The 57,671-nt window shown below is 48.0% G+C and carries 55 protein-coding genes, 2 pseudogenes and 1 other annotated feature (2 of these 58 running past the window's edge); of the genes and pseudogenes, 19 read left to right on the top strand and 38 right to left on the bottom strand.

The genetic code is table 11. From position 1 onward, the window contains the following. A protein-coding gene (locus HPY28_RS08920) for an amidohydrolase (RefSeq protein ID WP_174230429.1) crosses the window boundary here: on the bottom strand, positions 1-992 show its 5' portion. 244 nt of this gene lie to the left of the window's left edge; the window shows 992 of its 1,236 coding nt (coding positions 1-992); it begins with the start codon at positions 990-992; its stop codon lies off the left edge, out of view. A gap of 180 nt (positions 993-1,172) precedes the next feature. Between HPY28_RS08920 and nikC the strand changes: the two genes are divergently transcribed. From nikC to HPY28_RS08870, 10 genes are all read left to right on the top strand, one after another. Next, positions 1,173-2,072, top strand: coding sequence for a nickel transporter permease (gene nikC / locus HPY28_RS08915; RefSeq protein WP_017250979.1), 900 nt, complete (start codon positions 1,173-1,175; stop codon positions 2,070-2,072). 13 nt (positions 2,073-2,085) lie between these two features. Next, on the top strand, positions 2,086-3,006 hold the full coding sequence (gene nikB, locus HPY28_RS08910) for a nickel ABC transporter permease (RefSeq protein ID WP_017250978.1): 921 nt from the start codon (positions 2,086-2,088) through the stop codon (positions 3,004-3,006). 12 nt (positions 3,007-3,018) lie between these two features. Then, entirely contained in the window at positions 3,019-4,041 is a 1,023-nt protein-coding gene (locus HPY28_RS08905) for an ABC transporter ATP-binding protein (RefSeq protein WP_174230428.1), read from the top strand. Positions 4,042-4,043: 2 nt separating this feature from the next. After that, complete coding sequence (locus tag HPY28_RS08900; RefSeq protein WP_254613092.1) at positions 4,044-5,033, top strand: ABC transporter ATP-binding protein; 990 nt, start codon at positions 4,044-4,046, stop codon at positions 5,031-5,033. Positions 5,034-5,305: 272 nt separating this feature from the next. After that, positions 5,306-6,094: a sensor histidine kinase gene (locus HPY28_RS08895; protein WP_017250975.1), complete on the top strand. Its 789-nt coding sequence runs from the start codon at positions 5,306-5,308 to the stop codon at positions 6,092-6,094. A gap of 4 nt (positions 6,095-6,098) precedes the next feature. After that, positions 6,099-6,803 carry a response regulator transcription factor gene (locus tag HPY28_RS08890; protein ID WP_017250974.1) on the top strand — a complete coding sequence of 235 codons (705 nt, stop codon included), beginning with the start codon at positions 6,099-6,101 and terminating at the stop codon, positions 6,801-6,803. Further along, complete coding sequence (locus tag HPY28_RS08885; RefSeq protein ID WP_106654362.1) at positions 6,800-8,128, top strand: sodium:solute symporter family transporter; 1,329 nt, start codon at positions 6,800-6,802, stop codon at positions 8,126-8,128. The genes HPY28_RS08890 and HPY28_RS08885 overlap by 4 nt, the downstream gene beginning before the upstream one ends. Positions 8,129-8,150: 22 nt before the next feature. Then, positions 8,151-9,044, top strand: a complete 894-nt coding sequence (locus tag HPY28_RS08880) for a DMT family transporter (protein ID WP_174230427.1) — start codon at positions 8,151-8,153, stop codon at positions 9,042-9,044. A gap of 134 nt (positions 9,045-9,178) precedes the next feature. Next, positions 9,179-9,625 carry a hypothetical protein gene (locus HPY28_RS08875; RefSeq protein ID WP_174230426.1) on the top strand — a complete coding sequence of 149 codons (447 nt, stop codon included), beginning with the start codon at positions 9,179-9,181 and terminating at the stop codon, positions 9,623-9,625. Positions 9,626-9,697: 72 nt separating this feature from the next. Next, complete coding sequence (locus tag HPY28_RS08870) at positions 9,698-10,576, top strand: phosphotransferase family protein (RefSeq protein ID WP_174230592.1); 879 nt, start codon at positions 9,698-9,700, stop codon at positions 10,574-10,576. Here HPY28_RS08870 and HPY28_RS08865 read toward each other — a convergent pair. Genes HPY28_RS08865 through HPY28_RS08855 form a run of 3 tightly spaced genes read right to left on the bottom strand, consistent with a single transcriptional unit; the run spans position 10,573 to position 13,694 of the window. Further along, positions 10,573-11,406, bottom strand: a complete 834-nt coding sequence (locus HPY28_RS08865) for a carbohydrate ABC transporter permease (protein ID WP_173622341.1) — start codon at positions 11,404-11,406, stop codon at positions 10,573-10,575. The genes HPY28_RS08870 and HPY28_RS08865 overlap by 4 nt on opposite strands. Beyond that, positions 11,406-12,356: a carbohydrate ABC transporter permease gene (locus HPY28_RS08860; protein ID WP_174230425.1), complete on the bottom strand. Its 951-nt coding sequence runs from the start codon at positions 12,354-12,356 to the stop codon at positions 11,406-11,408. The genes HPY28_RS08865 and HPY28_RS08860 overlap by 1 nt, the downstream gene beginning before the upstream one ends. 18 nt (positions 12,357-12,374) lie before the next feature. Next, positions 12,375-13,694 carry an ABC transporter substrate-binding protein gene (locus HPY28_RS08855; protein ID WP_174230424.1) on the bottom strand — a complete coding sequence of 440 codons (1,320 nt, stop codon included), beginning with the start codon at positions 13,692-13,694 and terminating at the stop codon, positions 12,375-12,377. Positions 13,695-13,903: 209 nt separating this feature from the next. On the opposite strand from HPY28_RS08855, the gene HPY28_RS08850 reads away from it, so the two are divergent. Both HPY28_RS08850 and HPY28_RS08845 read left to right on the top strand, forming a co-directional pair. Beyond that, on the top strand, positions 13,904-14,329 hold the full coding sequence (locus HPY28_RS08850) for a MarR family winged helix-turn-helix transcriptional regulator (RefSeq protein ID WP_017250966.1): 426 nt from the start codon (positions 13,904-13,906) through the stop codon (positions 14,327-14,329). An 86-nt stretch (positions 14,330-14,415) separates the two neighbouring features. Then, positions 14,416-14,751, top strand: coding sequence for a DoxX family protein (locus HPY28_RS08845; protein WP_017250965.1), 336 nt, complete (start codon positions 14,416-14,418; stop codon positions 14,749-14,751). Positions 14,752-14,862: 111 nt separating this feature from the next. Here the strand turns inward: HPY28_RS08845 and HPY28_RS08840 are convergent, their stop codons facing one another. From HPY28_RS08840 to HPY28_RS08800, 9 genes are all read right to left on the bottom strand, one after another. Further along, positions 14,863-16,179 carry a serine hydrolase domain-containing protein gene (locus tag HPY28_RS08840; RefSeq protein ID WP_173622339.1) on the bottom strand — a complete coding sequence of 439 codons (1,317 nt, stop codon included), beginning with the start codon at positions 16,177-16,179 and terminating at the stop codon, positions 14,863-14,865. Positions 16,180-16,267: 88 nt separating this feature from the next. Further along, the gene (locus HPY28_RS08835) at positions 16,268-18,205 is read right to left on the bottom strand and encodes a sigma-54-dependent Fis family transcriptional regulator (protein WP_174230423.1); all 1,938 of its coding nucleotides are present in this window, start codon (positions 18,203-18,205) and stop codon (positions 16,268-16,270) included. 632 nt (positions 18,206-18,837) lie between these two features. Further along, on the bottom strand, positions 18,838-20,298 hold the full coding sequence (locus HPY28_RS08830) for an aldehyde dehydrogenase family protein (protein ID WP_174230422.1): 1,461 nt from the start codon (positions 20,296-20,298) through the stop codon (positions 18,838-18,840). Between the two features lie 18 nt (positions 20,299-20,316). Then, entirely contained in the window at positions 20,317-21,414 is a 1,098-nt protein-coding gene (locus HPY28_RS08825) for an NAD(P)-dependent alcohol dehydrogenase (protein WP_174230421.1), read from the bottom strand. 415 nt (positions 21,415-21,829) lie between these two features. After that, entirely contained in the window at positions 21,830-22,354 is a 525-nt protein-coding gene (locus HPY28_RS08820; RefSeq protein WP_017250960.1) for a hypothetical protein, read from the bottom strand. After that, positions 22,351-22,824, bottom strand: coding sequence for a hypothetical protein (locus HPY28_RS08815; protein ID WP_174225765.1), 474 nt, complete (start codon positions 22,822-22,824; stop codon positions 22,351-22,353). Before HPY28_RS08815 ends, HPY28_RS08820 begins: the two co-directional genes overlap by 4 nt. A 112-nt stretch (positions 22,825-22,936) precedes the next feature. After that, the gene (locus tag HPY28_RS08810; protein WP_174230420.1) at positions 22,937-23,746 is read right to left on the bottom strand and encodes an alpha/beta fold hydrolase; all 810 of its coding nucleotides are present in this window, start codon (positions 23,744-23,746) and stop codon (positions 22,937-22,939) included. 72 nt (positions 23,747-23,818) lie between these two features. After that, entirely contained in the window at positions 23,819-24,877 is a 1,059-nt protein-coding gene (locus tag HPY28_RS08805) for a DmpA family aminopeptidase (protein WP_174230419.1), read from the bottom strand. Positions 24,878-24,912: 35 nt separating this feature from the next. Continuing rightward, entirely contained in the window at positions 24,913-25,848 is a 936-nt protein-coding gene (locus tag HPY28_RS08800) for a dipeptidase (protein WP_174230418.1), read from the bottom strand. 196 nt (positions 25,849-26,044) lie between these two features. On the opposite strand from HPY28_RS08800, the gene HPY28_RS08795 reads away from it, so the two are divergent. After that, positions 26,045-26,938, top strand: coding sequence for a LysR family transcriptional regulator (locus HPY28_RS08795; RefSeq protein WP_007716122.1), 894 nt, complete (start codon positions 26,045-26,047; stop codon positions 26,936-26,938). A 93-nt stretch (positions 26,939-27,031) separates the two neighbouring features. Here the strand turns inward: HPY28_RS08795 and HPY28_RS08790 are convergent, their stop codons facing one another. Then, the gene (locus HPY28_RS08790) at positions 27,032-27,670 is read right to left on the bottom strand and encodes a DUF2306 domain-containing protein (protein ID WP_174230417.1); all 639 of its coding nucleotides are present in this window, start codon (positions 27,668-27,670) and stop codon (positions 27,032-27,034) included. Positions 27,671-27,820: 150 nt separating this feature from the next. On the opposite strand from HPY28_RS08790, the gene HPY28_RS08785 reads away from it, so the two are divergent. After that, entirely contained in the window at positions 27,821-28,411 is a 591-nt protein-coding gene (locus tag HPY28_RS08785) for a TetR/AcrR family transcriptional regulator (protein ID WP_069845715.1), read from the top strand. Between the two features lie 77 nt (positions 28,412-28,488). Here HPY28_RS08785 and HPY28_RS08780 read toward each other — a convergent pair whose 3' ends face one another. From HPY28_RS08780 to HPY28_RS08765, 4 genes are all read right to left on the bottom strand, one after another. Continuing rightward, entirely contained in the window at positions 28,489-29,463 is a 975-nt protein-coding gene (locus HPY28_RS08780; protein WP_174230591.1) for a Gfo/Idh/MocA family protein, read from the bottom strand. Between the two features lie 84 nt (positions 29,464-29,547). Beyond that, positions 29,548-32,646: an efflux RND transporter permease subunit gene (locus HPY28_RS08775; protein ID WP_174230416.1), complete on the bottom strand. Its 3,099-nt coding sequence runs from the start codon at positions 32,644-32,646 to the stop codon at positions 29,548-29,550. Continuing rightward, positions 32,643-33,899, bottom strand: a complete 1,257-nt coding sequence (locus HPY28_RS08770) for an efflux RND transporter periplasmic adaptor subunit (protein ID WP_174230415.1) — start codon at positions 33,897-33,899, stop codon at positions 32,643-32,645. Before HPY28_RS08770 ends, HPY28_RS08775 begins: the two co-directional genes overlap by 4 nt. Positions 33,900-33,993: 94 nt before the next feature. Then, complete coding sequence (locus HPY28_RS08765; RefSeq protein ID WP_017250950.1) at positions 33,994-34,563, bottom strand: TetR/AcrR family transcriptional regulator; 570 nt, start codon at positions 34,561-34,563, stop codon at positions 33,994-33,996. Between the two features lie 88 nt (positions 34,564-34,651). On the opposite strand from HPY28_RS08765, the pseudogene HPY28_RS08760 reads away from it, so the two are divergent. The 3 genes and pseudogenes from HPY28_RS08760 to HPY28_RS31040 all read left to right on the top strand — a co-directional run. After that, a pseudogene (locus HPY28_RS08760) lies at positions 34,652-34,810 on the top strand (VOC family protein); the annotation flags it as partial. A gap of 116 nt (positions 34,811-34,926) precedes the next feature. Then, positions 34,927-36,207: an MFS transporter gene (locus HPY28_RS08755; RefSeq protein ID WP_174230414.1), complete on the top strand. Its 1,281-nt coding sequence runs from the start codon at positions 34,927-34,929 to the stop codon at positions 36,205-36,207. Continuing rightward, positions 36,171-36,302, top strand: coding sequence for an immunity protein Imm33 domain-containing protein (locus HPY28_RS31040; protein WP_483296516.1), 132 nt, complete (start codon positions 36,171-36,173; stop codon positions 36,300-36,302). Before HPY28_RS08755 ends, HPY28_RS31040 begins: the two co-directional genes overlap by 37 nt. Positions 36,303-36,420: 118 nt before the next feature. Here HPY28_RS31040 and ileS read toward each other — a convergent pair whose 3' ends face one another. From ileS to HPY28_RS08675, 16 genes and pseudogenes are all read right to left on the bottom strand, one after another. Next, a complete protein-coding gene (gene ileS, locus HPY28_RS08750; RefSeq protein ID WP_174230590.1) occupies positions 36,421-39,501 on the bottom strand; it encodes an isoleucine--tRNA ligase in 3,081 nt (1,026 codons plus the stop codon). 69 nt (positions 39,502-39,570) lie between these two features. After that, positions 39,571-39,829: a binding site (T-box leader), on the bottom strand. Positions 39,830-39,884: 55 nt separating this feature from the next. Beyond that, positions 39,885-41,090: an MFS transporter gene (locus HPY28_RS08745; protein ID WP_017250940.1), complete on the bottom strand. Its 1,206-nt coding sequence runs from the start codon at positions 41,088-41,090 to the stop codon at positions 39,885-39,887. A gap of 31 nt (positions 41,091-41,121) precedes the next feature. After that, a complete protein-coding gene (locus tag HPY28_RS08740; RefSeq protein ID WP_174225692.1) occupies positions 41,122-41,685 on the bottom strand; it encodes a thioredoxin family protein in 564 nt (187 codons plus the stop codon). 29 nt (positions 41,686-41,714) lie between these two features. Beyond that, entirely contained in the window at positions 41,715-42,104 is a 390-nt protein-coding gene (locus tag HPY28_RS08735) for an IDEAL domain-containing protein (protein WP_069845729.1), read from the bottom strand. Positions 42,105-42,166: 62 nt separating this feature from the next. After that, positions 42,167-42,604 (bottom strand): RrF2 family transcriptional regulator, encoded by a 438-nt coding sequence (locus tag HPY28_RS08730; protein ID WP_174230413.1) that lies wholly within the window; start codon positions 42,602-42,604, stop codon positions 42,167-42,169. 205 nt (positions 42,605-42,809) lie between these two features. Further along, a complete protein-coding gene (locus HPY28_RS08725; protein ID WP_371813449.1) occupies positions 42,810-43,190 on the bottom strand; it encodes a GNAT family N-acetyltransferase in 381 nt (126 codons plus the stop codon). Positions 43,191-43,262: 72 nt separating this feature from the next. Next, complete coding sequence (locus tag HPY28_RS08720) at positions 43,263-44,243, bottom strand: quinone oxidoreductase family protein (protein WP_174230412.1); 981 nt, start codon at positions 44,241-44,243, stop codon at positions 43,263-43,265. A gap of 32 nt (positions 44,244-44,275) precedes the next feature. Continuing rightward, positions 44,276-44,863 carry a DUF1802 family protein gene (locus tag HPY28_RS08715; RefSeq protein WP_173624153.1) on the bottom strand — a complete coding sequence of 196 codons (588 nt, stop codon included), beginning with the start codon at positions 44,861-44,863 and terminating at the stop codon, positions 44,276-44,278. 41 nt (positions 44,864-44,904) lie between these two features. Continuing rightward, positions 44,905-45,963 (bottom strand): multifunctional transcriptional regulator/nicotinamide-nucleotide adenylyltransferase/ribosylnicotinamide kinase NadR, encoded by a 1,059-nt coding sequence (gene nadR / locus HPY28_RS08710; protein WP_174225690.1) that lies wholly within the window; start codon positions 45,961-45,963, stop codon positions 44,905-44,907. Then, positions 45,951-46,664, bottom strand: coding sequence for a nicotinamide riboside transporter PnuC (gene pnuC, locus HPY28_RS08705; protein WP_069845741.1), 714 nt, complete (start codon positions 46,662-46,664; stop codon positions 45,951-45,953). Before pnuC ends, nadR begins: the two co-directional genes overlap by 13 nt. After that, entirely contained in the window at positions 46,661-47,521 is an 861-nt protein-coding gene (locus HPY28_RS08700; protein ID WP_174230411.1) for a TIGR02452 family protein, read from the bottom strand. The genes pnuC and HPY28_RS08700 overlap by 4 nt, the downstream gene beginning before the upstream one ends. 24 nt (positions 47,522-47,545) lie before the next feature. Then, a complete protein-coding gene (locus HPY28_RS08695; protein ID WP_174230410.1) occupies positions 47,546-48,454 on the bottom strand; it encodes an NUDIX hydrolase in 909 nt (302 codons plus the stop codon). Positions 48,455-48,722: 268 nt separating this feature from the next. Next, positions 48,723-49,015 (bottom strand): annotated as a pseudogene (locus tag HPY28_RS08690) (phosphoribulokinase); the annotation flags it as partial. 106 nt (positions 49,016-49,121) lie between these two features. Then, complete coding sequence (locus HPY28_RS08685) at positions 49,122-49,679, bottom strand: GNAT family N-acetyltransferase (protein WP_174230409.1); 558 nt, start codon at positions 49,677-49,679, stop codon at positions 49,122-49,124. A gap of 264 nt (positions 49,680-49,943) precedes the next feature. Next, entirely contained in the window at positions 49,944-50,144 is a 201-nt protein-coding gene (locus tag HPY28_RS08680; protein ID WP_174225686.1) for a hypothetical protein, read from the bottom strand. 62 nt (positions 50,145-50,206) lie between these two features. After that, complete coding sequence (locus HPY28_RS08675; protein WP_017250928.1) at positions 50,207-51,481, bottom strand: cation:dicarboxylate symporter family transporter; 1,275 nt, start codon at positions 51,479-51,481, stop codon at positions 50,207-50,209. 263 nt (positions 51,482-51,744) lie between these two features. Between HPY28_RS08675 and ytvI the strand changes: the two genes are divergently transcribed. Both ytvI and HPY28_RS08665 read left to right on the top strand, forming a co-directional pair. Next, a complete protein-coding gene (gene ytvI / locus HPY28_RS08670) occupies positions 51,745-52,776 on the top strand; it encodes a sporulation integral membrane protein YtvI (protein WP_017250927.1) in 1,032 nt (343 codons plus the stop codon). Between the two features lie 92 nt (positions 52,777-52,868). Further along, entirely contained in the window at positions 52,869-54,095 is a 1,227-nt protein-coding gene (locus tag HPY28_RS08665) for a pyridoxal-phosphate-dependent aminotransferase family protein (protein WP_069845755.1), read from the top strand. A gap of 299 nt (positions 54,096-54,394) precedes the next feature. Here the strand turns inward: HPY28_RS08665 and HPY28_RS08660 are convergent, their stop codons facing one another. The 4 genes from HPY28_RS08660 to HPY28_RS08645 form a co-directional block, all read right to left on the bottom strand. Beyond that, entirely contained in the window at positions 54,395-55,414 is a 1,020-nt protein-coding gene (locus tag HPY28_RS08660; RefSeq protein WP_174230408.1) for an ATP-grasp domain-containing protein, read from the bottom strand. A gap of 115 nt (positions 55,415-55,529) precedes the next feature. Beyond that, positions 55,530-56,225: a TerC family protein gene (locus HPY28_RS08655; RefSeq protein WP_017250924.1), complete on the bottom strand. Its 696-nt coding sequence runs from the start codon at positions 56,223-56,225 to the stop codon at positions 55,530-55,532. A 55-nt stretch (positions 56,226-56,280) separates the two neighbouring features. After that, positions 56,281-57,519: a TerD family protein gene (locus tag HPY28_RS08650; RefSeq protein ID WP_174230407.1), complete on the bottom strand. Its 1,239-nt coding sequence runs from the start codon at positions 57,517-57,519 to the stop codon at positions 56,281-56,283. A 70-nt stretch (positions 57,520-57,589) separates the two neighbouring features. Then, positions 57,590-57,671: the 3' end of a TerD family protein gene (locus HPY28_RS08645; RefSeq protein ID WP_017250922.1), read on the bottom strand. It continues 503 nt past the right edge of the window; 82 of the gene's 585 nt are visible here — the last part of the coding sequence; its start codon lies beyond the right edge, outside the window — the gene reads right to left on this strand; its stop codon occupies positions 57,590-57,592.

The following is a 57,671-nucleotide window of genomic DNA, read 5'->3' as shown; positions in this document are numbered from 1 at the left end:
AGTCGCCAGAGGCGCTCCAGCACATCGCCATTTCCGTATGGCTGCCACGTGTCAAAAATGTTGTCGCAGCCGACCGCAACGTCGACGCCATTTTGGTGCAACAGCTGCACAGGTGGAATAACGCGGCTAAATGGCACACTGGTGATGATCGTAATGCCCGCTTCCCGCAGGATCGTCGCCATCTCTTCTGCTTCCTGCACAGGGATGTCTCCGAGCGCAAACGCATGGCTAATTGCTACGCGGCCTTGCCAGCCAGCGTCTACGGTCATTGCTGCTAGTCGCTTCATTGTGTAGGTTCCCAAATGTCCCGGGTCATGCAAATGCAAGTCCACACCTGCGTTTGCTTCTACCGCCAACTCCATCATCTGGTGCAAAGATTCTTCTATATCGCCATCCACATTAGCTGGGTCTACGCCTCCGACATGAGTCGCACCTTGGCGCAATGCCTCACGCAAAAGTGCTTTTGCGTCTGTACGCAACAAGCCATGCTGCGGGAATGCGACGATCTCGTGGGTGACTCGATCCGCGTAGGTTGCTAATGCTGCTTTTACTGATTCCAAATTGGAGATTCCCACTTCTGGGTAAATGTCCACATGTGTACGTACGTGTGTCGATCCATAAGACAAGAGGATCCCCAACAGATTCTCCGCGCGCTCTTGTGTGGTTGTCGGCAATCCTGGCAGTGTGCGCTTCTCAATCTCGCAACGCTCAATAATATTGGACACAGGAATGACTGCCCGCCATGGTTCTCCCAGAAGCGTTTTGTCCAAATGAACATGCTTCTCTACGAAAGATGGGAGTGCCAATAAGCCTTTTGCATCCTTTTGCAAAATACCGTCTGTAAGCTTCTCTGTCGCTGGTACAATACGCGCGAATTTTCCGTCTTTTACCAAAATGTGAAACAAGGATGCCTCTGTCCCCGTGACGACACCGTTTTCCCGACGGTAGCCCGTCTCCAAACGAACATTGGTCAACCAATAGGTAACGCCCATCCATTATCCACCCTCTCTTTGTCTCTCTCCATTCCTTTCTCCCCCATTATCTAGGAAGCCGGAAGACTTGATTTGCACAATCTTTACGTCTATTTTCACTATTTTTACGACTTGTTCAAATTGCCTTTACTTCGTACATTTTTCTGATAACTTTGACGTAAGCAAAGGAGGGGTTACACCATGAAGGTTGAGATTGCACCAACTAATCAAGCTCTTCCGCCGAAAGCAGCGGCTGCACGCCCTAGCAGATGGCGGACTTTTTACAGGAAACTACGAAAAAACAAACTCGCCATGGTAGGCGGCTGTATCGTGATTTTTTACATCGCGATTGCCCTGTTGGCACCATTCATCGCTCCTTACGATCCCTATGAGATTGATTTGGTTAACAAATTGAAGCCACCATCTGCTGAGCACTGGATGGGTACCGATGACAAAGGTCGGGATGTAATGAGCCGTCTTTTATACGGAACGCAGCTCTCGATGTCCGTCGGATTCGTCGCCGTCTTTATTGGTGCATTTTTCGGAATTATTCTTGGCTTATTATCCGGTTACTACGGAGGCTGGGTAGATACGGTCATCTCCCGTATCATCGATGTTTTGCTCGCCTTCCCGGGAATCCTGCTATCTCTGGCCATTGTCAGTGCCTTAGGGCCAAGTCTCTTTAACGTTATGATCGCCGTTGGTATCTTCTCGATTCCTGTATTTGCACGGATCGTCCGCGGCTCTACTTTGACCGTAAAAAAACTGGAGTACATCGATGCGATCCGCTCACTCGGTGCCAATGACTTCACGATTATCTTTAGACACATTTTTCCAAACATTTTGTCTCCTATTATCGTACAGGCAACGATGCGCCTAGCTACCGCGATTCTATCCGCCGCTGGCCTGTCGTTCCTCGGACTGGGAGCACAGCCTCCTCTGCCGGAGTGGGGCGCCATGCTCAGTAACGGACGCGACTTCTTGTTTACCGCTCCGCATCTGGCCATGTTCCCTGGTTTCGCTATTGCAACTCTTGTTCTCGGCTTCAACATCTTTGGGGACGGCCTCAGGGACGCTCTCGATCCACGAATGAAACAATAGGAGGGAAATCTTCATGTTTGTTTACATTATCCGTCGCCTGCTGCAGATGATTCCCGTCCTGCTCGGTGTCATTCTGGTCGTGTTTTTGATCATGCAAATGGTTCCTGGCGACCCGGCTGTATTGCTCGCCGGTGAAGGCGCTTCTGCAGAAACGATTGCAAAAATGCGTACACAACTCGGCTTGGATCAACCCATCATGGTTCAGTACGCGCAATATGTCTTTAACGTGTTCCAAGGTGATCTAGGTACGTCACTTCGCTCTAATCTTCCCGTGTGGGATGAGATTATGGCGCGATTGCCTGCTACCATCGAACTCGCACTCGCCAGTATTTTTGTAACCGTTGTACTCGGTATGATCGCAGGTATCGTCTCTGCTACCAAACAATACTCTGCTGCTGATATTACGATCATGGTTATTGCCTTGCTCGGTGTATCCTTGCCAAGCTTTTGGCTCGGCTTGAGCTTAATCTACACGTTCTCCGTCAAGCTGCAACTCTTCCCTGTCGCAGGCTGGGGCACCTGGAAGCACATGATTTTGCCAGCGATCACACTCGGTACCGCTGGGGCTGCCATTGTTGCTCGTATGACTCGCTCCAGTATGCTCGACGTCGTGCGTCAAGACTACATCCGCACAGCGAAAGCAAAAGGCCTGCGTGAAACAGTCATCATTTACAAGCATGCTTTGAAAAACGCGTTGATCCCGATTATTACGGTCGTTGGCTTGCAGTTCGGATTCCTTTTGGGTGGTACGGTTCTCGTAGAATCTGTATTTGCCATCAACGGCTTGGGTCGTCTAATTGTCGATGCGATCCGCATGCGTGATTTGCCTGTCGTACAAGGCGGCGTACTGATCGCTTCCATTATCTTCGTATTCGTGAACCTACTCGTCGATGTATTGTATCGCTACTTTAATAAACGAATTGATCTGAACTAAGGAGGGATCACCATGCCGGAACAACAAGATATCATCCTGGACGTTCGCAATCTGCAAACGCATTTTTTCACAGACGATGGCGTCAGTAAAGCAGTGGACGGCGTTGATTTCTCTCTAAATAGAGGAGAGACACTAGGTCTGGTAGGAGAATCGGGGTGTGGAAAAAGTATCACCTCCCTCTCGATCCTGCGTTTGATTGCCAGTCCTCCGGGAAAAATTGTAGGAGGAGAAATCCTTTTCAAAGGGCAAGACCTGACGAAAAAATCAGAAGCAGACATGCGCGCGATCCGCGGCAACGAGATTTCGATGATTTTCCAAGAGCCAATGACCTCGCTTAATCCGGTTTATTCGGTTGGGGAACAAATCGCAGAGGTATTGCGCCTGCACCAAAACATGGGACGTAAGGAAGCATGGGACAAAGCAGTAGACATGCTGCGTCTGGTCGGTATTCCTTCCCCGGAAAAACGCGCGACTCAAGAGCCGCATGAATTGTCTGGGGGTATGCGCCAACGCGTCATGATCGCGATGGCTCTCGCCTGCCGTCCGGAAATTTTGATCGCGGATGAACCGACAACCGCTTTGGACGTTACGATTCAGGCTCAGATTCTCGAGCTGATGAAAAAGCTGCAAGTCGAAATGGGCATGAGCATTATCATGATTACCCACGATCTGGGCGTTGTTGCCGAAACATGCGATCGCGTTGCGGTCATGTACGCAGGAAAAGTCGTGGAGTACACGACTGCACAAAACTTGTTTGCGAATCCACGCCATCCCTATACAGTGGGGCTGATGAACTCCCTCCCCCGTCTGGATGAGGACGTGGAAGAGCTGCAAGCGATTAAAGGGAATGTACCAAGTCCGTTCAACATGCCAGTTGGATGCCGATTCGCTCCACGTTGCCCGCATGCAACAGAGCTGTGCAATACGAAGCTTCCTGAGCTTTTGGAGTATGCAGACGGAAGCAAAGTACGCTGCTGGATGTATACGTCTGAGTGGGACGGCGACACCAAGACTGCTACGGAAGTGGGGGTATGACCATGATGACGACACAAGCGAATCCAACGAAAAAACCACTGCTCGAAGTAAAAAATCTCAAGCAGCACTTCCCGATCAAAGGCGGCATTTTAGGCCGTACCGTCAACCACGTAAAAGCCGTGGATGACATTAGCTTCACGATCCATGAAGGTGAAACACTGAGTATTGTAGGCGAATCCGGTTGTGGAAAATCCACTACCGGTCGTGCCATCCTCCGTCTGGATGAACCGACGAGCGGAACGGTACTATTCGAAGGACAAGATCTGCTGGCGATGTCCAAGAAGCAAATGCGCGACATGCGCAAGCATTTGCAGGTCATTTTCCAGGACCCATTTGCTTCACTCAACCCGCGCCAATCGGTATCCGCTATTCTCGGGGAAGCGTTGGCGATCCAAAATATCGTTCCTGCGCATCAACGCCGCGAGCGTATAATCGAGCTGCTCGGCTATGTAGGTTTGCGTCCGGATCAAATTGACCGCTTCCCGCATGAATTCAGCGGCGGACAACGCCAACGGATCGGGATTGCCCGTGCACTCGCGATGCAACCGAAGCTGATCATTTGTGACGAAGCCGTATCGGCACTCGACGTATCCATTCAGGCTCAAGTGCTGAATCTCCTGAAATCATTGCAAAGGCAGTTCAAGCTGACGTATTTGTTTATCTCTCATGACCTCGGCGTCGTTCGTCACATCTCGGATCGCGTCATGGTGATGTACCTCGGTAAAGTGGTAGAGATCGCGGATAAAAAGTCGCTGTTCGACAATCCGCAGCATCCTTACACGCAGGCACTCCTGTCTGCGATCCCGGTACCGGACGTAAGCAAAAAGCAGGAGCGGATCATTCTGCGCGGCGATGTACCTTCTCCGATCAATCCTCCGCAGGGCTGCCGCTTCCATACGCGTTGCCCGTATGCGATTGATCGCTGCAAAACAGAAGTGCCTGGCTTGATCAGCCTACACGATACTCATCAAGTCGCCTGCCACATCATCTAAGCGGTTGTTCAAAAAATCGACTTTTGATCACGAAGCAATTCTGTAAGCGAATTCGGCATCGAAACTGGCGTTCACCTTTGAAGTCCGGTGCTCATGTAGGTTTCCTACACTCCGCTCCTCCTTCTTCAGGTTCTCGCCACTTTCTCGGTGCTGAAAAGTCGACTTTTTGAACTTTACAGTAAAGAGATTAAAATTTTCTAAAATCGCAAGAGATCACGAAGCAGCATGATATGATGGTAACTGCAAAATCTATCCATAACAGAAGGGATCTCATGATAAGCTTCGAAGGTTTCACATTGCTCATTCTGCTGTTTATTTTGGCTCCTATCATAGGAGCTATTGCTTTATTGTTTCTGTTCATTTTCGAGAAGCGGATTGATCTGTTAGAAAACAAAAATCTGAAGATCGAGCTGGAGAAAGAATTGCAGCAAGCGCTTTACAATCAGTTGAATCAACAAATCCAGCCTCACTTCTTGTTTAATACGCTAAATGTCATTCTGAGTCTGGCGCGATTGAACCGAACGAAGGAACTGGTGAGAGCGCTCGAAGTCCTCTCCCAGTTTCTCAAATTCAAATATAAATCCACAGAGCCATTGATTTCATTGGCGCGGGAGATTACGTACACGGAGCAATATTTGGAGATTCAAAAGCTGCGTTTCGGCGATCGGCTCCGGATTCAACTTGATTGTGCCGATGATCTCTTGCAAGCATCCATTCCCCCTTTCGTCTTGCAGACGATTGTGGAAAACGCATTTAAGCATGGATTGGAACGAAAAATGGGCGAAGCTATCTTAGACATCCGCATAAGCCGAAAAGATGACGATGTCCTGCTTACGGTCATCGACAACGGTTCTTCCGGACTCACAGCCTTCCAGAATGAAAGTGAGATCGAAACGGAACAGCCACATGAGAAGAGCGGTCACGGGTTGGACAACATCCGCAGGCGGCTCCACCTTTGTTTTGGTGATCATGCACATCTGGAGCTTGCTCCGATATCTGAGGGAGGAACTCTTGTGTCTGTCAGGTGGCCCTGTACTTATGAACAAATCGATCTGAGGTGAGAAGATGAACGTACTACTCGTGGATGACGAACCATTGGAGCTGGACCAGCTCGAGTATTTGATTCAGCCCATGTTCCCCTTGTGGAAATTCTACAAGGCCGCAGATGGCAGTCAAGCCATGGCGATCAGCCAGAAGGTTCCTCTTCATCTCGCCTTTCTGGACATTAATCTTCCGGGGAAATCCGGGCTGGTGCTTGGCGAAGAGCTGAGAGCCCAGCACAAAGACATCGAGCTCATCATTGTCACGGCTTATCAAGATTTTCATTATGCCAAGCAATCGATCCGCCTCGGTGTCGTGGATTACATCACGAAGCCCGTCATTGAGAGCGAGCTGGTCGACATTCTGAAAAAATATCAGAAGAGCCCTGCCCTCTCCGCTTACACCCGAATTATTTCCGATGCGATGAACATCATTCATCAAAAATTCGCGGAGAAGCTGAATCTGGCTGATCTTGCCGCAGAGGTCCATATCAATCCTACCTATTTGAGTCGCCGGTTTCATGAAGAAGTAGGTGTCTCCTTTTCCGAGTATTTAATGCAGTACCGCATTCAAATGTCGAAGAAGTTCCTGATCGCTCATCCTGATTGGAGCATATCGACGGTTGCCGAGCGGACTGGCTTCAACAGCCAACACTATTTCAGCACCATTTTTCGCAAGGTAGTGGGGAAAACCCCGAAAGAATACCGGGACAAGGGGAATGCATCTTGACCTACTTATCCTTTCGCGAATACGTGGTAGGCGCAGCAAAGATCGGCATTGGGCTTGGGGTCGTCTCGATCCTCGCCCGCTGGGTGACCGGAAACACAATATTCGGTTCACCAGAAGCACTCGTCAAATACGGGATATTTGGCGGGATCGGCTTCGCTTTGATGGGAGCATTTGCCCTTAGTATGTTTGGACTGCTTGGGCGTAAGGTCCGCCGTGAGTTATCAGAAGGGATGACTATTGGGGATTACATGCGGGACAAGCTACATCCGTTTGGTTACTGGCTAATGATCATCATCCTTTTGATTACCACGATTGAAGCGATGTTCGTCCAGGGAATGGCTGGGGGCGTATTGCTGAACATCTTGTTTGGTTTACCGATCCCGCTCGGCTTGCTCTGCTTTTTTGGATTTTGTGTGCTGTTTGCAGGCATCGGAGGTATTCGCTCGATCCATCGTTTTGCCATCGTGCAAATTGTCATTACGTTTGCGGCCATCATCCTGATTCCCGTCTACTTTTTCGTCGGTAAAGGTGTCGAGCATGTCTATAACGGACTGCGTCTTTACCATCCTTACCTTCTGGTGCTCAACAACAACGAGGGTCTTTTTTTTATCATTACCGGGCTGTTGATTGGGTTTGGTCAAGTGTTTGTCGATCAGGCATCGTGGCAGCGTCTCTATATGATGGAAGAAAAAAAGATCGTCCCTACCTTTCTGGTGTCCGGACTCATTTTTGCCACCGTACCACTGGCGTTTTCCTCGCTGATCATCATCGTTCTTTTTACGGGCGGCTTTGATGATATTTACTCGCTGTTGTTTGATCTCGTACGCAAGATTGACACGATGATATTGCTTGTATTATTTGTCCTCTGTGCCTTCGGTGCGATCATGTCCGCTTTTGGTGCAGGTCTTCATTCCATGATCAGTCTGATGGTCAACAACGTCTATCAGCTGTTCCGCCCAGACGCTTCAGAACGGCAAAAAATCCGTTTGGGCTACATCCTTGCCATTGCTATCGGTGCGCTTTCGTATGGTTTGACGATCTACTTCCAGCCGACCTTGCTGGATTTGCTGTTCTTCTTTGGCATTATGTATGCCTCGCTATTTTTGCCTGTCGTCGTCATCGTGTTGACGAAGGGGAAGGCACCTACATTCATTTTGATCAGCGCAGTTATGGGATTCGTCGCAGGCTATAGCAGCCGGATGTACGTCGATCCGATGATGGCAATCTGGATTGCCTCCTTATGTACAGCTCTGGTCTTAACGGCCTACTTGTGCATGACCTGGCTATGGAAACGGTACATCCGAACGCCGGATCACACTCGCTGACCCACAGGAAGGAACGAATCCTATGCTACGCTCCTACTTGCTGCTCATTTTTTGCGTAACCGCTTGGGGCAGCAATTTCGTCTTCGGGAAAATGCTCGTCGCAGAGTTTTCTCCGCTCTTTTTGTCGGCTATGCGTCTCTTGTTTATCGTGCTGTTTCTGCTCATTTGGTCCAGAGGGCGTCTGAAAATGCCAAAGCTCACTCGTACGGACTGGTTCTTGCTCGCGGTACTGGGAGTGGTCGGCGTATTCATCAACCAGTGGTCCTTTTACAAAGGGCTCGTAACGGCTGATCCGACCACCTCTGCTCTGATCCTGGCGCTGACGCCGATTACAACCGCTCTCTTGGCTGCCTTGTTCTTGAAAGAATCACTGACTGGCCGCATGGCAATCGGTTCGGTGATCGGTACATCAGGCGTTTTATTCGTCATTTATACAGGGGCAGAGCTGCATTTTGATGTAGGTATCCTTTGGATTGTATTGACGATGCTGACATTCGCGACCTCGATCATACTCGTCAGGTTGTTGGGACATCGACTCCCTCCACTCGTGACGACGCTCGTATCCAATTTGATCGGCTTCGGATCGATGCTGCCTTTTGTCCTGATCAGCATCCCTACGTCCACGGTAAGCACCAGCCTCTCATCCTGGATTCTCTTGTTTGTCACCGCTGTCATCATGCACGGTATTGTGACCCTAATCTGGAACAGTCAACTACAGAAGGTAGGCGCTGCCAAAGCCGCGATGTTTGCCAATCTGGAACCGTTTATTGCCATGCTGTTTGGCTTACTATTGCTGGCAAAGCCTGTAACGGCTGTACAGTTTTTCGGAGCGGTTCTCATCATCGCAGGTGTGACCTTGACCACAACCTCAAAGGAGCCACGTGAAAAGAAGAAGCTCTCCTCGCTTTCATCCTAATCAAAGCAGTTCGCCGCACTTTTCATACTAAAATAGTCGGAATTGTAGTTGAGAAGTACAATTTCGTTGCTTTATACTAGGAGAAAACGGGCGAGTCTGTACCGTTACATCGTGATAAGAGGAGGGGACAGTCCATGTCTACCGTAAAACTATCCCAGTGGGAAACGATGCTCTTAGAGGCAGCCCGTGCCCATGGATTCGTCGATGAGGAAATCATCCACAAGCTGAGAACAGGTGACCCTGTGCCGTTTTCGGACGTGGAGGGCGGCAAGTACGATTACACCCATCTCTTTGAACTGTCCAAAAATGATCCCTCTACGCTGGAAGCTGCGATTCGCGAAGGCTACCAGATCAAGTTCACCACTTTTAACGGGATCAAGTTTTTGCTGAACAAACGCTACAACATCCAAGCAGAGCACGATGATCACGTTGAGGAAGCAGCGCTGCACCACGTTCGCTTACCAGACGATGCATTGGCGTGGATGCGCAGGACAATCTCCCATAACTGGCGAATTGTTGAACTAGAAAAGCTCGCAGACACCAAAGAAACGCTCGTCAGATTTGAACTGGCAGCATCGTAAATACGAAAGAGCACTTTCCTTAGGGGAGAGTGCTCTTTTTTCGAAATGCGGAGTATTGGAAGGAGAATCATGATGACAACGCAAGCGTATATCCAACACATTCAAACGACGTATCCGGAATTGACCATCACCTCCGCCTACTTTAACGAGATGGGCCAAAACAATGATGTGCTCATCGTCAATGACGCGTACGTGTTTCGCTTCCCGAAATATACCGCCGGAATCGAGCAACTGAAGGTCGAAACAAACATTTTACGTACGGTAAGACCATATCTCTCCCTGCCGATTCCGACTCCGATCTATTTGTCCTTTGCCGAGGAAATACCTGGGCAGGTGTTTGCCGGATATCCGCTACTCGAAGGTGAGCCTTTTACCCGAGAAGCTTTTCAAGAAGCCTCTCGTCAAAATTCGGTACCCACTGTCGCTGCCCAACTGGCACAATTTCTTCATGAACTGCACCAGCTTCCCGTCTCCTCCTTGCTCCCAGAGCTCATCCCTGGCGATTTTGACATGGCCAAGCAGTTGACTGAGCTGTATGAACAGATTGTTTCGCACTTGTTCCCAGCAATGCGTGAGCAAGCGAAAAAGGATGTAGCCGAGCGGTTCGAATCGTATCTGGTAAACCCTGCCCACTTTGATTTTCAGCCTTGCTTGACTCACGGAGATTTTGGCACAGGGAATATCTTGTACTCCCCGATAAAACAGTGCATCACAGGCATCATTGACTTTGGCGGCTCGGGTGTGGGCGATCCGGCATACGACCTCGCGGGACTCTGCGCGAGCTACGGGGAACCGTTTTTGCAGTACTTCACTCCGGTGTACCCCCAGCTTGAGCAGGTGATGACAAGGATGCGATTTTACCGTAGTACATTTGCCTTGGAAGAAGCGCTGTTTGGTCTGGAAAACGACGATGAGACAGCGTATCAAGCTGGCGTGCGTGACTACTTCTAGCCTTTTACGGCACCCTGTGTGAGCCCTTCCACCAAGTACTTTTGACAAAACGCAAACAGCAGCATCGTCGGGATGACTGACAGCACCGTAGCTGCCGACATCGCTCCCCATTCGATATCGTACTTTTTGATGAAGGCGTTCATCGCGACGGGAATCGTTTTGACTGACTCTTCATCAATGAACAGAACTGCCATAATCAGCTCGTTCCAGCATTGGACGAACGCGAAAATAAACGTGGCCGCAATTCCGGGGAGCATGATCGGCACGATGACGTGAAACAGGGCGCTCAACCGGGAACAGCCGTCCATCATTGCTGCTTCCTCCAAAGCGTTGGGTATCCGTTGGAAAAAGCCAGACATGATGATCGTACAAAATGGAATCAGCATGACCGTGTAGATGAGCATCAACGAAAACAGGCTGTTTAAGATGTGCATCTTGGACATCATCATATACAACGGCGCCATGCCAATGAACATCGGGATCATTTGGGTGACGAGAAATCCGAACATTACCTGCCGCTTTCCTTTAAACGAAAAGCGGGCCAACACGTAACCACCGAGCATCGCGATGAATACGACCATAGCCGAAGCGACCAAGGAAACGAGAAAGCTGTTCCAGATATACACCTGAAAGTGGGAAATCTGGAAGATCTCCAAGTAGTTGATCAACGTCACCTGTTCCGGCCAATATTGAATCGGGAGCGAAAAGATTTCCTTTTGACCTTTGAGCGACGTAATGATAATCCAATACAGCGGGAAAATCGCAAAAGCAAGAAACAGGGTCAATACAATCGCTCTGCCAGTCCTCCACCCTAGATGTTCACGGTGCATCAGAAGTCCCCTCCCTTCTCTACTTTGGTCGCTTTCACGTAAAAGATCGTGAACAACATCAAAATCAGCACGATGATGACACCTACTGCCGAGGCTTGCCCGTAGTCTTGTCCAAAGATGACTTTATCGATCATGTAGGTAGCGAAAATATGCGTGGAGCCTGCAGGAGCTCCATTTGTCATCGCATAAATAATATCTGGGAAGTTGAGAATCCAGATGACCCGCAACAGGATTGTCACCAGCATCGTAGGCATGATATACGGCAGTGTCACACTCCACAACTGCTGAATCCGCCCCGCTCCATCCATTGCCGCCGCTTCGTACAGCTCCTCTGGGATCGATTGCAGGGCAGCCAGAATCATGATGGCAAAAAACGCGACTCCATACCAAATATTCGCGATAATGACGGCAGCCATCGCCCAAGTGCCATCCGCCAAAAAGGAAATCGGCGCATCGATCAGACCCGTTTTCAAGAGCAAATCATTAATGACGCCAAACTGGGCATTGAACATCCACCGCCAAATCAGCCCAATCAGAAAACCGGACATCGCCCACGGGAAAAAGACAAATGCCTGGTAAATCCCTCTTCCGCGAAATTTTTTACGCATCAAGAGGGCCAGCATAAAGCCAAACATCAATTGAAAGACGAGGGAGAAAAACACCCAGTAAAAGCTGTTCATGGCAACTCGCGGAAAGTCTGGACTTGTCAGTACGTTCACAAAGTTGTCCAGCCCGATGAACTGAATATTCATCAAGTCAAAGAGCGTGTAGTTCTGAAAAGACATGATGATTCCACGCACGAGTGGATAATACGTAAAGACCGAAACAAACAAAATGGCGGGCAAGAGGCACAAAAATATGAAGCGACCTTCTTTGGAAATCCGGAACGATTTCTTCCCTTCCGGCACAACCTGCTTCGTCGTCATGACGATGGGTTTTTGTGTGTCCAAGCTACCATCCCCCCACGTCTACTTTCGTTCGGCTTTTTCTTTCGTCCAGTATTGATCCCATTTTTTCAGCAGGTCCTCTGCGGTGAGCTGATCGAGCAAAAAGCTCTGAATATCTTTATCCGCCGTGCTTTGCCAAGCTCCCCAGCCTTTGTAGTCCACAGGACGTGAAACATCAAGGAACTTCGTCGGCTGCTGGCTCATCTCAATAAACGGCTGGAAGTAACCAGTCTTGTAAAATTCATCTTCTGCCGCGCTTTTCACGACAGGAATCGTGGAAGTCTTTTTCGCAAAATGAGTGCTCTGTTCTGGATCAGAGAGGAATTCAATTAGCTTCCACGCCTCTTCCTTGTGCTTCGAGTACGACGTCATTCCCCAACCCGGCCCACCGACTACTTGTTGAGCGACGCCCGAAGGACCAATCGGAATCGGAGCGGTCGCCCACGTCCCTTCCTGCATCTTCTCCTTGGCTCCATCGATGACGTCAGGGTCTTGAATCAGCATGGCAGTCGAACCCGCTACAAACCCCTGTACCATCTCCTGAAAGCCCCAGCTCACCGAATCTTTTGGAGAGGCTTCCTTGTAAAGCTGTTTGTAATACTGCATCGCTTCCAGGGATTGCGGCGTGGAGAAGAGCGTGCGTCCATCCTTCATGAAAAAGGCAGAGTCAGGGTCGACCTCTGTCCCGTTGTAGGCCCACATGGTGATCAGCGCGTAATCCCACCCGGTCGCACCTCCCCGGAAGCTGTACCCGTAGCGGTTTTTGGCTGGGTCCGTCAGCTTTTTGGCTGCGACCAAGAGCTCATCCCACGTCTTCGGCACCTCGATCCCTGCTTCCTTAAACCAATCCGTCCGATAATATAAGACGCGCTGGTACAGTCCATTCGGAATGTAATAAGGAGTTTTGTCCACCCAAGTCGCTCGACGTTTAGCGACGTCGGTCAGTTGATCGTAATTTTTCCATTTGTCTGTGTAGGGCTTCAAATTTTCAATAAAGCCGTTCATCGAAAACTGCTTGGCATTGAATTCACGAACCTCCAGTACGTCCAGCTCTTCTTTTGCCATCAGCATCTGTGTGATCTTCTGATCGGCTCCTTCAAAGGGAGGTGAAATCAAATCGACTTTGATCCCCGGATTCTTTGCTTCAAACTGGGCTAGCATTTCTTTTAACAGCGCAGTTCGTTGTGGGCTAGTAATGCTCTCGACCATTTTTAGCGTGACGCCATTCGCACCTGACGGCGATGCTGAGTCAGGAGTGGCCGCCGGCTGACTACAGCCTACAAGCAATGCTGTCGCCATCGTTAATTGGAGCGCCACAGAAATCCAGGAACGAAATCCCATACACGAACCCCCTCATGATCTTTTTGCAAGATAGTTCGTATTATATTAAATATTCTGAATTATAAGTTTTAATATCTTTACCAGTTTTTTCGTTTTCTTTACTCTTTTTTCACTGAGGCTTTCCCGACACTATTTTATTTGACTAACTGGAATAAATAAGCTAGCATTTTATATGCTATAGCATGTAAACAAAGGAGCTTGGATTTTCTATGGAATTATTCAATCTGACCGGATTTCTTCTTCACCGCACAGATATGAAAATGACGAACTATTTTAAGAAGAGGTTAAAACAATTTGAGATCACGCCAGAGCAATGGGGAATTCTTAGTGTAATGGATGGAGAAAGAGCGATAACACAAAAGGAACTTTCGGATGCTATTGACCGAGATCAAACCACCGTCGTCAGAATGATTTACTCGCTTGAAAAAAAGGGAATCGTCATTCGCACTTTAAATGACGAGGATAGACGCTCTCATAACTTGTTGCTGAGTGACAAAGGGATGGAGCTAAAATCAATGCTTATACCCGTCGTTACCGAAGCGCATAGTCATGTCACGCAAAAACTTACCGATGTAGAGATTGCGGAATTGCATGCTTTGCTCGATAAACTCTATCAAGTAGTAAAGGATGAATAAATGGAGAGGCAGATACTTTCTCCATCAAATACATGCTATAGCATATATTAAATTTGATACTGAATAACGAAAGTGAGGAAGCCGTCATGACCATAATTATTTTGCAAGTCATCGTTGCGATCTTCTTTATGTTTACAGGTACAAAAATTATTTCCGGTAAAATGGCGAATGAATTTGATCGATTTGGACTCCCTCCCCTCTTTAACTTCTTAACTGGCTTTATTGAAATCATCAGTTCCATAGGCTTGATTATTGGCATATGGTTTTCGACCGTTGCATTACTATCAGGATTGCTTTTAGGCGTGACCATGTTGGTAGCTGCCTTCATCCTACTTGTGATTGCTAGAGATCCTTTTCCGAAAGCAATACCGGCGCTCGTTCTTTGCTGTCTCTCCTTTTTAATCTCGACGTATCATTTTTAGTCTAGGGAGGGGAATACCAACCAAACTGAGGATACAGTCATACCAGTGGCGAGTCCAAGATTTTATTATCATGTCTTAGGTCGCCGCTGGTATGTCAACAAAATACATAGCCTACTCGCTCCTACAAAGCATCCTCAGCCCCATGAGGACCGCCCATGCTTGCTGCTGTTTTTTGAAAAAGAAGCGTAGCGGTTGACCGTTTTGTACATCGATCAGCGTATCGTGGCTGCTGGCCCGTAACTCGTACTCAATACCAGCTACCTCTGCAACAGGAGCATCATCTCGAAGGAAGAGTCGCAATCTTCCGCCTTCCCCTGACGTGTACGTCCCGACGAGCTTCTCTAGCTCTTCTCTCGTTGGCGTATAGAGCGGAGCTTCGTCTTCTTTGTATGCAAGCGGTAAACCAAGGGCAGCATTCACAACAGCCAGCCAGACGTTGCGGATCGGCACGTTTTCCAGATTAGAAAGAACGCTGACGACTAGCCCTTTTTCCGGTACAAACCCGAAGTTCGACGATACCCCGGGCTGGCCGCCCCCATGCTCAACTAGCGTTACTCCTGCATAATGGGGAGTTGTTTTGAGCGCATAGCCATACCACGCGTCCTTTGTCACTCGATGAACTGGCTGCCACATGGCGCTAAGCGAGGCTCCATCTGCTACCTGCTTCTCTTTATAGCGCCCAGCATTAATATAGAGCTGTCCGTATTTCAGCAAATCAACGACGCAAGATCGGATGCCTCCCCCCACTTCATAGTTGCCGAGCGTGGGCCACGTTACCTTTTTCAATTGCTGATCCTCCCCTTTGATATAAGGGACGGAGACATCGGCAAAGCGAGCGACTTCTTCCAGGTTAAAGGTCGATCGACTCATTTCGAGTGGCGCTAGCAGCTGTTCTGTTACATAGGTACGATAGCGTTGCCCAGTGACACGCTCGATAATCGCTCCCAGGAGGAGAAACATGTCGTTACTGTAACTGATATATTCACCCGGCACACCAAGGGGGGCAAATTGGACTTCGTTCAAATAGGCAATATGCTCGGGGAGTCTCGTCAGCTCTTCACGGCGCAATAGCGGCGGAACACCTGAAGTGTGAGAGAGCAAATGGTGAATCGTGATGTTGTCAGTATGTATGTCCCCCTTTACTTGTAAATCAGGCAAATAGTTGCGAATCGAGTCGTCAACAGTCAGCTTGCCTTCTGCCACGAGCTGCATGATGGTTGCAGCCGTAAACGATTTGGTAACCGAAGCAATGCCGAAAATGGTATCAGGTGTTACTGGCTGATTCGTCTCCAGATCGGTGACACCAAAGCCTTTTTGATAGATGGTCTCCCCATCCCGGGAGATGCCAATGGAGAGCCCCGGCACCTTTTCCTTTTCCATGAACTGCTTCACAAATGCTTCCAGTGCTGAAACGCATGCGTGGTCCATTCCATTCCCCTGCCTTTGGCTCTAAGATTCTAGTTAGCAAAAAGAGTGTTCCAAAAGCCATTCAACATGCCCTAGGAACACTCCTTTTCTACGTAATCTCATATTTTTTCATTTTATTGTACAGCGTGCCCCGGGAAATCCCCAACAGCTTGGCTGCCTTTGTGTAGTTGTAGCGGCTGTCGTTCAATGCTTCCACGATTTGCGCACGTTCATTATCTAGCGGCGTGGACTGCAAAAGCCGTTTGCTGTCTTCGGTTGTCCCTGTTGACTCCTGGATCATATCTGGTATATGCCATGGGAAGATTCGGTCATCCTCCGCAAAGACGACAGCATGCTCGATCGCATTTTTCAGCTCTCGGACATTCCCCGGCCAATCGTACAGTCGCAATGCGTCCATCGTGTCCGGCATCAAGCGGTATGCAAAAGATCCGTGCCTGTGTGCGCCCAAAAAGTGTTCGGCCATTGGGACGATATCTTCTTTTCGCTCGCGCAGTGGAGGGACTTTTAGTTCTATTGAATTCAACCGGTAGTAAAGATCCAAACGGAATTGTCCGACGTCAGCCATTTTTTTCAGATCCTTATTGCTGGCAGCGACGATCCGAATATCTAAAGGGCGAGCCTTGTATTCTCCGATGCGGGTCACTTGCTTCTCCTGCAATACGCGCAGTAGCATCGCCTGAATGGGCAATGGGAGCTCCGCGATTTCATCCAGAAACAAGGTGCCTCCGTCTGCAACTTCAAACAGCCCCACTTTTCCTTCCTTCAAGCCGCCCGTAAACGTCCCCGGTGCATAGCCAAACAACTCGCTCGCAACCAGATCATGGGCAAAGGCTGCACAGTTTACCGCGACAAAAGGCTTATGTCTTCGCAAGCTATGGTCGTGAATGTACTGGGATAGCACTTCTTTCCCCGTTCCGCTTTCCCCGATTAAAAGCACAGACATATCACGCCCAGCGACCTTGTCCAATTTTTGCAGCAAGCCAAGCCACTGTGGTGACTCTCCCACCATTTCTTTCGCAGCTTCCTTGCGCGGCAGTCCACTGTTTTGGGATGGAATGTCGGCAATTTCAACGATTTTCGCAGAACGTGAGGGTTGACGGCGCATTTGAACAAGCGCACCGATCAGCCGATTTTTGTAAGATACGAGCTGAAGTCTGCCTGTAGCAGGATCGGGTGAAAAAGGCAAAGGCCGCTCAGTCGAAACGATGGTGGATAAGAGGGATAGATCGGATTGCTCCTGACAGGATTGGAAGTAGTGGAGCCACTCGAATCGGTTGCACCATTCTTGTTGATCTGTCGTAGCCGGGTCATTGCTCCGCACGATCTGACCATCCAAATCAATAGCCACTAGTAAATCATTGGAAATGGCTAGCTCTTTTTCGAGAAATGTATTTTCCAGATAAAGCCGATGAATCTGTAGCTGATTGAAAATCTCCATCTCCATACTTTTCGCAACCGTTTGCGTTAAGACCAAGGCATGGGCAGGAAAATCTTCTGCTAAGCTCGTCAAATCCAATACGCCAATGACCTGTTTGGTAATCGGATGAAAAATCGGCACACCCGCACAAGAAATGTTTTGCCAGCTCTCACAAAAGTGTTGGGCATCGTGGATGACGACTGGCTGTCCAGCCACGAGGGTGGTGCCAAACGCAGTCGTTCCGCACAATTCCTCGCTCCACACCCCGCCTGGAACTGCATTGAAGCTGGTCAACAGCTCCATCAATTGGTGGTCGGCATTGACATGGAGTAATCTCGCTTTATGATCTGCTAGCATGATGGAATATTTTGTATGAATGAAAGATTGGATTTTTGGAATAATCGATTGATACGCATGGTATAACAAGCTGGATTCCTGTAGCATGTGGACATCCATTTGGTTGAGTACTTCAGGCGTTTTTCGCAAATTCGGATCGATTTTATGGGACAGGCTCCTGCTCCATGACTCTGAAATACTGACGGGAACATCAGCTTTTACCTGTCCAGCAGAGAGAAACGTATCTCTGGCGTTCATCCGATTTTTGTACATAGCCTACCCTCCCATCTAGTTATCTCTCCTTATTTTATTATACCTCTATGTCGGGCTATAGTGGCGGAGAGCAAAAAGAAGAAAACGCTCAAGTTCTTGGGCTACCTGCTAGGGGGTCATCCCTGCCCAGCTCCATGTAAAAAACGAAACCCGCGTCCAAAGTCGCGCATCAAAGGAGCGTTTCAGAGGTGGACGCTAAAGACAGGTTTCCTTTTTTCCATTACGCTTCGGTTGGTATCCCAAAGACTTTCGCTTATTTCTTCTTTTTTCTCTTACCAGCCTGAGTGGTTGTACTGACTTATAAGATTATTGCACTCCCTCATGAATGAACTAACGAGGAATTTGACAGAAGCTGCGTAGAAGAAGCGCATTTCCAGTCCAAGCGCCTCTGGAGCCCAACCCAGCGTAGGAATAAATGGCGGGGAATTTAAGCTTCACTTATGGAACTCTTCCTCGAAACTTCTACGTTTGAAGCGCTCCCGCCATTTATTCCGGAGCGGGCAGTCAATCCCCCATACGGGGCGTAGGCCGAAGCGTAGACTGGAAATGCGCTTCTTCCCCACACTACAGCACCTCAAACAAAAAACAAATCCCTTCGGTTTTTTGAACGGAAGGGATTTGGCTCCTATCTATTAAAACGGAAATGGACGAGTTTCCTTCTGAACGGATACCCAGCGTGGAGATGTAAACTCATGCAGCGACCAGTCGCTGCCATGGCGTCCCAAGCCAGATGATTTTTCTCCGCCAAATGGTACGTTCGGCTCGGTGTTGATGCTTTGATCGTTGATATGCATCATACCCGTTTCGATTTGCAGAGCGACTTCTACGCCATGCTCCAAATCGCGTGTAAACAAAGATCCACTCAAGCCAAAATCAGTTTCGTTTGCAATGCGGATTGCTTCCTCTTCACTATCTACCGGTATAATGTTAGCGACAGGACCGAACACTTCATTTTTCGCAGTAGCCATATCATTGGTGACATCTGCAAGAATGACAGGCTCCATCAATGTACCATGTACTTCACCTCGTTTAACGACACGCGCACCTTCCGCGATTGCTTGATCGATCAAGCCTTGGATTTTTTCCACTTGTCTTTCGTTAATGAGTGGACCCACAAATGTGTTCGGATCTTGTGGATTTCCAGCTTGGATCATGGAAGTCTTTTTCGCAAAGGCGTCAACGAATTGATCATAGATTTTGCGATGGACGATAATGCGGTTCAACGCCATGCAAACTTGTCCTTGGTGGAGGAACTTCCCGAAGACAGCCGCACTTGCTGCTTGCTCGACTTCCGCATCTTCCAGGACGATCATCACGTTGTTTCCGCCTAATTCGAGGGAAGCTTTCTTCAAGTTTTTGCCGCAGATTTCGCCGATTCGACGACCAGCAGTGGAAGAGCCTGTGAAGGAAATCACTTTTGGAATCGGATTTTCGATCATGGCATCGCCGATTTCCGCAATATCTGCAACGACTACGTTAAACAAGCCTTTTGGCAGGCCGACTTCTTCGAGCAGTTTTGCGATGACCACCCCGCCGGAGATGTACGTTTGCAGATCCGGCTTGACCACAACGCCGTTACCAGTAGCCAGAGCAGGGATAATGGCGCGGATAGACAAGTACAGCGGGAAGTTAAACGGGCTGATTACACCTACGACCCCAACTGGCAGATGGTAGACGCGGTTTTCTTTGCCTGGAATGAAGGAAGGCAGGATTTCACCTTTCATTCGTAATGGCAAGGACGCGTATTCCTTGATATCGCCGACCACAAAATCAACTTCCGCATTCGCTTTTGCAAATGTGCTGCCTGTCTCGGATACTAAAATACTCACGAGCAGCTCACGATTTTTTTCTACCACTTCTGCGATTTTGTGAATGATGCCAGAGCGAACGTATGCATTTGTTTTTGCCCACTCTTTTTGTGCTGCTTTTGCAGATTGATACGCCTGCTCTACATCCTCAACCGTAGCCAGCTTGATGCTCACCAGCTCGGATTGATCGTATGGGTTGCGGTTGGTATAGCTATTCTGACTCTTTCCTTCTTGCCATTCTCCATCCATGTATTGTTTTGTGTATTCGCTGAAAATGTTGCTCATATGAAGTGTCCTCCTAGCTTAGTCCATCTTGATGATTGCTTTGATTGTTTTACCGCTATGAGAATCGGCCACCGCTTGGTTGATATCATCGAAACGATAGAATTTCACCAGCTTGTCCATCGGGAATTTCCCTTGTTTGTACAAATTGATCAACTGTGGAATGAAAATGCGTGGTACGCAAGCCCCTTCTACTACGCCAGTAATGGTTTTGTTGAGCAAGAGCAAGTCGTTCGTATCGATTTTCTCATCAGTTCCGAGTGGCGGTGCCCCGATTTGCGCTACGACTCCGCAGAAAGTGAGGGCATCCACAGCTTGACGCAATACGCCTGGTCGACCAGCAGTTTCTGCAGCATAGTTTACGCCGCCATTCGTAATCTTCTTGATCTCTTCCACCGGATCAACGTTTCGCGCATGAATGACATGGGTCGCACCCAGTTCTTTCGCCAGCTCAAGACGGTTATCATGCACATCGACCGCAATGATCGTACCGCAGCCGATTGCATTCGCAGCCATGATCGCGCTAAGCCCAACCGCTCCTGCACCAAATACGGCAATGCTTGATCCTGCCTCTGGCTTCAGCTTGTTTATGACCGTACCACTACCTGTTTGAATACCGCAGCCAAGCGGTCCCAAAAGAGCCAAATCTACATCTTTATCTACTTTCACCAGATTGCGCTCGTTTACAATCGTGTACGTTCCGAAAGAGGACTGACCGAAAAAGTTGGACAACCCTTTCTCTTCGCAGTGGTGTCTTTTTGTCCCATCTTCCATGTTTCCTAGGAAGTTCAACTCGAAAAATCTTTCACATACATACGGACGTCCGCTCAAGCAATAATGGCATTTTCCGCAATGGGCAAAACCGAGCACCACATGATCGCCAGGCTGTACATAAGTAACACCCTCGCCTACCTTTTCAACTACACCCGCACCTTCATGGCCCAGAACCGCTGGAAGTGGAACTGGATATTCTTGATCGCGCGCAATCATATCTGTGTGGCAAATTCCAGAAGCTACGACGCGAATCAGAACTTCTCCGCTCTTAGGTTCATCGAGTTGAATCGTTTCAATATGAAATTCTTCACCTTTTGCGTGAGTAACAGCAGCTTTCATTTGCATAATATATCCCCTCCGGTGATTTCTTCGCACCACTCGATCATTTTTCGAGGATTACCCTACCAGATTCATTTATAATTTCGTAAAGACACATGAATATGACAACTTGCTGTAGGAAATGAAGAAAAATCCAATCGAGTGTTGTGCGTCGAGAGTAAAATATAGTTTCTCTTCTCCGAGGATTATTCTATTAGCAATTTTCATGCCAATCATATTTTTCAACTGAAAATGAACGAATTCCGTACTTTTTCTATGCGTACATTGTTCGATTGCCTTTGAACGATTTGAACAAATCGTTTAGCTCATGTTGAACAAATTGTTCAATTTCAGGACGAAAAACAAAGGCATTGCCCTCTTGTTTGCAAGAACGGGCAATGCCTTTTGATTTTTTCTCATTATTTCCAGCCGAGAGATACCCTTACATTGCTTTCCCCCATTCGATCTCTTCCCATTCAAATGAATAGGCCAACACATCGATACATGAGTCATGCGCGCATAATACCCAATGCTTGACTCTGGGGGATGTAAAACCAAATGCTTCTTTCACGTTAGATTCCACAACCTCATAGAATCCAGGATTTGGGCAAACATCCGTTTCGTTCCATTCACCACTGATAGATAAGCTTCCGTCATAGTACGGATCAAGCATGCTGAAATCATATCGTTCGTAACCGTACATTTTACCGTATTTCGTAAAAAGACCGATCGCCTTGAATGTAATTTTGATCATAGCATTACCTGCTTTATTGTATTCGTCGTCTGGAATGTCATCCCCGTATTGCTCGTGTAGCTTAGTCATAACCTCGTCGTAGCGCTTTTTATTATATCCACACATCACTTCCACGCTTACTTCCCGATCCTCATAACCAGTAAAACTCGCAAAATCATGTGAGGGACTGATCATCCAAGGAACTCCGACAGGTACAACTTTCATTTGGCTCATCGATTTACCTCCGCTTTAAAGAACACCATTTCATCAAATGTAATCCCAAGATAGCTGTATTTTATATTCACTCTGTTTATTGCTTCATGATAAATAACACTCAGTCCATAAATTTCATCGTTTTTCGTAGATGTGCCAGCTTTCATCGCTATATCCTCAATATTCTGAAATCCATAGGGTATTGATTCCTTATTATCATAATTGTCAGTTACGATGAATCCTTGTAAAGCATTACTAACTTGTACTTTTGTTTTTGATGGTTTTTCATCGTTATTGACTGAAACACCCAATATTTCCACTTCACCAAAACCCTTATTACCAATTCCCACAACAACAGATTTATGATCATTGCTTGAAGCAAGGGTACCAATATCCAATGGCGGATTACCTTTCACAAGAAAATAAAAACCTCCCATAAATATTGCTATAAGTAGTACAAAAATCCACAGTTTCTTCTTCAATTTCCCCATCCTTAATCGTTGTTTTTTCATATATATTGAAAACCATATATTAGTAAATTCAATAAAAAATAGCCAATATCCTGCACCAAGGCAGAAATATTGGCCTTCTAACTCGACTCATTCAAGAGTTAATAAACTCCACCAGCTTCTTATTAAAATCATCCGCCTGACAAATCGGCATGCCGTGCCCACTGTTTTCAAACGGAAACAGCTTCGACCCTTTGATTTGCTGCTGGGTGAGCTCGGCGCTTTTGAATGGAATCAATTGATCGTGAATCCCATGAAAAATTCCGGTTGGCACACGGATTTGACCCAAGTCATTGATTACATTCTCTCTCGCTGCGGCTTGCATGATTTTGATGAGCGCATAGGATGCGGAGTCCAGCCCCATTTTGACAAACCACTGGAGTGTAGCCGTCCCTAAATTTCGATTGAAAAACTGCAAAGAAACCGTGTTTAATAACTCAGGCAAATTGGCGTACATCTGACTGATCAGCCCATCTGCTTGCTCCTTCGGGACGCCGTATGGAGAACCCGGCATTTTCACAAAGGAAGGAGAAACTGCATCCACTAACGCTAATTTGGAAATATGACGCCCCTCATAACGAGACATATACCGAATCGAAATGGCTCCACCCACCGAAAAACCTAGCAAGACGGCATCCCGTATCTTCAGTGCTTCCAAAACGACATAGATGTCATCTGCTAAGCGATCATACGTATAGCCGTTCCACGGTTTGTCCGATTGGCCGTTGCCGCGTATGTCCATGGCAACACAGCGGAACCCCTGCTGGGGCAGTACGTTGAATTGGTAGGAAAACATGTTATGGTTGAGCGGCCAGCCGTGAACGAAAAAAATCGTTTTGCTATTCGGGCCAGGATTGAGGTCTTCAACAAAAATCGTGACACCCTTTTCGACTTCAATGTACATAACCCTACCTCCTATTTCACACCATGCACCTCTTTACACTCAAGGTATGTCAACAGTTGTAGGGTTATGTTACTACTCACCTATGTCCGGACTCGGATACGCATGAACGATGCGTCCTTTTCTTCCCATAGTCGTGACTGCTTGCGCAAGAGAATGGTAGATGGCTTCCTCTGTCGCTTCTGCCGCAGCAGCAAACAGTTCGTTCATGATCGGGTTATCCTCACGTAGTTGCACGCGTGTTTCTGTAACGGCTGTTGTCTGGTGTGGAATCGTTTGCGCGGTGGAAAAAGCGATGACGATGTCGCCGCTCCCATGCCCAAAATGGCTCCCCGTGCGTCCCAAGCCGATTCCTGCGCGCTTCGCTACCCGAAGCAGTTGGCGATCACTCAATGGAGCATCTGTCGCAAGTACAATGATGATGGAGCCATCCTCGGACTTCTCTACTGCGTTTTCATTGTTTTTGCAGCTTGTGAACAGATTCGCTCCCAAGAAATCATTCTTGTTGCCAAAGTTACTGAGTACCAAAGCCCCCAATGTATACGCTTGCTCCTCATCCACTACGATACGAGAAGACGAACCGATCCCACCTTTGTAGCCAAAAGCAATCATCCCCGTCCCTGCCCCAACAGCGCCTTCTTCTACGGCCTGGTCCGTTGCGTTCTGAATCGCTACTCTCGCATCCTCCGGGCGCACGACACAGCGGCGAATGGAATTGAGATGACCATCGTTGCATTCGCCCACAACAATATTGATCGTCCCGGTCGTGTCCCCGATCTCTTCGTTCGTATCCAGCATGTATTGCAGAGTCCCTTGTGTAACCGCTGGAACGGAAAACGTATTGGTGAGCATGATCGGCGATTCCAATACACCCAGCTCATTTACTTGCACGAGTCCCGTCGTTTTGCCGAAGCCATTGATCACATAGCTGGCTGCGGTTACCTTTTCACGAAACAAGCTACCGCCATGTGGCAAAATGGCTGTCACACCCGTGCATGCATAATCCTCGTTGTCCAGCTCATGCTGAATCGTTACATGTCCTACTCGGACTCCGGCTACATCCGTTATGTCATTCTTCTCACCGACCGGGAGTCTCCCGATTGTCGCACCGAGCTGCCGAATTTTTTTCGTCATGCATTCCATTCCTTTCGTAAGGCTGTGCCGAACGCTTACACGGGACGATTGCGCAGAAAGTTCTCATAGGCAAACCCGCGCACTTCTTCTTCCTTATAATGCTTGAGCAGCTCGTTGATCAGGTTTTGGCTCTGCCCTGCATGCTCCAAGCCCACGACCTTCGCGGTAATGCCGTCGAAGTCAGAGCCGAGCCCAATATGTCGCACGCCACCGAGTGAACAAAAATGATCGATGTGCTTGATCAGATCATCTATCGTGGTTGGTGTCGTTTCATTGATAAACTGGGTGCAGTAAACGACATGTACATTCGCTCCTTTGGCAAATAACGCTTTTGCCTGTTCATCCGTCAGATTGCGTGGATGGTCGCAAATCGCTCGTGCATTTGAATGACTCGCGATCGGGTATGTAGCGAGTTCAATCGTATCCCAGAAGCTGCCCTCTCCTAGATGCGAGACGTCCGTCAACATTTTATGCTCATTGTGGAACTGAATGATTTCCTTACCAAAGGTCGTCAATCCGGCATTCCTCGGTTCCAGCGCACCATCCGCAGCAAGATTCGCGAAGTTCCAGGTGAGGCCCACAGAGCGTACCCCCAACTGATACAAAATGTGCAGCTTCTTCAAATCGTTGCCGATTGGCTCAACACCCTCCAATGTCAGCAACGCCCCGATCTCTCCCTCTTGCAAAAGGTCGAGATCGCTCCAATCACGGATTTGTTTCATTTCTGGATGTTTCCCGAGAACTTCTGTATAAAAGTAATGAATTTGATCCAAAGCTTTTTGAAAACGTTGCTCCGTGGACAATTCAGGGGATGTCCAGATGGCATAGCACTGTAGCTTTACCCCGCCATCGTGTAGCCGTTTCCTGTTGACATCCAGCTCGTCCGCATCCGCAAAGGACAAAGCCCCATTTTTCTCCCAAATTTTCAGCAGTGCATCACAGTGCAAATCGATAATCGGCATTTTGGCCATTTGTATCCATCCCTTGTGCTAATTTCCTTTGAGAACACTACCTATTCTGTTAATGTTAAGGTAATGTATTTTGGAGAGCGAATCCAATAAATTATTGCTATAAGTCACTTAAGAAAACATTATCGAGGCTTATTCGAGGAGGAGCGACCGCCTTTTTGCGGAAAGTTTAAAAATTCACACAACGGAGCCACTACTCATGAATATGGAGCAAATTGAAGCATTCATCTTTGTCGCCCTGACCGGGAGCTTCAGCAAAACAGCTGATTTGCTCTATTTGTCACAGCCCACGGTCAGCATGCGGATCAAAGCACTCGAGACGACTATGGGCTGCAAGCTGTTTCAGCGTACGGGTCATACCATTTCTCTTACAAAAGAAGGCGATCTGTTCCTTCCTTATGCGAAAAACATCATGCATATGCTGCAAGAGGGACAGCAAGCGATTCAGCGATCGCAAGGCGATGTAGAGGGAGAATTGACCATCTCCACCGTTTTTGTCTCCGCCTTTTACATTTTGCCTGACCTCGTCCAGCAATTCCAGCAGTTGTACCCTAAAATCAAACTGACGATCCTTACCGGGCATTCCCATCAGGTGCTCGATATGGTTCTGAACCACGAGGTGTCATTCGGAATTGCTCGTGCCGTTACCCATCCACAGATTAACCGGATTCAGCTGATGCCGGATGACATGGTCTTAGCGATTTATCCCGATCATCCGTTTGGATTCCGCCATCAGGTTTCCATTGAAGAAGTCGCACGTGAACGACTGATCTTGTTCAATCGGGGTTCGCTCGACTGGAAGCTGATCAACAATGCGTTCAGCCATTTTCAGCTACAAAACAATGTCGTCATGGAGGCTGACAACATCGAGGTCGTGAAGCGGATGGTCAAACAACGGCTGGGCATCGCCTTTTTGCCTCGCTTTGCCATCTCCAAAGATTTAAGCGAAGGTGAGCTGCAGGAAGTAGACGTCCTGAATCTGCCGCAAATCAACCGGAACTTCGAGCTGATTTACCTCAAGGATACACCTGTTCACGGGATTATGCGTACGTTTATCGATTTTTTGATGCAGAGCAAGGCTTTGCAGCAGTAGGAAAGAACCATGGGCTTACCTCCTAAAAAAGCTTCACATCTGAACCAATGAAACTGGTTGATGCGAAGCTTTTTAGGAAACGCTGAGTCTCACTCATGCTTTTTTCGGTGCGCGCAGTTTCGTACGAATGATCATCTCTGCCGTCAAGACAAGCCCAATCATGGCGACATAGACGCCGATTGTGTAGCTGATCTCATACGGCAAACCTACCACCTTTTCAAAGATCAGCTTTAATAGATGAATCAGCATGTTGGTGAACAAGAAGACGAAGCTCCTGACCATCCACTCCTTATGCTTCATGACTTGACGCTTTTTAATTTTGACGAGCGCCGTAATGGTGATAGCCGGCCAGATAATGTTCAATAAATGGAAGGGCCAACTCGCCACTTTTCCGCCCGTTACATAAGGGGCCATATATCCGGATGTGACTACCACAACCAACACACTAAAAAGATAGACATAGCCTGTTACTTTATGTAGCTTGCGGTTCTCTGCGAGCAGCTTGTCCGAAAAGTTAGCCACTCCACAGACCAGAGCAATCAGGGCGAAAAACAAATGGACATACATGACCGTAAGCCAGATCGATGTGTTCATTCGCTCTTTGTTGTAAACAGATTTGTGACTGAGGAAGCCTTTCGCTTCTGGATCGATGATAAAGTTTTGCACGAGTGCATACGTGATCGCCATACAAGCGACGAAAATGACAATCGAATATGGTTTGATTCGGTTCATCCTGCCACACAACCCTTTGTTCGATTTTTGAGACCGAACCGTTCGGTCTCTTTTTGATTTTACATGATTGCCTTCTTTCGTACATGCGAGAAATGTTACAATAACTTGGACGAATATAGACCGTGTTGGCCGAATGAAAGGACTATCGCGATGCGCAAAGGCGAAAAAACAAAGCTGCATATTATCCAGAAGTCAGCAGAGCTGTTTAATCAAAACGGTTATACAGGAACCTCCATGCAAGACATCATGGATGCAACGGGACTTACCAAAGGCGCACTCTACCGGGGTTTTGCCAGTAAAGATGAAATCGCTATAGAGGCCTTCAAATATGCGGGTGAAGTGTTACATGCGCATTTTGCAGCTGCACTGGAAAAACAGGACACGGCCACTGCAAAACTCGTAGCCATGGCAAAGGTATATTCTGATGCGGTAAACAATCCCCCGCTCCAAGGTGGCTGCCCGCTTCTCAACACAGCCGTAGAAAGTGACCACTCGTTCCCTGTACTTCGCGAGTATGCCCTCGCCGCTTACCAAGAGACCATATCGTTCATGCAGGGCTTGCTGGAAGAAGGAATCGCCGAGGGAGAATTTCGTTCCGCAATGGACGCAGAAGCCGTCGCTTCGGTTATCTTCTCTTCGATTGAAGGGGCTATAATGGCAAGCAGACTCACACACGATAACAAGCATGTCCATTTTGCCATCAAGCATATTGAGCAGCTTTTACAAACATACAAGCCCTAACAAAAGAAAAGAGCAGTCGCTAGGATGTGATACCCCTGCCTACCTGCTCTTTTTTCGTGGACTTTTCCTGCTAAATTCTATTTGATGTAGTGTACTTTTTCATGTCCGAGCAATGCTTCCAGCACTTGCTGTACTTTCACGCCTGTCTCAAACGTAACCAGTCGGGCATCTCCACCGTTAATCGCAATGGACAGCTCATCCAACAGCAGGGAGAGACGGTCTTGCTGTGAAACTTCAGCCGGAACGAGCGTTTCGCCGTGTCCACCCACAAACAGATTGCTCCAGTTCACGACACTCAATGTCCCTTTTGACCCGTACACACGATAATCCAAATGCTCCTCATGTGCGATACCGGCTAAGCCATTGATCGTAACCGGAGTACCATCTGTCAGACGCAGGAAGGCCGATACACCTGTCTCGCATAGGTCATGATCTGCTGGATAATCTACCTCTGAGCGGACTACATGCAGGTCTCCGAAGAGCTCGTAAGTCAGGTGAGTGAAATGCGGTAGCACTTCACGGATGAAACCGCCTTGCTCGCGACCAGCCAGCCAAGGTGTTTGCTGCCATGGACGCGGCCACTGGTGAAAATGTGTCAGGATATCGATGCGGCGGATCTCTCCGATTTCTTCGAGTCTGCGGGAGAGCTCAGGAAAAACGCCTTGATAGTAGAGCGGGAAGTTCATCGCATGGACAACCCCTGCGTCATTTGCTGCTTCCAGCATTTCTTGCGCTTCTGTCAACGAATTGGCCAATGGCTTTTCGCAGAGCAAATGCTTTTTGTGCGCCAGTACATCAAGCGCAATGGCGTGATGGAATTTGGGAGGGACAGCCAAATAGATGACGTCCAGCTCTACTTTTTTCAATAATTCCTTATAATCTGTGTACCAAGGCACATCGCCGGACTTTTGCGCGGCTTCCTGTGCTCTTTCCGCAGATACATCACTCACTGCGGCTACTCGAAATTTTTCGTGGGTACGGATCGCGTTCATCATGCGCTCGCCCATGACGCCTGCGCCAATAACCCCAACGTTCCATTTCACTTGGTCCATCTGCATTTCCTCGCTTCCTGGTGAATGTTCGTCTTCGTGCCTCTACCCCTTTCTCCATTTGTCTGAACATTCCTCCTGAATAGCTTAGATTGACAGCTGATTCTGCGCTTCCTTTTTTACCCGCTTCTTCTCTTTTTGGATGGCTACAACTGTATAGAGAGAAGGAACGACGATCAGCGTGAGCAGCATCGAGAACAGCAAGCCAGAAATGATTGTAATGGCGAGCGGCTGAAACAACACACTCCCCTTAATCGCCATCGGTGACAAACCTGCTACTGCGGCGAAGGTCGTAAGTAAAATCGGCCGCAAACGGGCTTTCCCTGCTCCAATCACCGCATCGTGCAGAGCGACGCCTTCATGCCTCGCCTCCTCGATGAATTCGATTAAGACAATCCCGTTTCGGACGACGATGCCTGCCAATGCGATAAAGCCCGCCACCGTCATGAATCCAATCGGTGTCGATGTGATGAATAGTCCGATCAAGCTGCCCGCGATCGCGAGGTATACCGTACTCATCACCAAAACAGGAATAGACAAGGAATTAAACTGCACGACGATCAGCAAAAAGATAAGGAAGACCGCAATAACCGCAAGCACTCCCAAATCGAGCAATACTTCCGATTCCTCTTCTGTTTCACCTGTCACATTCCAAGCATACCCGTCCGGCAGTTCCAGCTGCTTCATTTTCGCTGTCACTTCGCTCATCACATCAGCGGCCGTCCGATCTCGGACATCACTCGTGATGGTGACACTGCGGGACATATTGTAACGAGGAATACTCTGCATCGATAAGTCCGGCTTCATTTCGGCTATTTGTGAAACCGGAATGAGCTGCCCACGCGCATTCGGAACCGTGAGTTGAGCGAAGACTTGCTCTGTCGTCATTCCCGACTGATCGGCTATCAGCGTAATATCGACCAAGTTTTTCCCATTGTCAAATTGCCCCATTGGAATGCCTTGGCTGATCAATCGCAATGTTCTGGTCAAATCCGCTTCATTGATCAGCTCCTTATCCATCTTCCCCTGATTCACTTGGAACTGGAGGGAATACTGTTCATTTCCCAGCGTATCGTTGGTGTTGTAAGTTCCCTCGATCTCCATGATGAGCTTCTTGATTTGCTCAGAAATCGTGTATAGCTCCTGCAAATCATCCCCGTACACCCGAATCCCTACCGGACTTCCCGTATACATACCATCCTTCGCACTGTAAGGAATGATATTCGCTTCTGGATACATCATCTTAAACTGCTCGGACCACGGCGCAAGCACTTTTCGCGCATCCATTTTGTTATGGTCAAATGTGACGATCAATTGCGCGACATTTTCTCCGGTTCCAACTGGCGGCGCAGAGGGCAGCATCTGTGGTGCGTTGCCCCCTACAAAAGACGAGACTTTTTGAATATGCGCCTGCTGCGAAATCCATTCGGAAACACCAAGAACAATCCGATCCGTTTCCTGTAAATTACCGCCAACTGGCGTCGTTATATTCACAACCATCTGTGGCCTGTCAGCATCCGGAAAGAGCTGTACTGGGACGAACATAACGAGTCCATAGGCCGCAGTAGCAATCAGTACCCCGCTCATTCCTGTTTTCAGCGGCTTTTTTAACATCACTTTCAGAACACGATCGCCATACCAATTCGTCAGTGTATCGATTTGTTTGCCCAGCAAGCCAGCTGGCTTCCGATAGTCTGTCTCTGTTTTGCTCCGCTTCTTGTTCCTTCGCTCGTTCCATTCCCGGTAAATCGGAATAATGGTGAGGGACATGAACATCGAGGCCCCCATCGTAAAGATGATAATAAGTGGTACCGGAAAAATAAACTGGCCTGCATCACCTGGGAGAAACATGATCGGTCCAAACGCTGAGATAGTAGCCAGGGTAGCCGTAATGATGGAGACCGCAACCTCCTTCGTCCCTGCTACAGCAGCGGTATACGGGTCCTCTCCCAATACAGATAGCCTTCGCTCAATGTTGTCATTCACTACGACTGCGTCGTCAACCAAAATACCAAGAACAATGATGAGCCCGAATACGGTCATCTGATTGAGCGTAATGCCAAAGAACGGCAGGATCACCATCCCTGCGGCCAGCGAGATTGGAATTGCCAATGCGACCATCAAGGATGTCGTCAAATTCAAACCTAGCATACAAATGAAAAGAACCGCTACGATGGCAATGATCATCTCCACGTACAATTCAGTAAAAACACTGTCAATTTGATCCACCTGCGCAAACACGGGTTCTCTGTTCGCCCATGACGGTAGACTCTTTTCCAGCGCCGCGAGCTTCTCATTGACTGCTTTATGTACCTTTGGAACGTCGCTTCCCAGCTCGGCATTGATGCTAATCGTCGCAGCAGGCTTCCCGTTATAGTACGTCCGGTACTCCACCCGTTTGGTACTGTCGGAAATGGTGGCAATATCCTTCAAATAGACGGGCATCCCCTCCTGTGTACGTGTTACGACTACCTTTTCAAAGGTCCCCACATCGGTGCTGACAGGTAATGTGAGCTGGTATTTCCGCGTATCCATGTTGACATCACCGAGCGGCGTTGTTTCATTTTTGGTTTGCACAGCATTCATTACTTGCGCCCAGGAAATGCCGTACTGTTGCAGCTTTTTGGCATCGACAGCTATTTTCACCTCTTGCTCTGGCAATCCTTGAATCGTGACATCGGAAACGCCCGGAACGGTTCGTAGCTGATCCTTCCACAGATCCAGTGTATCGCGTAATTGGAGAACCTCTTCAAAAGAATCGGTTGTGACTTGAAATGTTTGGATGAACGTACGACTCAAGTCATCATTGATGATAGGCTGTTCTGCTTCATCCGTTAAGTCGGCCTCCGCATCCTTCACTTTTTTCCGTACATCTTCAAACACCTTTTTCGGCACAACGTCATTCTCGGTTTTCACATGGATAATCGAGACGCCCGAACGGGACTCGGAGCTAATCGATTTAATGCCATGTACTTCGTTGATTTTTTCTTCCAGCTTCTTCGTGACCGTCTGCTCCACCTTCTCCGGAGTCGCTCCCGGATACACGGTGGTGATGGTCGCCATGCTGACAATGATGTCTGGCTGCTCCTGTTGCGGCAGTGAAACCGTAATGGACAAACCGATCAGCACGAGCATCGTAAAGAAAACGAGGGTGATTTTGCGCTTCTGGATGAAAAACTCGATCATGGCTGATTGCCTCCTTTTACGGTAACAGAGTCCCCGTTAAGCAAGCGATCAGCACCTTTCGTAATCAACATACTTCCTGCCTGCAAGCCAGAAGTAACTTCAAAATGATTGTCCACATACTGACCAATCGTGACAGTCGTCTTGGTTGCTTTTCCATCCGTTAGCAAAAAGACATAGGGTTCCGAGCCTCGGCTAAAAACTGCCTCCGCAGGGACAAAAATCCCTTTCTTTTGCGACAGGGTTCGTTTTGCAGTGACAACTTGCCCCGCAAACCAGTCTTTCTTGGTGTTATCGATGACTACTTCTACGCTAATCGTGCCCGTCTGTTCGTTCGTGGCCGGATATATATTGGTTACCTTTCCTTTTCGTTTCTCCTCGTACAAGCGAATCTCGACTTCATCTCCTACCTTCCACGATGAGATGTCCTTGTCAGGTACAGGCAAGATTGTTTTCAGCTGATGGATATTGCCGATTCGGTAGACAGGAGCACCTGGATTTGCCAACTGCCCTACATCAGCCAATTTTGCCAGCACAGTTCCCTGAATAGGTGCTTTCACCTCGGTTTTTGCCAAAGTAGCTGCTGCCTGATCTCGGGTCACCATGGCTCCCTGGTAGCTGGCGTTTGTGGCACTGATATCCTCCGTACGAGGGCCTGCTTTCACCAATGAATAGGTCTCTTGCACCTGGGCGTAATCTTTTTCGGCTAGTTCAAACGCATGCTTGGCACTTTCAAATTCGGTTTCGGAAATCGCCCCGTTTTTATAGAGCTGTTCCATGCGCTGATAATCTTTCTGTGCTTGATCCCGTGAGATTTTCTTCGCTTCGACCGCTACTTTTGCTTGCTGGACCTCTTGTTCGCGCGCACCATTTTTTACTTTTGAAAGCTGTGCGTTTGCGCCATGCACATTGGCGTTTGCTAATGCGAGCTGGAGGGAGTAGTCAGTAGAATGGAGACGGGCCAGCACATCTCCTTTTTTGACTGTGTCTCCTTCCTTGTACGGCAACGACTTGATTTCACCAGCTACTTCAAACGAAACCGTCGTTTCTTCCATGGGCGCAAGTGTCCCCGACAGTTCACTAGTCGATTGAAAGCTTTTCAGCTGGATCGGATGCGCTTCTACGAATTTGGCCTCAGCTTGGGCTATACTCCCAGCAGACGAGGTCATATCGTGATTGTTCGTGCAAGACGTCGTCATTACTGCAAGGGAGACCAGCACCAGAAGCCCCATACTTTTTCTGATCGACTTATCCATAAGCGACTCACTCCTATACGTTTCTTCTCTTTTTCTGTGATAAAGATATTCGGAATGAACATTCATTCCGTTTTGTTCAAAAGAAGGATCAGAATTAATGAATTCTGATCGCATCCCAACAAGCTTCCTCTACGCCTGCAAGCAATTCGGGGGTTTCTTCGATTTCGCCAGCCATGATGCACTTGTTCAATGCGATGTATGCACCGTCGACAATTGCAATCAATGCATCCGCTGGCAACGGACGAATGACCTTCTTTTTTTGCCCCTGTTCAATGAACTCGAATAAAAATGTGCGCAGCTTCATGTATGCAGCTCGGCTGGCTTCGTCCAGGTAGTGACCATTTGTGTGGGAATCCAGAAACAACAAGGCGTTCAAATTCTTTTTCGAGTAACGAATTGTCTGCTTCGCAATATGCCGAAATTGCTCACGTAAGTCGTCACTTGTACGAGGATAGCCATCTTGGAGTGTCTCAAGAAACTCCCCCACACTTTCTTGGAACAACGTATTAACGAGCGCTTCTTTGTTTTCAAAATAACGATAGATGGTACCGGCACCGACTCCTGCTTTTTCGGAAATCATCGGGACGGTCGTTCCATCAAAACCGCGCTCTACAAACAGAACGAGCGCTGCTTCCAAGATTATTTCGCGCTTGGTTTCAGACAAGGTCATGACTCCTTTCGTGCGGAATGAATTTTCATTCTGGTAGGAATTATAGTATATATTTTACTGGAGTGTCAAATGGCCCGTGTGCATGATGTTAAATTTCCAAGTACATAATCTAGACGAGACTATTAAGCATCTTGAGCAAATTGGTGTACCTCTTGCAAAGAAAAAAGAGAGTAGTGAATTTGGAAAGTTTATTTGGATTGAAGATCCTGAAGGTCGACTGGTCGAGCTTTGGGAGAAATAACGAAATGAATCATCAATCATTCAACATTTGCGATAATGAAAACGCAAGATCTTGAAACGTAAGTTCCCCTATACTAAAAATGGCAATTAGTTGTGACGAAAAATGGGGGAACGAACATGAGTAGCAAGGTGGAAGGATTGTTAACTAACACAGATTTTCGCAGGCTCTGGATTGGGCAAACTGCATCACAGTTTGGGACTCAGGTTGCCTTATTAGGAATGCCATTAGTGGCAGCTCTCTATTTAGGGGCCAGTCCCATGCAAATGGGGTTGCTTGGTTTTGCCGAGTATGCGCCATTTATCATTTTCGGTTTGCTCGCTGGTGTATGGATAGACAGATTTCCCCGGCGACCAATTCTTGTCGCCGCTAACTTTTTCAGGGGTGTATTACTGCTCATTGTGCCGCTGACAGCCTTAACTGGATTCCTGAATATGACCGTTCTATATTTGGTAGCCTTCATAGTAGGTATCTGTACTGTCTTTTTTGATGTTGCCTATACATCCTTTTTGCCTTCCATTGTGAACAAGGAGCAGCTTGTTGATGGGAATAGCAAACTAGAGACAAGTAAATCTACCGCACAAATTGCTGGGCCGGGTTTATCAGGTGGACTGGAACAGTTAATCACCGCTCCTTTTGCAATATTGTTCACGTCGGTATCCTTTTTTATATCCGCTGTGTACATAGCCCGGATTCGCAAGTTGGAGACAGTCGTGACAGATGCGAAAAAACAAAAAAACATGTGGCTGGAAATGAAAGAAGGGCTGCATACGGTTTACACAAAACCGTTGCTGTGGGGAGTGGTGCGCTGCTCAACAGTCTTTAACCTTTCCTGGAATGTTATTTTTAGTATTTATGTTCTATATGCATCGCAAGAACTCAAAATCAGTGCGAGCATTCTTGGCATCATTTATGGAACGCTAGGAGTAGGGTACCTATTTGGCTCTCTGCTTGCCCAAAGGGCTGTACGTCGTTTTGGAGTAGGTCCAACAATTGTGGGTTCCGCTACGATCGCAGCAAGTGGCGGTTTGCTTGCTCCATTAGCAGTAGGATCAGAATTAAGTATTGCGTTGATTATGATGCTCGGACAGCTTCTTTTCGGAATGGGTGTCTCCATGTTTAGCATTAGTACCATCAGTTTACGTCAAGTAATTGTACCCGATGCCTTGCAAGGTCGCGTGAATGCTACATTTCGATTTATCTCGTGGGGTTCTTTACCGCTTGGTTCGTTAATTGGAGGGATGATAGCGGGGGCAATGGGGTTACGGTTCGCTTTATTTGCGGGTGGCATTGGATTGTTAGCTTCTGCTTGTACATTATTGTTCACCCCATTTTTACAACTACGTGTGAAATCATTTCATGAATTAACATTGGAAAAAGATGTGTCTATAGAAAGCTAAGGAATGTAAGAGAGGGTGTTTTACCTCTTAATGGTCTTCGCATCCATCCGGAGCATGACACTACTCGTTGGTATATTTGGGCTGGAGAATTTTAGTTGCGGACGATTATGAAAACGTTAGGTTTGACCAAGAGATCTTACATGACTGAAGAAAACAGCTAGGGAACCGGTGTACCAACCATGTTCCCTAGCTGTTGTTTATCTAACCGCTTCGTTACCCAATGTACAAACCAAATGTTTTGTCTCCGAACGAAACGGTCTCCCTATCTGCTATTTTCGCAAAAGACACGCCCGAAACGAGTACACTCTCACGCAAAACATGATCAAAACGCTCCAATGCGGCTCGTAGCTCATCGTCCACATCCAGTGTGAGCTGGACGCGTTTATCGATGGGCAAATCCAGCTTTTTGCGTGCATCCTGAATGACACGGATGACTTCACGAACCAAGCCTTCCTGCTCAAGCTCTTCTGTGAGTGTCGTATTCAAGGCCACGTGGAGCTGATAGCCAGATGCAGAAGCAAAGCCTTGCTTCCCTTGCTTTTCCACGAGCAGCTCATCTAGCGTAAGCCGCACGCTCTCCCCTGCGACCTCCACATCCAAGTAGCCATTGTCCACTGCTTTCTCTGCATCGGCATCGTTCAATTCCTTTAAATACCCTTGGATTGGCCCAACGAGCTTGCCGTATTTTTTCCCAGCTACCTTCAGGTTGAGCTTGAAATGATACGTCACGAAGCTGCTGTCGCTTTGCTCCACTCGAATGTTTTTGACATTGATCTCGTCTTGGATAATACCAGCAAAACGCTCGAGATTAAATGGCTGCTCCATCGATACGATCAGCTCGGCCAGAGGCTGTCTGGTTTTGAGTCCAGTTTCGTTGCGGACATTCCGCGCCAGCTCCACAATGTGTCGAGCCGTTTCCATGTCCCGCTCAAGAGTTTCGTCGATTGCTTCTGTGTTCACCACCGGATAGTCAGTCAAATGAACACTGCCTTCTCCGCCCAGATTGCCATACATATCTTCAGCGATCAGCGGCGCGTATGGTGCGATCATCTTCGCCAGCGTCAGCAACACTTCCCGCAGCGTCTGGTAAGCAGACACTTTGTCAGGTGTCACCCCACTACTCCAGAAACGATCCCGCGAACGACGGATGTACCAGTTGCTCAGCTCGTCGACGAATGCTTCGATATGCCCCGCCGGATTCATGAAATCGTAAGTTTCCAGACCTTTGACTACGTGCTGCACGGTGGTATTCAAGCGGGAAAGTATCCAACGATCCAATTCGTTTACAGGCGCTTGCGGCAGATGCTCTTCTGGTTTGAACGAATCGATCAAGGCGTATAACGAATAAAAAGCATGCGTGTTATGGATCGTATCGATCACTTTGTACTTCGCCTCGGCGACAATCCGCTTGGAGAACCGCTTGCTGCTCCACGGCGCACTGTCAGACAAAAGCGCCCAGCGGAACGCATCTGCTCCGAATTCTTCGATAACCTCCCACGGATCGATTCCGTTTCCTTTACTTTTGGACATCTTCTGGCCGTGTTCATCCAAAACGTGGCCGGTAGAGATGACTGCCTTGTAAGGCGCTTTTCCGTTATACAGAGTAGAAACCGCCAACAAGCTGAAGAACCAGCCCCGCGTCTGATCGATTCCTTCCGAAATGATGTCGGCAGGGTATTGCTCCTGGAATACCTTTTCGTCGCCGAATGGATGATGGTACTGAGCAAACGGCATCGAACCACTGTCAAACCACACATCAATGACCTCAGGAGTTCGCTCCATCGTACCGCCGCAGGAGCAGCGCAGCTTCACCTCATCCACAAACGGCTTATGCAGCTCCAGATTCTCTTCGAGTGGTGCCACAGATTTCTCACGCAACTCTTTTACACTGCCTGGTGCATATTCGCAGCCACAATCCTGACAAAGCCATAGATTGAGCGGCGTCCCCCAATACCGATTACGGCTGATATTCCAGTCTACAAGCTCTTCGAGGAATTTCCCAAAGCGCCCTTCGCGCAAGTGGCCCGGATACCACTCGATCTTGCTATTGTTTTCGATCAGCTGATCCTTAATCGCTGTCGTTTTGATGAACCAGCTCTCCATCGCGTAGTAGAGCAGCGGTGATTTGCAGCGCCAGCAAAACGGATAGCTATGCTCGTAGCGCTCCTTGGAAAACAGTAGACCGCGATGCGACAAGTCTTTTACGATATCGACGTCGCAGTCCTTAACGAAGCGACCCGCGAAATCCGAGATTTGATCGGTATAGCGGCCAGCCAAATTCACGACGTTCACGAAATCAAGTCCATGCTGACGGGTCGTGCGATAATCATCCTCCCCGTGCGCTGGTGCCGTATGCACGATCCCAGTTCCGCTCGTATCACTGACATAATCCGCATCGACGACAATATGCCCATGGTTTACCTTTAGATAGCCAAAAGGCGGCTCATACTGGGTCCCTACGAATTCTGCACCTTTGTGCGTGGACAAAACCTCGTAGCCTTCCTTGAACACTTTCTCCGCCAGATTTTTTGCTACGACGTACACTTCATCCTTGTACTTGACCCGCACGTAATCGAGCTCTTTGTTAACAGCCAAAGCCACGTTTGCTGGAAGTGTCCATGGTGTCGTCGTCCACGCGAGAAAGATGTCATCGCTCGTCTTGCTTTTGAATTTGACCGTCGCACTCAAGTCCTTCACGTCTTCATAGCCTTGCGCCACTTCATGGGAGCTGAGCGTCGTCTGGCAATCCGGGCAATACGGACTGACACGATGTCCTTTGTACAGCAGTTCTTTTTTATGAATTTCTGAAAGGATGTGCCAGACGCTTTCGATGTAGTCGTTGGTCAACGTCACATATGGATGCTCCATATCTGTCCAATAAGCGATCCCTTCCGTCAGCTCGCGCCATTGTTTTTCGTACTCGAATACGCTATTTTTGCACTCCTCGATGAACTTGGCCACTCCGTAGTTTTCGATCTCCTGCTTGCCGGAAATGCCGAGTCGCTTCTCCACCCCGAGCTCTACCGGAAGACCGTGTGTATCCCAGCCTGCTTTGCGGACAACGCGGTAGCCAGACATCGTTTTGTAGCGTCCGATAAAATCCTTGATGACCCGTCCGAGCACATGACCGATATGCGGCTGTCCGTTAGCGGTTGGAGGCCCTTCATAAAAAACGAAATTAGGCTTACCTAGCCGATTGTCCATCGACTTGCGGAATGTATCGTCTTTCCTCCACTGATCCAAAACGCGTAACTCTCGTGTCCTTGCTTTTTCTTTTACGTCTACTTTCCTCATCATGTACACTCCTTCTTCTGTAGTTTGCGTAGAAGTGTAGGTTCATAGAACGCAAAAAAATCCCGCCCCCTAAGGGACGAGATTTGATCTCGCGATACCACCCTTGTTCCGAAAAGCTCATGTAATCATGATTTTCCGGCACCTCTACTACGTACCATCATACGCGTCCCTTGTAACGGTGGGATTCCGGGTCAGCTTACTCCAAATGCTTCAGCTTTCCTTCTCGGAGAGGATTTTCGGCTAAGTCTTGAACGTTGGCTTTCAGCGCTAGGGCCAACTCTCTGGGGAACAAGGGGATTAGCTTACTCTTTCTCGTCAATGAATTTGTTGGTGTTTTGTTTATTACCTTACTTTTTACACTGGTTTCAAAAAAATGTCAAGGGTTAGGCCACGACGCGCTTCACGCTGCGACGGCTTTCCACCTGCGACAAGAACAAGCTGAGAATCAGGATAATCGCGCCGAACAAATACGGTGCGTTCAAATGAACTCCGTACAGCGTACCTGCCACTGCTGGGCCGAAAATATTCCCCAGACTCATATAAGCATTGTTCATCCCTGCTACGAAGCCTTGTTCATCCCCTGCTCGCTTGGAAATCAGCGTGTTGATTGCCGGACGCATAATCGACGTCAGGGTAAAGAAGATAACTGTCATAATCAGCATATACCAGAAGTTACCAGACAACAGCATCAGCACCATCGATACAGCAGACAAGAAGAACGTCACGTTAATGAGCTTCTTCTCGCCAAAACGAGTAATGAGCTTGCCGATTAGCGCTCCCTGCACAATCGTACCAGCAAGTGCTCCCACTGTGATAATGATGGAAATATCACGCGGAGTATAAGCGAACTTCGCATCGACGAACAGCGGGAAGATAACTTCGAAGTTCGCCAAGCCAAATGTCATCGTAAAGATCAGCACTAGCATAATGAAGTACGACGATTGAAACGATTTGCCGAGTTGTACGAAGATGTTTTCCTGCTTCTCTTTGCCTTTTCGTGCCGCGAGCTGCTTTTCCTTCGGAAGTGATTCTGACAAGAAAAAGATGGAACCAAGTGTGGCTACCGCACCAACTGCCGCAGAAATGTAGAACGGCATACGCAAGCCAAGCTCCGCCAAAAACCCGCCAATACCAGGCCCGATAACAAATCCGAGCGACATGGCAGCTCCGAGCATCCCCAGTCCTTTTCCACGTTTATCCTCTGTCGTGATGTCTGCTACATACGCCAGCATGGACGGAATCATCGCTGCTGCCCCGATTCCGCCGATCAGACGAGAAAGGTAGAGCACCCAAGTCTGTTCAGCTAAGGCAAAGACCAGATTGGAGATCGTAAACAGGACGAGTCCCGATACAATCATGATTTTTCGACCGTACTTATCTGACCATTCCCCCGCAATCGGAGAAAACAGAAATTGGGTCACACCAAAGGCCGCCACCAAGTATCCGGCTGTCTCCCCGCCCGCGCCGAACTCTTTAAGAAATTCGGGCAAAATTGGAATAATCAAGCCAATTCCCAGCATGGCGATAAACATGTTGATCATTAGGAAGAGAATCGGTCGCTGACTATTCTCTTGTTTACTCATATTCATTTATCCATTCCTATCCTATAGATTTTTCTCTTTAGCCTTGCAGTTTCGCTTTCACACTCTCAATCACCGTGCGCCAAATGGCAGGGTCTGTAGATATCTTTTGCTTGAAGTTGCGGTACAACTCCTTTTGCTTTTCCTCAAAATCTGGAGCGTCTGTAGCCGGCAATCCTGCACGGGCAGTCGTAATCATTTCCTGCACTTCTGGAGAGCGCGGGCCCCAAACTCTTGCCTCGTAGCCATCCTGGTCGAGGAAGATAAAGATCGGGATCGCACGTGCTGTGCCATTGGTCAGGTATTGATCCATCAACTCCAGATTTTCGTCGCGGATGAGAAAGCGCAATTCGATGTTGCTTTCCTCGGCAATTCGCTGAATGACAGGAACGCACAAGGAAGCATCCCCACACCAGTCTGCGGTCAGCACGATCCCTTTCCAATTGCGTTGGGAGAGATCACCAAAGAACGCCAGATCCTCGTCTGTAAATGTGAGCTGATCGTATACGCGAGACAGCTCTTCTTTGTTGACGTTCATGCTTTCTTTGTACGCAGCAAAGCTCATTCCTTTTTCAAACCAACTGTTCTGATTCACGTTAGACATACTCCGTACTCCTCCTGTATAGTGAAAAATTATTGCTCCCAAATAGCAGAAGTTCCCAAGCGATTGCGAATGGAAGAGCTTCTTGTTTGGCGGGCTTCTTTCCCTGACGTCTGTTTCATGTTGCTTGCCTTGGCAGTCAGGTCTATAAACCACTCTCTATCTTTGGTTGCGAGGGCGAGGTCGATCAAATCATGCATGTGTTCTTCATCATCAAAAGAACCTACTGGAATGCGTTCCATCCACTGTCTTGGAATCACCACCTGCTTGCCGATCGTCTCTTCGTTGTCGCATTGAACCACATAAACTTTCGCGGTACCTCGCAATGAATCATCTGTTTCGACGAAGCCTTGTACTAACTCGCCGAATTTGGTTTTGCCTAATACCCATTCTCCGACTTCCAATAACTCATCTCGATTCATTCCCGTGCACCTCCTAATTGTAACGGAAATAATTACAGTTTCCATGTTAAAAATTTGTAACGTTACTGTTGCGAACTCTCCTGACATCCTTGACGGACCTTATCTAATACGGTCTGGATCGTGATTTGTTCCAAATACTTCGTGAAGTACATCTCTGCTTCGGTAAAAATCTGATCCATGACTCCGTGCATATTCGCAGAAATCTGACACGCTTCTTGCGGATCTCCCGAACACCAGTGCGGCTTAAGCGTACCGTTCGAGATCGAGCAATAAATCTCGGCCAAGGTGACCTCATTCGGGTCGCATGCGAGTATATAACCGCCGCCAATTCCCTCTTTGGTCTTCACAAACCCGTTCTTACGCAGAATGCTCATGATTTTGCGAATTCTGGCAGGATTCGTACATACATTTTTTGCGATGAGCTCACTGCTTGCCATATGCTCTGGGATATGAGCCAACAAAGCCAAGCTGTGAACAGCTATGGTAAATTCACTATTCACGTCACAGACGGCCTCCTTGCGAAGAGTACTGTAATAATAATTCGTACAGTTACGAATGTCAACAATTGTGTGGGGGCAAACTTTTTTTAAAACCGAGAGGTTTTTAATCTGCGGTGGTCGGGGGGAAGCGCAGGCACATGTTTTCCAGTCGCCTTTTTCCTCACTTCGTTCGGGCGGTCTCCTTCCAAACATGTACCTGCGCTTTTCAGACAGCTATTGCTTCTGTGGTTCTTTTTTGAAAGAGATTTTTAATAAAAAGGATTTCATCGCGGATGGGGATGCCGTTGTCTGCGATGAGGGGGATTTCTGGTTTGCTTTGGCGGGCCTTGTCCACGGCATTGATGTACAGCTCGTGAAGCTGATAGCCTCTTTTTTGATAAAAGCCCATGGCGTGCAGGTTATCGTTGGTGGTGACGAGCTTCATGAGGTGGCAGCCTTTTTCTTTGGCGGTCTGCTCTACTCGATTGAGAAGGGCGGTCCCGATTCCTTTGTTTTCGATCACGCTGTCTAAGGAAATGATTTCACATTCCTGATCTTCGAGTACATAGGAAATAAATCCGTTGATTGCACCATCTTCACCCTTCACTGCATAGCATTCACCTCTCAAAAATGATAAAGAGAAAGCCCCTGCTTGTGAGTCAGCAAGGGCTCTACATCATTACGAGCGCGCATCCAGCAGTACTTTTCCCGTGCTCGCCCTGCTCTCGACCCACGCATGGGCGCTCGCTGCGTATTCCAATGCAAAATGCTTACCGATCTTGATGTCGAGCTGGCCATTCGCCAAATACTCCAAGACTTGCTTCGCTGTATCCTGCAACAAGTTTGGACGCAGCTTACGTGTCGTACCAAAGCTGAAGCCTAATACAGAGCGGCAGCTGGCATGCAGGTCGATGGTCTTGATCTGACCGATTTCGCCGCTGGCATTGCCGAAATGGACGAGTCGACCGTACCATGCGAGACACTCGAGACTACGCTCGCTCACCGTTCCGGAAATCGAGTCCAAAATGACATCGGCTCCCGCACCATCTGTCAGCTCACGTACCTTTTCCACAAAATCTTCGCGATCATTGCAAATCACATGGTCGGCACCGGCTGACAAGGCAAGTTCCGCCTTTGCTTCATTACCAACTGTGCCGATGACACGTCCTGCTCCAAGCAGCTTGGCTAATTGAATCGCCGTCGTCCCGATTCCGCCTGCCGCAGCGTGAATCAGTACGGTTTCCCCTTTGGCAATGCGTGCAACCTTCGCAAGCAGCTGATACGAAGTAAATGACACGACTGGGCAAGCGGCTGCTGTTTCCGTGCTGATGTGATCTGGCAGGACAAAGGTCAAGCTCTCATCCGCCACAATATACTCAGCGTAAGATCCTTTGGCCGGAAATGCGATGACTCGTTGTCCCACCTTCAGACTTTGCACCTCTGCCCCTACCTGTTCGATCACGCCAGTCGCATCGAGTCCCGGAATAAACGGTAGCTTGGCTGCTCCCTTTTTTCCATATCTGGATTTGATATCGGCAAAATTGACACTGGTCATCTCGACGCGGATCAGGACCTGTGTAGGTGACATGGTCGGCATCTCGACTTCCGTATACTTCATCGTTTCCGGCCCGCCTAATTCCGTTACCAAGATCGCTTTCATAAGAACCCTCCAGGCAAGATCATAATGGAATGTTAGTTTTGCAGAATGGTCATGATCGCAGCTTTTTTCGCTGCGAACTCCTCGTCGGAAAGCACAGGCGTAAACGCAGCTCGCGGAATGTCCACCAATAGATCATGCCAAGATTTGCAGCCTTGATAAGCAACGTCAATCGGGATTTCTATCGGCTGCTCTAATCGATACATCCGCACGAACAAAATGTGCAACGGCTGTTTTTTCTTCCAATGCAAACGCACATCTGCAAAATTATCCGTCCAGATATGGAAGGGCGATAGCGCACGCAGTTTGGCTTCGTCCATCAACTCTACATCGTCGGTTACTTCGGCAAAATATTCGATCGTCACCGTCTTCTTATCCATTGTCCAGCCTTCAAGGGTCGCGTCCAAAAGGTGTTGGTAGTCTGCCTTTACCATGTCGCGCTTCTGGTGCTCATAGGTCGGATACAAATAAAATTGATTGTTTTCCAAGCGGAATTCTCGTGTTTCTTCGTATAATCCACCCTTGCGGATCGTGATGATCTGCTCACCTTCTCCAAGTGCTTTGACGGCGACTGCCCATTCCTTCAAGCTAAGGGGGGATAGCGGCTGTACGAACGACTGCATGCAGCAGTGCTCCCTTCTACTGTCAGAATCGTTTGATGACTTTAGTCTAGCCCAATTCCAGCTCGTTGAGAAGTCGTCTTCAACAGTTGATCGACATGCTGCATAGCTCCTTGCAGTCTCTCGGCATAATTTCCTCGCAGTGTCACGTACGTAATTCCCCGCTCATCCAGCATCTGGCGCAGCTTTTCATGATTGTGCAGGCGCACTTGCTCCTCTCCGTGCACACGCAGTCCATCATCTACCCACGCGACATCTGGCTCCATGAACAGCCACAAATCGTACGCTTGCTCTTTGGCAATCTGGTCGAGAACAGGGAAGGTTTGCCCGGTGTACAGTTCGGAGTAAAACTGGGTGACAATCGCTTCGGTATCGATGAACAAGAGCTTGTTGGCTTTCTGGCGCGCTTCGTACTCTTTCATTTTGTGACCGTACGCGATATGCGGAAAATACTCCGGTGTCAAAATCGTATCGCAGCCCCCGACCTCTTCGCAGATTGTGCGTCCATATTCCTCGACAAACACGGTGTTGTAGATTTTCGCTAGATAACGGGCCAAGGTCGATTTCCCGCAGCTCTCTGTTCCTACCACCACTACCTTTTTGACGAAATAGGGCTGAACAACAGCAGGAATGTGCTGCCAATGGGTGTAGACACCTTCGTTGCGAATTTGGGTAGCGGAGATCGGCACTTGGCTGCGTGATTCATCGAGAATGATGTGCGATGCCTCCGGGTATAAACGGCGAAATATCGGATCGTAGGCGGACTCGGAGCTGAAGACCAGATCGATTTTTTTCCCGATCTTGCGCTTGATGTCCGCTGCTCCCGCCTCCCATTCGTAGTTCTCATCGCTATCCGCACAATCCTCGACTGCAAGCACTCGGACATTTTCCATGTCCTTGACCAGCGTGGACAGCCATCTCAAGCGCACTTCATAGGGAATTGGCTTGATTCCTGCCTCCTCACACAGCTTTCGGTCGCGAATCGAGCTATGCGAGAGAACGACGTACAGTTCGTCGCAGCGGCAGGCCGCCTGTGTAATCGCGTATACATGTCCCTGATGCAGTGGCAAAAATTTGCCGCCAATGAAGCCTACGCCCCCCATGTCTGCTCCTCCCTTTGCTTGCGGTACTGTCTCACCCAGTTCATTAAGCCGTAGATGGCATTTACCAAATAAGCGGACCACATAACCAGCATCGAGATATCACTTCCGTCCTTCAAAAACGCTACCAGCCACATGTAGATCGTGAACAAATCAATGATGATCCAGACCACCCACTGCTCGACCAAACGCTTCACCATAAAGAGCATCGCGATGACGGAGAGAACAGCCGTCAAGGAATCGACAAAAGGCAAGGCCCCGCCCATTTGCTTCAATACAAACCCGTAGACAATCGTTGCGATGATGCTCAAGATCGTCCACCAGATGCGTGCTCGGTTGGACAAAATCGTAATCTTGACGTCATTTTGTTTGACTTCGGACACGCGGTTTTTGCGCCACAGATAGAGACCTATGAATTGCATCGGCAAAAAATAGAGAAGATTCAGCATTACTTCACCATAGTACTTTTGCCCATACGCCACGAATGCGTACAAAACCACATTGATGATACCCGGGTAGTAACTCCACGTCTTTCCTTTGGCGACGAGCACGACACTTAGCATCCCTGTCAAAGACGCGATCAAGCCGATTAATGTATCATCCAGCGCGAAATACAAGTAGAGGGTAACGAGTGTAAACGAGATGAGCCATATTTTTTCAAACCAATTCCAGTCTGCTAAAAAGCCGGTGCTTTTCGCATTCATGCGAATCTCTCCTTGAACGCTCGCAGGTTTTCCTGGCGCGCAGAATTGTCATAGACGGCAAAAACGATGTGGTCAAAAAGCTGTGCATACTGCTTCTCAATCAAAACAGTCGCAAAGTAATCTGCTACGTCCTCCGCTTTGTTGCGGAATACTCCGCAGCCATACGCTCCCAAAATGATCGTCCGGTGGTTGTGAATGGCTGCTGCCCGCAAAATTTTCCGGATGCGCTCCTTCATGACAGGGCCAATCTTCGCGATATTTTCAGGCTCTCGCTCACGAACAACCCCCGCATTCACAGCAGGCGCCGTAACAAAAGACAAGAGGTATGGATCATGCAAAAGCTGGTCGCTTTGGTCGCGGAGCACAGGGACCAGCGGTGAATAAATCATGTAGTCGGAATAAAAGCAGGTTTTCAATTGGCGATGATAGGTGTACATTTCCTGCATTTGCACGATGCAAGGATACAGCCCGGAGGAACGCGCCAAGCTCTCTTCCTGCGCTTGGCTTCCCCCGAGGAATCCTCCGCCCGGATTTTTGGCGGAAGCAAAATTCAAGCATACGGCATCTGCTCGTTTCTCGTGAACGACGAGGCGCTTGGCTGCATCCAGGCTGGATTCCGAGGTAACCTCGACTTTGGCGCGCAGCTGTGCAGCCGTTGTTTGATGCGATGGCAGTTGCACTGTGTCTGCTTCCAAATCATTTGGACGATACAGCACCGACTTGCTGATTGCAGCTGCTAGATCCTCCGTAATGCTCTTCTTTTCTCCCGCTTTGTTCAGGTAATAGCCCTGCTCTATGATTTGCAGCGTCTCTTGCGCGATTCGCACGCGCACGCTTCGATTGTGTCCCTGATTCATTGTGATTTCCTCCCTAGTACGGGGCTACGTCTGATCCATCCATTCCGGATTAAAGCGGAAATACTTGGATGGTCGGTGCCCGGCGTGTTTTCGATATTGATTCGTTTCCAGCACTTTGTCGGCTACCTTCCTCCGAAACGCCGCAGCCAACAGTTCACGTCCCAAAACCACCTCGTACACCTGTTGCAGATCGCTTAGCGTGAACAGCTCCGGCATTAAGGCAAAGGCGATGTCCGTGTATTCAATCTTGTTACGCAATCGCTCCAGTGCGTATTGAATGATTTTGGCGTGATCAAATGCAATGTTGTTCGTCTCTACAATTTCGCGGGTCTCACGTACGGTACGGCCCGTTACTGTTTTGGTGATCTTAATGGTGGCAGACAGCTCTTCACTCTCGTGCACAAGGCGCAGCTCCAGCCATTTTTCAGTAATGGAGCCGTCCGATGTCGCCGTCTTCGTTTCTTTCAGCCACCTGTCCTCGATGCGGTACCACTCCGCTTCATCTGCATCATCCCCTGCTTGCAGCTGTAAAGACGAGCTATCTACCAAGGCCATGTACGACGTGCTGATGACCCATGTCCGCGGATCTCTGCCCGTATCTCCCCAGGTGTAGAGCTGCTCCAAGTAAATGTCGTCTACGTTTGTTTCCGTACGCAACTCGCGTCTGGCTGCCTCCTCCAGACTCTCCCCAGGTGTAACAAACCCGCCTGGCAACGCCCATTGGCCGATATACGGATGCTCCCCACGCTTCACAAGCAATATTTTCAACGACTTGGGCGAGAGCTTGCGGTAATTCTCCTCCAGCTCATCCATCACGGTGAATACCAGCATATCGACTGTCACAGACGGCCGCTCGAATTGGCTGACATCATAAGCCTCCAAGTACTCCCGTTCGGTTTGACCTCGTTTATTGACATAAGGTTTATCTTTCATCCAATCGCCTCTTTTAGCTGCTGAATTGTTGTTGTCTTTTTGTTATTAACAAATTGTTATTATCAAGTTGTTGGTATCATATTACTCTTTCCTGTTTTTGGTGTCAACTAATAAAATCAGAGTAGGTTGTTATCAAAAAGCTACGTAGTGTTCAGTGAAAATAAAGTATTAGACCGGAACCCCTTATGGTACAAGGAGTTCCGGTCTTCTATATCACTAGATATTTGAAAATTAGTTTTAGACTGACTCATTTTAACTATCGATCCCGTTAGCTGAATAATTTAAAATCAAATGTATTTTTTTCTAGACATAATCCTTCATCAGAAGCTTTGATAATAATATCAAACCGCTGACTGTACGGATGCATAAACACTTCGTACTGAATCCGACGTTCTTCATGTGACTGCTTTAAATAGTTGATATCGGTTCTTCTGCTGATGGATGACAAGCAGTCATTTTATAACGGTGATTTTCGTTTTGATATGTATAGTCGATAATTGTATGCTTTCGTATGTTCGAACTAACAATATACGAATCTGTATTAATGTAATTCACTTCATTACATCAAATAAGATCTGTCCTTGCGACAGCTCCACGCTAGCCATTCGATCAGGGCAAGACGGCCGATCGGTGGCCTCGGCGAGCCGTCGCGCTGTCGGGCATGAGCTCAATCGGACGGCGTGCCCGGGTACCATACGCCGAGCCACTGTTCGGCGCCGTAGTCCTCGAACCGCTCCACCTCGGTGAACCCCAGCTTCACCGCGACACGCATCGAGGCCTCGTTGGCGGTCTGGGTGGAGAGCACCACCGGCTCGCCGGGATGCGCGTCGGCGAACCAGTCGAGCGCCGCAGCGCACGCCTCGGTGGCGTACCCGTGTCCCCACACCTGCGGTAGGAACATGTAGCCGAGCTCGGGCTCCCCGCCCTCTGGACGGATGTGACCCTTACGCTCCGGGTCGCGTCGATCGAGCGTGATCATGCCGATCGTTGTTCCATTGAGCTCTACCACGAAGAAGCCGAAGCGTTGCCCGGGCACTTCGGGCAGCGCGCGCTCGAGCTCGTCACGCGGTCGGGAGCCGCCGACGTAGGTGCCCACCTCTGGTGAGGCGAAGAGGTCGATCAGCGCCGCACGGTCCCGGGCCTTGGACTGGCGGAGCACGAGCCGCTCGGTCTTGATCGGGGCAGGTGGCCAGGTGACGGGGTGCACTGTGATCTCATCCGACATGGTGTAATCTCCCTTCTCTATATTAATTCTGTTTGTCCATGTCTAACAGCATATATCATTCATGTATTCCTCCTTGAGACCACCTAAGATAATTTCTTCAAGGTCGCTCTCTTAATTTCATAGTTCTTCAATAAAATACCCCTTTTAAGTAGTTTCCCCCAAATGTTCGATATTCGGTAAAATATTCAATTCCCCTTTTTTGGTTCATTGTTCTAAACTGCTAGTCTCATACTCTATTAATCAGTCTAAAAATTTGTTATCTCTCTACACGTAGAAGAAGCGCATTTCCAGACCAAGTGCCTCTGGAGCCCGCCCCAGCGTAGGAATAAATGGCGGGTCAAGTTTGAAGCGATCCCGCCATTTATTACGAAGCGGACATTTATACCCCTTGAGGGGCGTAGGCCGAAGCGTAGACTGGAAATGCGCTTCTTCCACCACCAAAGCCACTTTTTTAACCAAATGCAAAAAAGCCCCCTGCCAGCTCATTCACTGACAGGAGGCTTCTTAAAGACTTTTTGTTGCTTATATTAAGCAGCAGTCGGATCGGCTTTTACTGCCTGAACATAATCGTCTGCTTTCTTTTTGTCGAACTGACCTTCCCAACGAGAGATCACGATTGCTGCCAACGCATTACCTACTACGTTAACAACTGTACGAGCCATATCCATCAAACGGTCTACACCGGCGATGAAAGCAAGACCTTCTACTGGGAGACCTACAGAGCCGAGCGTAGCCAACAGTACTACGAACGATACTCCCGGTACACCAGCGATCCCTTTGGACGTAACCATCAGTACGAGCATCAGCGTGATCTGTGTGCTAATTGGCATGTGAATACCATACATTTGCGCAATGAACAGTGCAGCCAGTGCTTGGTACAGTGTGGAACCATCCAGGTTGAAGGAGTAGCCTGTCGGAATAACAAAAGACGTGATCGCCTTCGGACAGCCCATCTTCTCCATTTTTTGCATAATTTTAGGCAGTACAGTCTCGGAGCTGGAAGTGGAGTAAGCCAACAACAGCTCGTCCTTCAGTACACGCAGAATGGAAGTGATTTTGACTCCGCTGATACGTGCAATGGTGCCCAATACCACCAAAATGAAGAACAACATGGCAAAGTGAACCAAAATAACCAGTTTGCCCAATGGAATGAGCGATGACAATCCAAACTTGGAAACGGTAACACCAATCAGTGCAAAAACACCAAATGGAGCAAAACGCATGATTGTGTTTACAACCCAGAACATCGCGTCTGCAACCCCATTGAAGAAGTTGAGAACGGGCCTTCCTTTTTCCCCTGCTGCTGCTACACCAAGTCCAAACAGAACGGAGAAGAAAATAATGGCTAACATGTCGCCACGAGCCAGTGAATCAAACACATTGGTTGGCACAATATTGACGAATGTTTCCACCATGCCGTGGCTTTGTGTCGTTTCTGCCGTGTCTACATACTTGTGGATATCGGTTTTGGTAAGAACTGTTCTATCCACACCGACACCTGGTTGAAAAATGTTCGCCGCCAAAAGACCAACGATAATGGCAATCGTGGTAACGATTTCAAAATACAGAATTGTCTTACCACCGATTTTGCCCAGCTTCTTCATGTCACCTACGCCTGCTACGCCCACAATAAGCGTGGCAACAACGATCGGAACGACAATCATTTTAATCAATCGGAGAAAAATATCACCGATAGGCTGTAAATAGGTCGCCACTGCCGGGTTGCCGTAAAAAATAGCACCCACCAGGATACCCAGAATGAGACCGACGACAATCTGCATCGCTAATCCAAACCGCTTCATTCTGACACCTCGCTATGAAAGATTAAGATGTGACTCTCAAGTCGATATGCTTACACGCATCAAACTTGAGTGGTATATAGGTGAGAATCATATCATGACTTTTTGTGTTTTCCCCTTTTTTATATTCTTTTCATTTCTTTATTTTTTCTGATAATACGCTATCGAATCGCGATATTACTGGGCTCATTGTGTTCGCTTCTGGAAAAATGATAAAATAAGGGAATCAATTTTCAGCGATTTTTCATTAAGAATGGAGCGCAGTCATGACGATTCGGAAAATGATCATCCTGCTACTGGTTCTGGCAGTCGGGTTGTTTCTTTTACCTTACTCCGTTCCCTTTTTGCTAGCATTGTTAACAGCAATTCTGGTTGAGCCGCTCGTCTTGTTTCTTATCAAAAGGCTACGTATGAATCGGATGAGTGCGGTAATCGCATCCTTTTTCCTGTTCCTCATTTCTTTTGGAATCGTACTGTACTGGATTGGTACGCAGATCGTGATTCAGGGAATTGATTTGGCTCAGCGATTACCAGCTTTTTCGCAGCATATTTTCGAGTTGGTCGAATCCTATTTGATGAGCTGGGAAACTTACTATGAATCGCTACCTGCCGAAACCGTCTCGGAAATCCAGAGTGTCTTCGCTGGTCTCAAGAGCTGGGCGCTTACTTCAGCCTCCACCGTTGCCAAAGGCATTCTCGGTGTGGCAGCCATCGTTCCGGGCTTTTTGATCTCCACGATTATTTACTTGGTTGCCTTGTTTTTGATCAGTCTCGATTTACCGAAATTACGTGCGGGCTTCATGAGAATGTTCACGGTGTCTGCTCGTGAAAAGGTTGAGGTGGTTATCTCTCAATTGAACCGTGCCACCGTTGGATTTCTACGTGCCCAAATCATCTTGAGCCTGATGACGTTCACGCTGTCCTTTTTGGGATTGCTCATTTTGCAGGTCAAGTATGCAGCCGTCATTTCGCTCATGATTGTTTTCGTCGATATTCTCCCCATATTGGGCGCAGGCTCGTTCCTCGTTCCATGGGCCATATACAACTTCTTGATGGGCAACTCTTATTTGGCAATCGGCCTGATCGTCATCTTCCTCGTGATTACGGTCGTCCGCCGCATTATTGAGCCAAAGGTACTCGCATCTAATCTGGGAATTAGTGCTCTTGCCGCTCTTGTCAGCTTGTTCCTTGGATTTCAGGTGATGGGATTTTTCGGGCTGATACTCGGTCCAGCGCTCGTCATCATCTACGAGGCGCTGCGGAAAGCTGGATTCTTGAATTTCAAAATAGATTTTTGATGGGCACAAAAGATAGGTAGTGCTATGGCCGTTTTTTCCGGTGATGAATCGGAAAAGCGGCCGTTAATATAGAAAGAGCTGGGGGAGCGCTTATGTGTGCATACAAAGAACTGACCACTTCACAACGGACGATCATGACGCCAGGGCCCGTCGAGGCCGAGCCTAGTGTTCTTCGCGTAATGGGTTCACCCATTTTGGGACAATTCGATCCAGAATTCACGAACATCATGAACGAAACAATGGAAATGCTTCGGAAATTGTTTCAGACATCCAATCATTGGGCATTCCCTATTGACGGAACTTCCCGGGCGGGCATTGAGGCCGTTTTGTGTAGCATAATCGAACCAGGCGATCGGGTGCTTGTGCCCATTTATGGACGCTTCGGGCACTTGCTCACGGAGATTGCGGAAAGGTACGGAGCAGATGTGATTACGATGGAAACGCGCTGGGGAAGTGTCTTTGAACCGCAGGACGTCATTGCCGAAATCGAGCGAGTTCAGCCCAAAATCGTAGCAATGGTTCACGGCGAAACATCCACCGGATGCGTTCAGCCTTTGAAGGAAATCGGAGAAGCTTGCCGCCGGATGGATGTCCTATTTGTCGTCGATGCTGTCGCTTCGATCGGCGGGACAGAAGTGAAGGTAGACGATTGGTATATCGACGCATGTATTGGCGGCACGCAAAAATGCTTGTCTGTCCCCTCTGGGATGGCTCCTATCACGTTTAATTCTCGTGTCGAAGCGCTCTTGCTCCAGCGGAAAAAGATCGAGCGTGGTCTCGCTGATCCCTCTACTCCAAAATCTGCTCAAACCCGAACAATCCGCAGCAACTATTTTGACTTGAGCCAGCTCATGGATTACTGGGGACCTGCACGGCTGAACCACCATACGGAGGCGACAACGATGCTATACGCCTTGCGCGAGGGAGTGCGCATTGCCCTCACGGAAGGTCTGGCAGCGAGATTCGCCAGACATCGCTTGCATGAACAAGCCTTGGTCGCTGGTGTATTGGCGATGGGATTGCAGCTCTACGGCGATCCGGCTTGCAAGCTTCCCGTCGTGACCTGCATCAAAATTCCTGAGGGACTGGACGGAGAGTCAGTCCGCGCTATGCTGCTCGAGGATTTTCATATTGAAATTGCCAGTTCCTTCGGGCCACTAAAAGGGACAATCTGGCGGATTGGCACAATGGGCTACAGCTGCCGGAAGAAAAATATTTTGCATGTGCTAGGGGCGTTGGAAGCGGTTCTCATCCGGCATGGAGCGCGTGTGCATGCAGGACGGGCTGTACAAGCTGCTTTAGATATTTATCATAGCTAAAAACAAAGGCCGCCGGGTCAATATAATACCCGAGCGGCTTTTATTATGTTCACAACTGATTGCGAATTACCGTTCACTAGTCACATTTGTAAGACGCCCATCTGACACGATGATCTTCCCGTTGACCAGCACATGCGAATACCCATTGGCTGCTGCATCGGTGCCTCATATGTTGCCCGGTCTACGATCTTGTTCGGGTCAAATTTATTTGTGTTCTCCCATTCCCTTCGAAGGTACGTTCCCCACTGAGGGATGGGACGGAACTTGATTTTTTTGACTCTCCACTTTGATAGTTTTCTCTATAACAATTGTCGTAATACAATCTCTTTTTCAATATGAGTCGCATACACCCCGAATTTTGGTGCAGCTACCTCAACCTTCCCCGACAGTAGAAGTTTCACAGCAAGATAAGGGAAGTTCACACCTGATAAGCATGAAGAATGCAAACCGCCTGACGCTCGCGGATTAATCTCTAATAATTTGGGCACACCATTTTTGTACTTTACTTGAACGTTGAAAAGGTAAGGAAGTCGCAGCTGTTCATGGACTGCTTTTGCCAGATCTATAAGTGCTTGATTATCCTCTAACAAACGAATTCGTCCTTCTACTTTTTTCCGTGGTACGATCGCAATTAACTCCTCTTCTGTTGCCAGGCAATCAATACTGTATTCCCAATCATCCAAATACTCCATGACCATGATGTCATCTACGATTTGATCCCCTATGATGCTCAGAACTTCTTCGATGGCGATCGTTTGGTTGCTTGATCCGAGCAGCTTGTCTAGGGGATTCATGTGTTCTTCAATGATATGAAAGCCCGCTCCTCCTTCGCCACTAGCAGGTTTAAAGCAGACCTTATGTCCTTTTTCTCTTAGCTTCTCATAGGCAATCTTAAATTGCTCGCTTGTGTTGACAATGAAATAATCAGGTATGTGTAATCCCGGGGTATCCCTCAAGGCTTGAAAGAGCTTTCCTTTGTCTGATACGGTTTCTAATAAGTCGGCATCTTTGCATACTAGAACAGATGTGCCTACTTGTTCAAACCGATCTATATGCTTTGCAATTTCCACCAGTCTATAATTCGGGAAAAAGATATCGATCTGATGCTTCTGACAAAACTGCACGCAGTATTCAATATACTCTGGAATTGACAAGCTTGGTTCAATCTCTGCAACATCAGCATTTTGCAGCATCACGCTATACCGTTTTGGGTGAGTGACATAAAACTCAAAGTCCAAACCGTCCGGATTTGTACGAATCATATCAATAAAATGATACGCTGTAGAGAAAGTACGATTAAACCAAATGCGTTTCTTCATGAGAAGTTCTTCCCTTCAACTCTTCATTATTTATAAAGAAAAGCGAAAGTCGCAATGACCTCGCTCTTATCATGTATCTTCTTTATGGACTTACCACTTTTCACACAATCAAAAACTAGGCAACAGCTTTTTCTGATTTTTCCTCTTTGCTTTTTCTACTTTTCAACCACCCAGCCAGAATGACAGCGACCGTTAAAACGATAGTAATAATCAGACCAACTGTGCTAGAAATATAATTTTGAATGATTTTGTCTTTCACAATCATATCGCCAGCAGTCCAAGCCAGAATTCCCGATCCAATGTAAGCAATGATTGGGAATCTTTCCAAAGCCTTCAAAATAAATGCCGATCCGATCAGGATAATCGGAATCGAGACAAGTACACCAATTGCGATTAACGTAATGCTTCCGTGACTCACACCTGCAACCGCGATTACATTGTCCAAACTCATCAACGCATCTGCGTATATGATCGTCCCTACTGCACCCATTAAGGTCGTTCCACTCTTGATGTTGTCCTCGCCTTCATCAGCAGCTAACAGCTTGTAGGCTACCTGAAGAAGCAGTAAACCACCGATTGCTTTTAAAAGCGGAATTTGAATCAGCCAGACCACCATCGCAGCAAAAACAATACGTAGCGCAATCGCACCAAAAGTACCAATAAAAATGGCCTTCTTCTGTTGTTGTTTCGGGAGATTTCTCGCTGCCATTGCAATTACAACAGCATTGTCTCCGCTCAACACGATGTCAATCAGGATGATCGCTAGTAGCGCGCTCCATGATTGAACTAAAAAATCAGCTATCATTTCCATAAATACAGTTCACTCCATTTCTAATGATGTCCGCAAATAGTAACTGTATCTTTTGCTATTTCGAACCGACTGTCCAGCGCATATTCCACCCGTAGTAACGATCCATCTCCTGATGACCGGAGAAGTATTCAACCAATCTCCTGATATTGAACGTATCACCTTGTCTCTCAATCATCGCTACGGCACACACCCCTTTACGCGGGTCATGCACATCCATTTTCACTTCGATGGCTGGATTGTCAGCTTGCGTAATCGTTACCACACCATCGGTTTCTGCCCATTTGGCAACACCTTCGTAAATAAAAGCGTAGATTAGGATTCGTTCGAATTCCTTGACATTATTTCCGTTGATACGTAGATTCTCTCCTTCTGATCGGGTGCCTGTGCGGTCATCCCCATCTAATGCAATATAAGGAAAGTCGCGGTAGTCGCCAAGATTTCCACCTAATGCTTGTATACACCCTTTATATCCATCTGATAATTCATAAAGGCAGCCAAGGTCTAAGTCAATTCCTTTGCTTCTACCAAAAAAGCCCGTGTTCTGCTTTGTGCCTTTATTCCAGTTGAGGTTAACTAAGAGCTGCCCCAGGTTTGCTGAGGTTTTCTTTAAACTAATTGCCTCTCCCTTTTTCTTCAACTCAATTTTTGTGATCGAAATAGGGGGAGAAGTAGACACGACGGGTTCGGGTTTCGGTTCGGGTTTCGGTGCAGGATTTGGTTCTGGCGCTTTCGACTCCGGCGTTTTTTCTTGGGATACCTCGATCCCAAAGTTTCCGCACAAAGCTGCCAGACCGCCATGAAAGCCACTACCAATCGCATTAAATTTCCATTGTCCTTGATGTCTGTATAGCTCTCCTGCCACAATTGCATTTTCAATCGTAAAACTATCGAGCGGAAACTGAATAATTTCAGTGTTAGTAGAAGGATGTAGAATACGAAGATAAAGACTCGAAACACGATTAAATGAATGATTACGTGCAATCGCATCATAAATGGTAAGAGTAAAAGCGATCTTTTCTACATCAAGTGGTACATTCATTAAATCAATGTCAAAACGCTGTCTTTCGCTCGATCCTGTTTGAAGAGATACAGAGCCATTCGTTGATCTGGGGTTGCTGTAGAAAATAAAATCTTCTTCTTTATTCACTTTACCACTTTTCCCGATTAAGAAAGCCGAAGCATCCAGGTCAAGCCCATCGTTAGCAGTCCAGCTCAGTTCCACTGTAATTTTGGAAAGTCCAGGATTTGACTTCGTTATATCGACTTTTTGTCCCTTAATCGTCGTCATTCCCATTTCGATCACCCTTTATTTCAAAGGTCAGAAAACAGGTGCTAGCGCAATTACTAGCACCCATTTCTGGAAATTATGAAACTTGCAAACCAAAGTTATTGGCTAACGCTCGTAGACCACCGGAAAAACCGCTACCCACGGCTGCAAACTTCCAC

Source organism: Brevibacillus sp. HB1.2 (assembly GCF_013332495.1).
In the GTDB taxonomy this organism is placed as follows: domain Bacteria; phylum Bacillota; class Bacilli; order Brevibacillales; family Brevibacillaceae; genus Brevibacillus; species Brevibacillus porteri.
The sequence above is the reverse complement of the archived record's forward strand: the minus strand, read 5'-3'. Positions and strand labels throughout refer to the sequence as shown.

Bases quoted from the DNA above. Each gene is read 5' to 3' on its own strand.
- nikC (WP_017250979.1), top strand. From the start codon at position 1,173: ATGAAGGTTGAGATTGCACCAACTAATCAAGCTCTTCCGCCGAAAGCA.
- nikB (WP_017250978.1), top strand. From the start codon at position 2,086: ATGTTTGTTTACATTATCCGTCGCCTGCTGCAGATGATTCCCGTCCTG.
- HPY28_RS08905 (WP_174230428.1), top strand. From the start codon at position 3,019: ATGCCGGAACAACAAGATATCATCCTGGACGTTCGCAATCTGCAAACG.
- HPY28_RS08900 (WP_254613092.1), top strand. From the start codon at position 4,044: ATGATGACGACACAAGCGAATCCAACGAAAAAACCACTGCTCGAAGTA.
- HPY28_RS08895 (WP_017250975.1), top strand. From the start codon at position 5,306: ATGATAAGCTTCGAAGGTTTCACATTGCTCATTCTGCTGTTTATTTTG.
- HPY28_RS08890 (WP_017250974.1), top strand. From the start codon at position 6,099: ATGAACGTACTACTCGTGGATGACGAACCATTGGAGCTGGACCAGCTC.
- HPY28_RS08880 (WP_174230427.1), top strand. From the start codon at position 8,151: ATGCTACGCTCCTACTTGCTGCTCATTTTTTGCGTAACCGCTTGGGGC.
- HPY28_RS08875 (WP_174230426.1), top strand. From the start codon at position 9,179: ATGTCTACCGTAAAACTATCCCAGTGGGAAACGATGCTCTTAGAGGCA.
- HPY28_RS08870 (WP_174230592.1), top strand. From the start codon at position 9,698: ATGACAACGCAAGCGTATATCCAACACATTCAAACGACGTATCCGGAA.
- HPY28_RS08865 (WP_173622341.1), bottom strand. From the start codon at position 11,406: ATGCACCGTGAACATCTAGGGTGGAGGACTGGCAGAGCGATTGTATTG.
- HPY28_RS08855 (WP_174230424.1), bottom strand. From the start codon at position 13,694: ATGGGATTTCGTTCCTGGATTTCTGTGGCGCTCCAATTAACGATGGCG.
- HPY28_RS08850 (WP_017250966.1), top strand. From the start codon at position 13,904: ATGGAATTATTCAATCTGACCGGATTTCTTCTTCACCGCACAGATATG.
- HPY28_RS08845 (WP_017250965.1), top strand. From the start codon at position 14,416: ATGACCATAATTATTTTGCAAGTCATCGTTGCGATCTTCTTTATGTTT.
- HPY28_RS08840 (WP_173622339.1), bottom strand. From the start codon at position 16,179: ATGGACCACGCATGCGTTTCAGCACTGGAAGCATTTGTGAAGCAGTTC.
- HPY28_RS08835 (WP_174230423.1), bottom strand. From the start codon at position 18,205: ATGTACAAAAATCGGATGAACGCCAGAGATACGTTTCTCTCTGCTGGA.
- HPY28_RS08830 (WP_174230422.1), bottom strand. From the start codon at position 20,298: ATGAGCAACATTTTCAGCGAATACACAAAACAATACATGGATGGAGAA.
- HPY28_RS08825 (WP_174230421.1), bottom strand. From the start codon at position 21,414: ATGCAAATGAAAGCTGCTGTTACTCACGCAAAAGGTGAAGAATTTCAT.
- HPY28_RS08820 (WP_017250960.1), bottom strand. From the start codon at position 22,354: ATGAGCCAAATGAAAGTTGTACCTGTCGGAGTTCCTTGGATGATCAGT.
- HPY28_RS08815 (WP_174225765.1), bottom strand. From the start codon at position 22,824: ATGGGGAAATTGAAGAAGAAACTGTGGATTTTTGTACTACTTATAGCA.
- HPY28_RS08810 (WP_174230420.1), bottom strand. From the start codon at position 23,746: ATGTACATTGAAGTCGAAAAGGGTGTCACGATTTTTGTTGAAGACCTC.
- HPY28_RS08805 (WP_174230419.1), bottom strand. From the start codon at position 24,877: ATGACGAAAAAAATTCGGCAGCTCGGTGCGACAATCGGGAGACTCCCG.
- HPY28_RS08800 (WP_174230418.1), bottom strand. From the start codon at position 25,848: ATGGCCAAAATGCCGATTATCGATTTGCACTGTGATGCACTGCTGAAA.
- HPY28_RS08795 (WP_007716122.1), top strand. From the start codon at position 26,045: ATGAATATGGAGCAAATTGAAGCATTCATCTTTGTCGCCCTGACCGGG.
- HPY28_RS08790 (WP_174230417.1), bottom strand. From the start codon at position 27,670: ATGAACCGAATCAAACCATATTCGATTGTCATTTTCGTCGCTTGTATG.
- HPY28_RS08785 (WP_069845715.1), top strand. From the start codon at position 27,821: ATGCGCAAAGGCGAAAAAACAAAGCTGCATATTATCCAGAAGTCAGCA.
- HPY28_RS08780 (WP_174230591.1), bottom strand. From the start codon at position 29,463: ATGGACCAAGTGAAATGGAACGTTGGGGTTATTGGCGCAGGCGTCATG.
- HPY28_RS08775 (WP_174230416.1), bottom strand. From the start codon at position 32,646: ATGATCGAGTTTTTCATCCAGAAGCGCAAAATCACCCTCGTTTTCTTT.
- HPY28_RS08770 (WP_174230415.1), bottom strand. From the start codon at position 33,899: ATGGATAAGTCGATCAGAAAAAGTATGGGGCTTCTGGTGCTGGTCTCC.
- HPY28_RS08755 (WP_174230414.1), top strand. From the start codon at position 34,927: ATGAGTAGCAAGGTGGAAGGATTGTTAACTAACACAGATTTTCGCAGG.
- ileS (WP_174230590.1), bottom strand. From the start codon at position 39,501: ATGAGGAAAGTAGACGTAAAAGAAAAAGCAAGGACACGAGAGTTACGC.
- HPY28_RS08745 (WP_017250940.1), bottom strand. From the start codon at position 41,090: ATGAATATGAGTAAACAAGAGAATAGTCAGCGACCGATTCTCTTCCTA.
- HPY28_RS08740 (WP_174225692.1), bottom strand. From the start codon at position 41,685: ATGTCTAACGTGAATCAGAACAGTTGGTTTGAAAAAGGAATGAGCTTT.
- HPY28_RS08735 (WP_069845729.1), bottom strand. From the start codon at position 42,104: ATGAATCGAGATGAGTTATTGGAAGTCGGAGAATGGGTATTAGGCAAA.
- HPY28_RS08720 (WP_174230412.1), bottom strand. From the start codon at position 44,243: ATGAAAGCGATCTTGGTAACGGAATTAGGCGGGCCGGAAACGATGAAG.
- HPY28_RS08715 (WP_173624153.1), bottom strand. From the start codon at position 44,863: ATGCAGTCGTTCGTACAGCCGCTATCCCCCCTTAGCTTGAAGGAATGG.
- nadR (WP_174225690.1), bottom strand. From the start codon at position 45,963: ATGGGGGGCGTAGGCTTCATTGGCGGCAAATTTTTGCCACTGCATCAG.
- pnuC (WP_069845741.1), bottom strand. From the start codon at position 46,664: ATGAATGCGAAAAGCACCGGCTTTTTAGCAGACTGGAATTGGTTTGAA.
- HPY28_RS08700 (WP_174230411.1), bottom strand. From the start codon at position 47,521: ATGAATCAGGGACACAATCGAAGCGTGCGCGTGCGAATCGCGCAAGAG.
- HPY28_RS08695 (WP_174230410.1), bottom strand. From the start codon at position 48,454: ATGAAAGATAAACCTTATGTCAATAAACGAGGTCAAACCGAACGGGAG.
- HPY28_RS08685 (WP_174230409.1), bottom strand. From the start codon at position 49,679: ATGTCGGATGAGATCACAGTGCACCCCGTCACCTGGCCACCTGCCCCG.
- HPY28_RS08675 (WP_017250928.1), bottom strand. From the start codon at position 51,481: ATGAAGCGGTTTGGATTAGCGATGCAGATTGTCGTCGGTCTCATTCTG.
- ytvI (WP_017250927.1), top strand. From the start codon at position 51,745: ATGACGATTCGGAAAATGATCATCCTGCTACTGGTTCTGGCAGTCGGG.
- HPY28_RS08665 (WP_069845755.1), top strand. From the start codon at position 52,869: ATGTGTGCATACAAAGAACTGACCACTTCACAACGGACGATCATGACG.
- HPY28_RS08660 (WP_174230408.1), bottom strand. From the start codon at position 55,414: ATGAAGAAACGCATTTGGTTTAATCGTACTTTCTCTACAGCGTATCAT.
- HPY28_RS08655 (WP_017250924.1), bottom strand. From the start codon at position 56,225: ATGGAAATGATAGCTGATTTTTTAGTTCAATCATGGAGCGCGCTACTA.
- HPY28_RS08650 (WP_174230407.1), bottom strand. From the start codon at position 57,519: ATGGGAATGACGACGATTAAGGGACAAAAAGTCGATATAACGAAGTCA.